Here is a 52892-nt window from a genome sequence, read left to right on the forward strand (position 1 = left end):
CGGGTTGTGAGACGGTTGTCTCATGGCGAAGGACGCGACCGCAGGTCACCTCATCGGCTATGCCCGAGTCTCGACAGGCGAACAAGAGGCGCAGCTGCAGATAGATGCCCTCAGCGCCGCTGGGTGCTCCCGGATCTTCGTCGACAAGGCGTCTGGCAAGAACGTAGAGCGCCCGGAACTCATGGCGGCCATGGACTACCTCCGAAGGGGGGACAGTCTCTGCGTGTGGAAGCTGGACCGCTTCGCGCGATCCCTGATCGACCTCGTGACGCTGGTGGATGGACTCAGTACGCGTGGCGTTGGCTTCAAGGTGCTCACTGGCGCCCTGGCCGACATCGACCCCGCCACGGCGGACGGCCGTCTCATGCTTCAGGTGGTTGGCGCCATGGCGGAGTTTGAACGATCCCTCATCAAGGAGAGGACGAAGGCCGGACTGAAAGCCGCCAAAGCTCAAGGTCGGACCGGCGGCCGTCCCTCTGTCATTACTGACGACAAGCTCACCGTGGCGAGGGCTCGAAAAGTCAAGGGGGAGAGCGTCAGCGCCATCGCCAAGGCGATTGGAGTGTCCAGGGCAACCCTCTACAGGCACCTTGAGGAACCCTAGGCGCGGGTGACTCGTGCGTGGTCGGTAGCCACCCGGCGGAACAGTGCATGGCCCGTCCGTCCGGAGTGTCGTAAGGCCCAGTCCTGGGCGGTCTCCTGTTCTTCCTGCGGGCCGGAGTCGGCTCCGCAGCCAACGGCGGTGCAGAAGACCTCCCAGGTAACGCCGCCCTCCGGAGCGTGGTGAATGGAGTGCTCGACGTATCGGAAGGTGGTGCGTGTCACCGGGCTGCCTGACCGTGGGGGTGCTGGCGGATCTCTACGTTGCAGTCCACCACTCCCGAGAAGTCCCGAAACCGGTAGTACTCCGTGCGCTGCTTGGCCAGAGCTGCGCACACGGCGCAGTTGGGAGCCGGTTTGGGGTCCGGCTTCGGGAAAGGGTCGCGTTGCGGAACCTGGCGCCACAGCCTCGTCGTCGTCCCGCCCATGCTGTACCCCATTCACGTCGACCAGTGGTACCCGCGATCGTCCCGCTGGTCAGGGGCGCCGGCCTAGTGTGATTCCTAGTGTGAAGTGGCGTCATACGTCGGTGATTTGGCTGTCCAGTGGCACCTGTAGTGGCAGGGTGGAGGTATGGACGTAGGGGAGCTGATCAGGGACCTGCGCAAGGCTCGCGGATGGAGCCAGGGGCGGCTGGCCTCTGAGATCAACAAGACGCACGGGGCGGCACTCTCGCGGGAGTACGTCAGCAACTGGGAACGCTCGAAGATCCGGCCCGGCGGCTTCTACCTCGCTGCACTGTCCGGCGTTCTGGACGTGCCTATAGCTGTCCTGGAAGGCGAAGTGGACCGACGTCAGTTCCTCACCGATGTCGCGGGAGCTTCCATAGCCCCTGTGGTTGCCTCGGATCTCCTGTCCAGGGGATTCACTGCCCGGCTGCAAGGTGGGCCGACAGCGGGCGCCTGGGAAGGCAAGCTGGCGACCTACGGCACCGAGTACATGTCCCTGGGAGCGGCTGACATCCAGCGCCGTGTGTCCGGCGAACTGGTCGTCGTTCAGCAGCAGCTGGAGAACCCTCGGCTGTGGTCTGTCGCATCTCGCCTCATGACTCTCTACGCCAAGACCTTTCCAGGGTCGGACGGATCGAAGGCAGTGCATTGGTACCGCATGGCCGCGAAGGCCGCTGACGAATCCGGCGACGACGAAGCGAGAGTGTGGGTCCGGGGAAGGGCGGCCATCGCTCTGGGCTATGAGGGGGCTTCCCTGGGCGTTGCCGATGTACTTGCCGATCAGGCTCTGGCCATAGGGGCACGCCCCTCCCTGGGGTTGCTCAACGCTGTGATGGGCAAGGCCCACGCCGCAGCACTTCGAGGTGACCGGGGCTCGGCTCTGAAGCTCGCCGACCATGGGCGGCGCATCTTCGACGGAGCGGGCTCGTACGAACAGACCTCGGACTATGCCGTTCCCTGGTGGCGGATGAACGTCTTCCTGTCGCTGCTGCTGGCCCGACTTGGTGACGAGAAGGGAGCTGTCAGCGCACAGGAGGAAGCCCTTCGAGAACTTCCCGAAACGCTTCCTCGCTTCCGTACGCACCTGGAGATGCACCGGGGTCTGATGCTGGCTCGATCCGGTGACCGGGCAGCTGGGGCAGCGCATGCACGGGCTGCCTTGGCTGCGCTGCCACCCGAGAAGCACTCCCTGACTCTGCGGATGCTCATGGACGAAGTGACCGCTCCCTGAGATCGCCGGGTGCCTACGGCCGCCACGAGACGCGGTGGTTGGACCAGAAGTCCCACGTGGTCATCATCGCCTCCCAGCCGTCGGGGAACTTCACCGTCACCCCCAGCTGGACCGGTTCCGTCGAGGGGTGTTCGTCCAGGAGGTCGGCCACGCCCGCGCGGCAGACCACCACACAGGCGTGACGGTGACGGGACGCCAGCACGCACAGGCGACCCGTCTCCAGATGGAAGGCCGTGGCGTCCGGGCGGCCCGACAGGGGGTGCAGGACGACCGTCACGTCGTACTCGCGGCCCTGCAGGCGGTTCGCCGTGTCCACGGTCACCCCCGCGACGCCGAGTTCCGCGAGCTGCGCCCGTACCGCCGCCGCCTGGTCGCGGTGGGCGGTGCCGACCGCGATCCGGTCGGGGGTGAGCGGCACGGGATCGGGGCCGCGTTCCGAGACCGAGGCGCCACCGCGGTCGAGCAGGCGGCGGACCACCAGGGCCACGGCACGGACGGCCTCGGGGTCCGTACGGGGCGTGTGCCGGGCCGGCAGTTCGAGCAGCCCCCAGCCTGACGCGGCCGCTTCGTCCAGGACCCGGTCCGGGCCCGAGCCGTCCGACGGCACCCCGAAGGACAGCCGACGGTCCCCGTGATCCGTGCCGCTGCGGAACGGCGTGTACGGGTAGAACGCGTCGGACACCAGCGGCGCCGCCGACGCCGGCAGCCGCCACGAGACGGGCAGCCGGTGCTGGGGCAGCTCCGGGTTGTGCGCGAGCAGCGTCGAGACCGCGCTCGCCGACGGATCGTACGAGAGCCCCGCCCACTGGTCGGCCCCGACCACCGAGAACGGATCCAGCTGCCCCGGGTCGCCCACGAACAGCGCCCGCTCGAACAACCCCGCCACGGCGAGCAGCGCGTCCGACCGCATCTGGTACGCCTCGTCCACGATCGCGTGCGGCCACGGTTCGACGTTCTTCACGTGCGCCCACTTCGCCGCCGTCGAGACGACCACGTCCAGCCCGGCGAGATCGGCCGCCCTGGCCGAGGTGCGGACGTTCTCCAGGTCGTCGAGCGCCGGGTCGTAGGCGGCGCTGTCATTGGAGTGGAGCCGCCCCAGCGGCAGGTCCGGTTCCTTCTCGGCCAGTCGCAGCACCAGATCGTCCACCTGCGCGTTCGTCTGCGCGACGACCATCAGCGAGCGTCCCGCCGAGGCCAGTTCCAGGGCGGCGCGCACCACGAGCGTCGACTTCCCGGCACCGGGAGGCGAGTCCACGACGACACCGCGCGCGTCCCCGTGCAGGGTGTCGGCCAGGATGTCCGCGGTCGCCCGGCCCGCCGCTGCCGACGGGTCGAAGGGGGCGGGGCTCACAGCAGGTCCTCCGGGGTCGGGGCGTCGGGCGGCTCGGCGGCGTCGGAGCGCGGCGGCCCGCCGTGCGTCCAGGGCGTCTCCTCCGGGTCCGGCAGTTGCGCGCCGGCCCGCTGGTCGTGATCGAACAGGGTCCAGGTGATCCGCTCGCCCTTCTCCGGCACCGAACCCTCCGCGGGCTCCTTGGCACGCCCCATCCGGTCGGTGACCCGCAGGACCAGCGAGCCGTCCGTCTCCCGCCGCACGAACTCCGCGGTCTGCGGTCTGCCCTCCAGCGAGCGGTACACCTTCACCCGCTCGCCCAGGTGTGGCCGGTCGTCCGTGCGGACCGTCAGCAGCGGACGCGGCGAGGGCCGCTTCGACTCCGACCAGGCCATCGTCACCTCCACCACCTCGGCGACGAACGCCTCCCCGGAGAGTCGCCGTCCGGCCAGGACCAGCGGATCGTCGAGCGCCTCCTGCGCCTCCAGCCGGCCCTGGGCCTGCTCGCGCCCCGCCAGCTTCCGTGCCGCGGTCACCGCGTCGTCCCGGCGCGGCTGCGGTGGCTCGCCCGCCGCCACCCGGTCGCGGTGCCCGGTGTGGGACCACCGGTCGCGGGTCCAGCGGTCCGCCACCCGCGCACCCTCCGGCAGTTCTCGCAGGAGTGCGAGGGAACGCCACACCGCGTGCCAGGTCGGCCGCAGCTGTGTGTCGACCAGCCGGCGGATCTCCCGCTCCGCGCCGTGCAGTTCGGCGAGGCGTTCGTCCGCGGTCTCGCCGTCCTCGGCCGCGGCCAGCGCCTGCCGGGCCCGGTCGAACCGCTCGATCGCGGGCGCCAGCAGCCGGTTGTCGAAGGCCGGGTCGGTCGCCGGGCCCGCCGGCGGGCACAGCGGCATTCCGTCGTCGTCGCGGCCGAGTTCGGCCCGCAGAGCCGCCTCCGCGCCGGACCGAGTCCCGCCCGGGGGGTCGATCCAGGCGAGCAGGGCGCCCAGGTGCTGGTCCTCCAGGGAGGACTGGCCGGTCGCCCAGTGCCGGTTCAGCAGGTCCGTCGCCGACAGCAGCAGCGCGGAACCCGGCACCCGGGCCCGCTCGCCGAAATGGGTCAGCCAGCGGCCGAGCAGCGGCACCCGGGGCGGCGCGGGAAACGGCGCCGCGGGGTCCTCCTCCGCCGTGCGCCGGAACCGCATGGACCGCCCGAGCAGTCGCACGTACTCGATTCCGGCACGGCTGGGCACGATCAACTGGGGTGCGTCCGAGCAGAGTTCGACCTCGACCCGGCTCTTTCCGCCGGTTTTGTCACTGGTCTTCGCGTCGGCGTCCGCCGTCGTGTCCGGCCGGGCGGGGGCGGCGCGTTCCACCACCTCCACGTCCTCGGCGAACGCGTCGATGTAGGGCAGGACCTCCTCGGCCAGGTCGGCGAGGAAGGCGAACCGCAGGTCGCGGTCGCGCGGCTGGGGCACGACGAGGAGCCGGGGCTCCTCGGGGTCGGTGCCGACGAGTGCCCCGAGCGGGGCTCCCGCCTCGCCCGCCGTGGTCAGCGGGACGAGGACCAGGGGCCGCCGCGAGAGATGCCGGTGCCGGACGGTGGCCAGCGGCTGGGCCCGTCCCGACTCGACGGCCTCCAGCCGGGCGAGGGTCGAGATCAGCGACATGACCGCCTCCTCGGCGTGGCGCGCCGGTCCGGACCGGACGTCCGGCGCGGCACGCCGACGGCGTCCACGCGCCGCGGCTCCGCGCCTGGACCGTGCGTGCGGGGCCTCACCATTCGAGGGCCTCCTGCCCGGGGACGCGGGTGTCGCGGCCCGCGTCGGCCGCCGCCAGTGCCTCACCGCGCAGGGCCCGCGCGCGACGCAGGGCCTCGACCGTGGGATCGTCCGCGTCGCCCGCCTCGCCGCGGGCCGCCGCCAGGACCGCGCCGACCGTGGTCAGCGTGCCCAGTTCACCGCGCAGCGGCCGGCCGAGCGACTCCACCGCGCCGGCGTGCCGGGACCGCTCCCGGCAGTGGAAGGCCAGTTCGCAGGCGGACAGGCACTCCGGCGCGTAGGCGGGCGGGACGGACTCCACCGCCGACGTCAGCTGCTCGGCCGAAGAGCTCTCCAGGTCGAAGGTGACACCGTCCGGCAGCGTCGCCGCGATGTCCTCGACACGGGTGAGCCGGGCCAGCTGACGCCGGGTGACGGCCACCTGCTTGCGTACGTCCACGGCCGCCGCGGTGGGCAGGTTCGAGAAGTCCTTGGGACAGACGAGCAGCATCGTGTGCGCCACCTCGGCGTCCCGGGTCAGCGCGGCGACCCGTTCGAGGGCCAGCACGTACACCGCCGCCTGCCGGGCCGCCGCCCCCACCTTCGCCGGGTCCGCCGCGCCGTCGATCATCGGGAAGGACTTGATCTCGACGACCGTCCAGCGCCCGTCGGGGTGCACCACGACCGCGTCCGGCTCCAGGTAGGCGGGAGAACCCGCCACCTCCAGGGCCAGCATCGGGTGGTCGAGCAAGGTCCAGCCGCCGGCCGCGGTCGCCTCGCGCAGGGCCAGCGCCGTACGGGCCGTCCGGCCCTCGGGCCCGGCCGCCGCCAGGTCGGGCAGCGCGACCGCGTCCGGTTCCCCGATGCCCAGCAGCCGGAGCAGTTCCCGGCCGCCGTCGGCCTTCGTCTTCGCCTCGAAGGCGTTGCCCCGCATGAAGGCGAACTGCGACTGCCCGAACGCCGCCGGTGAGCCGAGCTTCGACGCGAGAGCCGCCTTGTCGATCCCGGCGCCGTCGAGCAGGGCGCGCCGCCGGCAGCCGGGGTTGGCCGCCAGTGCCGCCAGGGCGCGCGCGTCCAGGGGATGCGGCTCCACTCCGGGCCCGCGCAGTTCAGCGAGCCTGGCCCGCGCTCTCGGCTTCGCCGGGGCGGGAGGGACTCCGTCCGGTCGTGTCGTCTGCGGAGGCGGGGGAGCTCCGCTGCCCAGGGATGCGCTCACCCGCGGAAGTCTCGCATCCGCCACCGACAACCGGCGACGCCACGGGCGCCTCCGTACCCGGGAGAGTGGACCGGACCCGGTCCGCGAGACGCAGCGCGGGCGCTGTGAGCAGCAGCCCGAGCCCCATCACGGCCGCGCCCGCGACGGCGTCGAGGAAGTAGTGGTTCGCCGTGCCCATGACGACGATCAGGGTGAGCAGCGGGTAGGCGGCGCCGAGCGCCCTGACCGTCGGCGTCCGCGCGTGCCGCCAGAGCATCACCCCGCACCACAGAGCCCAGCCGACGTGCAGGCTCGGCATCGCCGCGTACTGGTTCGTCATCCCGCCCAACCCGCGCGGGGCGCTGGCCTCGGCGCCCCACCAGCCGTAGGCGCTGAACCGCGCCATCGTGTCGACGAAGCCGTGACCCGGGTCGAGCAGCCGGGGCGGGCAGGTGGGCAGCAGGGTGAAGCCCACGAGGCCGAGGAGGGTGGACACCATCAGCCAGGTGCGGGCGGCCCGGTAGCGGCGGGGGCGGCGGCGGAAGAGCCAGACCAGGATGGCCGGAGTGACGAGGTAGTGCAGTGAGGCGTACGCGAAGTCGGCGGATATCCCGAGGGCCGGGACGTCCGTGAAGAGGCGGTTGAGGGCGTGCTCGGCGTCGAGAAGGAGGGCCTGTTCCAGCCGGAGGATCGCCAGGCCGTGCCCGACCGCGTCGTCCACGTCGCCGCGGGCGAGCAGCCGCCCGCCCGAGTACGCCGCGTAGACCACGGCGATCAGCAGCAGCTCGGGCCACCAGCGCGGACGGCCCGCGGCGCGCGCGGCTCGGTCGGTCATGCGTGTTCCCCCTCGGTCCCGGCCCTGGTCGTGCCCGACGACGGGCACCGGCGCGCGCGGGCCGGTGACCGGGCGGCCGGGGCGTGCCCCGCCCCGCGTCCCCTTCCAGGACGGGCGCCGCGCGCGCCACACGTCCTGGAAGGGGACGCGGGGACACGGGCGGGGGTTGCCCGGACGTCGCCGCGCGTTCACGTGCGGGATGATGGGAGGGCACCCGCTACGTGATCTCAGGAGAGCCTCCATGGCACCGCGCATCCTGCTCGCCCGGCACGGCCAGACCGCTTGGTCCCTGTCCGGCCGCCACACCGGCAGGACCGACATCCCGCTGCTCGACGAGGGCCGACGCGGCGCGAAGCTGCTCGGGGAGCGCCTGCACCGCGCGCCGTGGAACGGCCTGCCCGACGTGGAGATCCGCACCAGTCCGCTGGTCCGCGCACGTGAGACCTGCGAACTGGCGGGCTTCGGGGAGCGGGCCCGGGAGTGGGACGCGCTGATGGAGTGGGACTACGGGGCGTACGAGGGCCTCACCCCGGACCGGATCCAGGAGGTACGGCCGGGCTGGCTGCTGTGGCGTGACGGTGTACCGGAGGGCGAGAGTCTGGAGCAGGTCTCGGCACGGGCGGACGAGGTCGTGGAGTGGGCGCGGTCCGAGGACCGCGACGTCCTGGTCTTCGCCCACGGCCACATCCTGCGTTCCCTCGGGGCGCGTTGGCTGGGCGAGCACATCTCCTTCGGCTCCCGGATACGGCTCGACCCGACGAGCCTCTCGGTCCTGGGGTGGGCCTACGGGGCACCGGCCGTCGAGCGCTGGAACGACACCGGCCACATGGAGTAGGCCGGGCGGCGCAAGCCGGGACGGGGCGAGCCGCGCCGCCGCCCGGGCGCGGGGGGCCGGGACAGCGCGAACGGCACGGCGCCGCGCTCCGTCGCCCAGCCGACCGGTCGGGCCCGCGAGCCCCGCACCGGACACCGCTCCCCGGCCCCGTGCGACGCGGTGTCAGCGTCCGGCCAGCACCCGGCGGGTCTCGGCGAGCATGGCGCGGATCCGAGAGGACCGCACGTCTCCCAGCGCGTCCACCACCAGCCCGGCCTCCGCCGCCGCCTCGTCGTGGCGGCCCGCGTGGGCCAGGTCGCCCGCGAGCTGGGCTCGGTAGAGGGCGAGATTACGGGCGAAGTGGGGGTTCTGCAGGACGGTCGCCCGACGGGCGTGGCGGGCCGCGCGGCCCCAGTCGCCGAGCGCCGACCAGCACTGGGCCTCCAGAACCTCCAGTTCGGGTTCGCCGAAGAAGGACATCCACTCCGGGTCGCCGTCGGAGTTGCCCTTCGCGAAGTGGGCGTGCGCCCGGCCCAGCGCCTGTTCGCAGGCGGTCCGGTCGCCGAGCCCGGCCCAGGCGCCCGCCTCCCGCAAGGAGAGCAGCGCGAGCAGTCGTGCCGAGGAGAACGGGCGCGCCGCCCGCAGACCGGCCTGCGCCGCCCGGACCGCCTCCCGGTACCGTCCGGCGTCCCGGGCGAGGAAGGACGTGTTGCAGAAGGCGTGCGCCTCCAGGGCCGGATCGCCGGAGACCCGCGCGGTGGCCAGGGCCTCGGCGTAGTGCGAGCGCGCGTCGTCGAAGCGGCCCGAGTCGTGGGCCAGCCAGCCGACGGAGAGGGCGAGCTCGCCGGCGCCCGCGTGCAACCGGTCCTCTGTCGAGCGGTGCGCCATGACACCCGCGTCGAGCAGGGCGTACGCGGACCGCAGCGGCTGGGCCGCCGCCTCGTAGAGTCCGTCCGCGCCGTGCCGGTCGTCGAGCAGCCGGATCCGGCGCACGGCGTCCTCGACGGCCTTCACCTCGGCGTCGCCGACGTGGTGCGTACCGCGGGGGGCGGGGATCGCGACGGTCGGCCCGCCGAGCCCGAGCGAGGCGACCGCCACGGTGGCGGTGCCGCTCGTCATGAATGCGCGACGCAGCACGTCGCTCTCCTCATCGTTCCGGGTCGTGATGACGGACGGTGGCGGTGGCCCGGCGGTGCCCGCCGGGCGTCGTCCGCGTACCGCCTCCCGTGCCGAGAAGCCGAGGTCCGCCAGGCCGAGCCCGGGGAACATGTGCAGGAAGACCCGCTCGTACGCGTAGTTCGGGCAGCGGATCTCGCCCGCCTCCACGCGGCCGATGTAGCGGGCGTCGCAGGCCACCTGCTCGCCGATCTCCCGCGCGGCCCGGCGGACCGCGGCGGCGAACTCCCCCGGCGAGCGCTGCCCGCGGAGCCGGCGGAAGGCGAGATTCGGAACTGCCCGTGACATCGCCATGGCCCGAGCCCTCTCCTGTGCTGCCGGTCTTCCGGCGGGGCAAGAACGTACCCGCTGTGACCGGGTGCACACGCCGAGTTTGGCTATAAATCGGATATCTCGCCCGTGATCTGCCATGAACTGCCATTCTTTGCGGCGGCGCGCCGCCGTAGCCGTCGACGTCCGCGGGCGTTGAACCATGCGGAGAGACGAAACGTGTCTCCTCAGGAGCGAGGAGGGGTCCCCATGAGGGAGATCGGACCGCAGTCGACCGCGTGCCACGCGCCCACCCCGGACGCGAGTGCCTCGCACGGCGCGCCCTGTGACCTGGTGACCGTGCCGGTACGGCAGGGCCTGGAAGCCGTCGACATCCTGCGTCGCGGTGGTGCCCCGGCGGTCGGCCCCGTCCTGCACGACGGAACCCGCGACACCCTCGGCTTCGTGGTGCCGCCCGGCACGGCCGAGGGCTGGGACATGCCGGGCAGCGCCTGCACACGGACCTCCGGACGCGGACTGCGTCTCCCCGAACTGCCGGGCGGGCCGGACCGGGAGGCGGACGGCGCCCCGCGCCCCGCCGGCTGGCTCCTGCCGCCCGGTGACACCGGCCAGGTCACCGACCCGGTGGTGCTGCGGGAGGCGCTGGGCCAGGCCGCGCGCCTGATCGAGGCGGCCGACGGCTGCCGGTAGGCGCCGTCCTCGCCCTCGCCGGGCGGAGCACCGGCGCGGGTGCCGATAATGGAACGCGTGGCCAGGAACAAGCAGCGTGAACGGGCGGCAGCCGCCGTCGCCGTCGTCGAGACCGTCGACGGCGGGCTCGCGGAACTCATACCCGACCGGGAACGCCCCCGAGGCTGGACGCTGCTGATCGACGGCGCCCCCCAGTCCCACGTGGACCTCGACGACCCGGCGCATCTCTCCTTCGAGTACCAGCGGCGCCTGGGACACATCGCCGACCTCGCCGCCCCGCCCCACCGGCCGGTCCAGGCCGTGCACCTCGGCGGGGGAGCCTTCACCCTCGCCCGTTACATCGCGGCCACCCGGCCCCGCTCCACCCAGCAGATCGTGGAGCTCGACGGGCCGCTGGTCCAGCTCGTCCGCAGGGAACTGCCCCTCGCGACGGGCGCCCGCATCCGGGTCCGTTCCACCGACGCGCGCGCCGGGCTCGCCAAGGCGCAGGACGGCTGGGCGGACCTGATCATCGCCGACGTGTTCAGCGGTGCCCGCACGCCCGCGCACCTGACCAGCGCGGAGTACCTCGGCGAGGTCCGCCGGGTGCTCAGGCCCGGCGGCCTCTACGCGGCGAACCTGGCCGACGGCCCTCCGCTGGCGCATCTGCGCGGCCAGGTCGCCACCGCCGCCTCCGTCTTCCCGGAACTGGCGCTGATCGCCGACCCGGCCGTGCTGCGGGGCCGCCGTTTCGGCAACGCCGTCCTGCTCGCCTCCGACGGGGTGCTGCCGGTCGCGGAGCTGACCCGCCGAGTGGCGACCGACCCGCACGCCGGGCGGGTCGAACACGGCCGGACGCTCGCCGACTTCACCGGGGGAGCGACGCCCGTCACCGACGCCGGCGCCAAGCCCTCACCGCTGCCGCCCGCCTCCGTCTTCCGCTGAGAGGCCCCGGTCGCGCCGAGAGGGCCCGGTCGCGGGCCCACGGGGACGTGGCGCGCGGCGGCGATCAGCGTTCGTCGATCTCCACACGCGGCGCGGTGTCGTGCCAGACACAGAACACCGACAGCTCGCGACCGTTCCGGGTGAACGTCACCCGGATCCACGTCGGCTGCTTCCACACCTGCATCTGCCAGCCGGAGGCCGGGGTCGCCGACACGAGCTCCGCCGACGTCGTGCCGAGGTCGAACACCACCCGGCCGCCGTCGACGGCGTAGCTCTTCACCCGGCCGCCGCTCCCCCCGTCGCCGTCCGGGTTCGGGCCGTTCCCGGCCGCCGGGGAGCCCGGCCGGTACGCGGAGGCCGACGCGGGAGTGGAGGCCGCGGGGGAGGCCGTGGGCCCGGCGCTCCCGCCGGACGTGGCCGTCGGCGCGGCGGAGGAGGGCTTCGGCCGGCCGGTGGAGGAGGCCGTCTCCCCGCCGCCGCCGTCCGGGGCCTGGGAAGCCCCGGCCGGGATGGGCAGCGCGAGCGGCGGGTCGTAGACCGTCCCGGCCAGCACCGTGTGCACACCCCACCACGAGAGTGTGACCGCCGCGCCGGTGGCGAGCGACCACGCCACGGCGTGAACGAGTCCTCTTCGCATCCGGGCCATGGTGCACCACCGCGCGCGCCGGCGTCCCGTTGGGTGGACCTTCACCCGTCCCGGAGGGCACACCGTCCCACTTCCCCCGGATGGCGTACGGTGCGGCCCATGGCAAGTGTGCTCGTGGTCGAGGACGACCAGTTCGTGCGCTCCGCCCTCATCCGGCATCTGACCGAGGCATCCCACACCGTACGGAGCGTCGGCACGGCCCTGGAGGCGTTGCGCGAGGTCGCCCATTTCCGTTTCGACGTGGTCATCCTCGACCTCGGACTCCCCGATCTGGACGGGTCCGAGGCGCTCAAGATGCTCCGTGGCATCACCGACGTCCCCGTGATCATCGCGACCGCGCGGGACGACGAGGCGGAGATCGTCCGGCTCCTCAACGACGGGGCCGACGACTACCTCACCAAGCCCTTCTCCGTGGAACACCTCTCGGCCCGGATGTCCGCCGTGCTCCGCCGCGCGCGGGCGTTCGCGGGCGAGGCGCCGCCTTCGCGGGTGATCCGGGTCGGCGGACTGTCGATCGATCCGCTGCGGCGCCAGGCGGAACTCGACGGGACCGCGCTGGACCTGACCCGCCGCGAGTTCGACCTGCTGGCCTTCCTCGCCGGCCGGCCCGGGGTGGTCGTACCGCGCAAGGAACTGCTCTCCGAGGTGTGGCAGCAGTCCTACGGGGACGACCAGACCATCGACGTGCATCTGTCGTGGCTCCGGCGGAAACTGGGCGAGACGGCGGCCCGCCCGCGCTATCTGCACACCCTGCGCGGGGTGGGTGTGAAACTGGAGCCGCCCCGGGAGACCACACCGTGAGATGGGCCCTCGTCAAGGTGTCGCTCGCCGTCACCGCCATGGTCGTCGTCGCCTTCGCCGTCCCCCTCGGACTCGTCGTCAAGGAGATGGCCCGCGACCGGGCCTTCTCCAACGCCGAGCGGCGCGCCGCCGGGCTCGCGCCCGTTCTCGCCATCACCACCGACCGCGGGGAACTGGACCGCGCCGTCGCCACCACCGAGGACGGCGCCGCGGGGCGGATGGCCGTCCACGTCCCCGCCGCCGACGAACCGGGCGCCAAGCCCCTGGAGATCGGCACCCGCCGGGCCACCGTGGAGGACCTGCGCACGACCCGCGAGCTGGGACGCGCCACCATCCTCGAGGTGCCGGGCGGCTCCGTGCTGCTCCAGCCCACCGCGATCGGCTCGGGCCAGGTCGCGATCGTCGAACTCTTCGTCCCCGAAGGCGAGGTCAGCAACGGGGTGGCCACCGCCTGGCTGGTCCTGGCCGGGGTCGGCACCTGCCTGATCTTCGGCTCCGTCGCGGTCGCCGACCGGCTGGGCGTCCGGATGGTCCGGCCCGCGCAGCGACTCGCGCGGGCCGCCCACGACCTGGGGGAGGGGCGGCTCGGCGCGCGGGTACCCGAGGAGGGGCCGCCCGAGCTCAAGTCCGCGGCGGTCGCCTTCAACTCCATGGCCGACCAGGTCGTCCGGCTCCTCGCCAACGAGCGTGAACTGGCCGCCGACCTGTCCCACCGGCTGCGGACCCCGCTCACGGTGCTCCGGCTCAACGCCGCCTCGCTCGGTTCCGGGCCGGCCGCCGAGCAGACCCGGGCCGCCGTCGAACAGCTGGAGTGCGAGGTCGACACCATCATCCGTACGGCGCGGGAGGCCAAGCCGCAGACCCAGGCCACCGGTCCGGGCGCCGGCTGCGACGCCTCCGACGTCGTACGGGAACGGATGGACTTCTGGTCGGCGCTCGCCGAGGACGAGGGCCGCAAGGTGCGGGTCGCCGGGGTCGACCGTCCCGTCCGCATCCCCGTGGCCCGTCCGGAACTGGTCGCGGCGCTGGACGCGCTGCTCGGCAACGTCTTCCGGCACACCCCCGAGGGCACCGCCTTCTCCGTCGACGTCCACAACGGCGACGACGCCGTCATCGTCCTGGTCTCCGACGCCGGGCCGGGGATCGCCGACCCGGCCGCCGCCCTGACCCGCGGCAACAGCGGGCGGCGCGACGGGTCCACCGGCCTCGGGCTGGACATCGTGCGTCAGATGGCCGAGGCCACCGGTGGCGACGTCCGCATCGGCCACTCCGTGCTCGGCGGTACCGAGGTCCGGATCTGGATCGGGCTCGACGGCCGCGGCACCGCCGAGGCCACAGGCCGGACCGGGCACCGGGTGGGGCGCCGCAAGCGCGGCGGCGGAGGCAGCCGACGGGCCGTCGACGCCTGAGAGCCTCTCGGGTGGCCTTCGATCGACAGGCGGACGCGGTTTGGTGTGTGCGATCCCAAGGCGCCGGGATGCCACGGTAGCGGAGCTCGGAGCTACCGGGGCATGTCGGCAACGCCGGCAGCGCGCGTGCCAGGGCGTGACCGCCCGGCCAGAGGCCACCCGACAGGCTCCGAGAGGCTCTGAACCGCGACCTGCCCGGGGTCCCGAACCTTTGCTCGTCCCGATGGCTCCCTTAAGCGGAGCCTAAGAATCCCGAACCTTGGTCCTCACGTACGGATTTGTCCGTTCGCCGCTCGCTAGCGTGCTGCCGCACCCCACCCCCGGCACACAGAGGCAGGCACGCGATGGGCACCAGCTCGCACCGGCGCAGGGCTACCGGCAGGACCAAGGCCATCGGCGCGGTCGTCGCCGCCGCGGTGATCGGCGGCGCGGTCCTCGCGCTGACCGGCACCGCCCAGGCCGCGTCCGTCGGTGCCGCCTACACCAGGACCAGCTCCTGGGCGGGCGGCTACACCGGCCAGTACGTCGTCACCAACGACACCTCCACGGCGCAGAAGGACTGGACCCTGGAGTTCGACCTGCCGGCCGGGACGCGGATCGGCTCGCTGTGGAACGGCGACCACACCGTCTCCGGGCAGCACGTCACGGTCCGGCCCGCGAGCTGGAACAAGGAACTCGCCCCCGGCCAGTCCGTCACCGTCGGGTTCGTCACCTCGGCCACCGGAGAAGCCGGCGACCCCGCCGACTGCCTGATCAACAAGGCGACCTGCTCCGTGGGCGGTGCCACGCCGACGCCGAGCGGCCGTCCCACCGACCAGCCCACCGCGACCGTCGCGCCGACCGCCACCGCGACCCCCACTCCGACCCGGACCGCCACCGCGAGCCCGACCGCCACCCCCACCCCGACGGCGACCGCCACCGGCACCCCCGGCACCCCCGCGAAGTACGCGCCGTACGTCGACACCTCGCTCTACCCGGCGTACGACCTGCTGGACACCGCCGACGCCACCGGCGTGAAGGAGTTCAACCTGGCCTTCATCACCTCCGGCGGCGCCTGCGCCCCGCTGTGGGGCGGCGTCACCGACCTGGCGAGCGACCGGGTCGCCTCCCAGATCGGCGCCCTGCGCGCCAAGGGCGGCGACGTCCGGGTCTCCTTCGGTGGCGCGGCCGGCCACGAACTGGCACTGAACTGCTCCTCCGCCGCGGACCTCGCCGCCGCCTACGGCAAGGTCATCGACCAGTACAAGCTCACCAAGGTCGACTTCGACATCGAGGGTGCGGCCCTGCCCGACACCGCCGCGAACACCCGCCGCTCCCAGGCGATCGCCCGGCTCCAGAAGTCCCACCCGGGCCTGAGCGTCTCCTTCACCCTGCCGGTCATGCCCGAGGGACTGACCCAGCCGGGCGTGGACCTGCTCGCCGACGCCAAGAAGAACGGGGTCCGCACCGACGCCGTCAACATCATGGCGATGGACTACGGACCGGCCTACAGCGGTGACATGGGCCAGTACGCGATCCAGGCGGCGACCGCCACCCAGGCCCAGATCAAGGGTGTCCTCGGCCTCTCCGACGCCGCGGCGTGGAAGGCCGTCGCCGTCACGCCCATGATCGGCGTCAACGACGTCAGCACCGAGGTCTTCAAGGTCGAAGACGCCGCCCAGCTGGTCGACTTCGCCCGATCCAAGGGCATCGGCTGGCTGTCCATGTGGTCCTCGACCCGCGACAAGCAGTGCGCGGCCGGTGCGGTGAACCACGCGGACGCCACCTGCTCGTCGATCCTCCAGCAGCCGCTGGCCTTCACCAGGGCGTTCGCCGCCTACAAGTAGCCACCGCCTCCCCCACAGCGCGCGCTCCGGCCGGAGCCACCCCCCCACCCACTCCGGCCGGAGCGCGCACCTCTGCCCGAGAGGCGATCCTGCCCGACGGGCCCGGCGGTGGGGGTCTCGCCTGGTCCCTTCCGGAGCGGATCGCCGCGCTCCGCGACGCCGGCCGGTCCGACGAAGCACCGGTGAGCGGACGTCCTGGAGTGGCTGTCAGACCTCCTTCCGGGCGGTGCTGTTGACCTTCTTCGGAGCCGAAGACGATCGACCTTCCACACGCCACCCACGAGTTCGGGCCCGCCATCGACGACTTCCGCCAGGCCCTGAGCTACCTGGGCGAGGCCGACTGGCCCGAAGCGGCGGCGTCCGCCCCAGGACTCGTGTACACGAACAGCCCGCGCCCAGACTGAGGAACATCGGCCATTCCGTAACGTCCGGTGGCCTGGGTCACCGGTATCCCACCCGTCTTCGGGGGTGTGGCTGAGGCGGGCGGTGGTGAGGCCGACCACGGAGGCGGTGTCGGGGTGGATCCGCTCGTGGGTGGCGGGGCAGCGGTCCTCCGGGGGCGTCAGCCCGCAGTGGCCCCCGGCGGACCCTCGCGGGGTGAGCCGGGCGGGCTCGGCCTGCTCACCCCAGGGGCTCTCGAGGGGCACGACGAAGGGCTGACCTGTTCTCACAGGCCAGCCCTTGATCATTCAGGGTGAGTAACGGGACTCGAACCAGTTTTGTTACCCAGTTTTGACCTGCGGAGATGCCGAAAACCCGGACATAAGGGTGTTGTTCGATGACGCTCGATGTCGCTCGGAGGGGCCGAATGCCCGCCGCTGTTCCCGCGGGAACAGGCGCGGGAACGGATGGCCGTACGGCAGGCGAGGTGAGTAGCCAAGCTCCCGACCGCGACACCAAACACGACAGCGCCCCCGCGTCGGCGGGGGCGCTGCCTGACCGCTCTCGTTGCCTGGGGGGCAGGACGGGAGCGGCCGGTCTGGAACTCCGAATTCCGGAACGGGCCGGACTCTACCGGTGATGCGACCGTTTGGGTACTGACGCAAGATCGCCAGCCGCTCAGCGTTGACGAGTGCCAGCCCGACGAACCCCGCTCCCTGACGCTGTCCTGCGCCGTCGCACGGCCCTAGGTGCGCGCATCGTGGAGCTCCGCCGCACCGCCGGCCTCTCCCAGGACCAACTCGCCGACGCCATCGGCATGGAGCGCCGCAGCATCCAGCGGTACGAGGCAGGCACACGAGACCCGCGTTTCACCGACCTCGTCCAGATCGCCGATGCCCTAGGTGTACCTCTCGCTGACCTGGTCAGGTAGCCCCGATCGGGGGTAGCGGAACCTGTCCGTCCGTGCTCCGCCGTGAGCACGGACGGACAGGAGATCAGGATGCACGTCGTAGGTGACGGGTCAGTGGCGAGTCGCCCACCGGTGGCCGGGGCCGCCCGCACGCCTCTCGCTCCCGATGCCAGTACACCGACGGCGCCGCACCACTGTCCGACACCGGTGTGATCTCCAGCGCCTCCCCCTCGATGGGGAGGCTGCAGTAGTCGCACGTCTTCACCGGCCGGCCTCCGTCTTGTGGCACGAGCAGTCGCAGCGGTACACCAGGGCGATCTCGCCGTAGCTGGTCGTCACCGGACCCGGCTGGCAGTGGACGTGCCCGTACTCCAGGGTGCAGTACCCGGACACCCGCCTGTCTGTACGAGCCGCAGGCGGAGGGGTAGCGTGGCCCATGACGAGACCTCCCGAGGGTTCGTCCGCACCCCCGGACCGGTCGCACGGTCGCGGGGGTCTGTCGTACCCATCACAGTAGCCGGAGTGGGATGTGTGGACTAGCCGGTCAAGGTGGTCAAGGTCGTCCTTGCTCGTCTAGTGGTCCCAGTCCACCTAGCGTCGCGGCATGGATTGGCAGCCCAATATCCCCAGGTGGCGGCAGGTGTACGCGCTGATCGAAGAGCGGATCGACGACGGCGTGTACCCGCCGGGGACGCGCCTGCCTTCGGCGGTGGACTTGATCGAGGAGACGGGGATCAGTCTGCCGACGGCGAAGCGCGTCCTGAAGGAGCTGCGGGATGCGGGGCTGGCGTATATGGAGCCGGGCATCGGGACTTTCGTGGCCCGGCTGCCGGAGCCACCCGACTGACCCCGGACATGACGAAACCGCCCCCTGCCCGGCCCGAAGGCCAGACAGGGGGCAGTTTCACTTCACCAACACACCGAGCAGCCAGCCACCCACCGGCGCCGCAACCGCACCCACACCGATCGCCGTCCACGCCACCCGCTCCACAGCCGACAGCCGTGGCCCGTGCGTCGCAGCGACCTTGACGTCCGCCTCCAGGACATCGACCCGCTTCTCCAGGCCCCGCAACTCCGTACCCTGCTCGTCCAGCGCCCGATCCGTCTGATCCGACCGCTGCACCAGCAGAGCCAGCGCGCCATCCACCCGCGCGAAACCAGTCTCCAGCGTGCCCCGAAGCCGCTCCAGCTCCAGTGCGACCTGCCCCGACTCAGCCGGCGTCACGAGCCGCTGCCGTCTCCGTCGGTCCGCAGCCACCCCGGCAGCAACCGCTGCACCACCGGTATCGCCATCACCCGCGTCACCGCACCCGCCACGGCCAGCGCACCAGCCACCCACGGCAGCGACTGCGGCAGGCCCGCCGTGTCCACCAGCGCGGGCAGCACCGCAGCGATACCGATCGCGGTCTGGAAGATCGTGCGCAGCGTGCGCTTCGCAGCATCAGACATGGTCAGCTCCTTCAGTCGGTGGTGAGTCGGTCGCCGAGCTCGGCGAGCGCCGCGCGGGCCCCGGCCTCGGCGGCGGCCTGGATCTCGGATGCGTCGAGGCCGCCCGCCTGGGCGAGCGCGGTGACCGCCGCGGACAGGGCTCCGATCCGGGCGAGGATGTCGACGGTGTGCTGGTCGCCCCAGCGCAGGAACGCTGCCGCGGGACGGGGCGCGGAGTCGGGCGCGGCCGGGGAGACGAACCGCGCCCCCCACACAGCGTCGGCGACCTTTCGGATATCGGCATCGGACAGGGACACAGCAGCCTCCTCAGGGGCAGGTACGGGCGTGGTCTTGGTGGGGGCGGCGGCGAGCCGGGTACCGATCCGGTCACGCATGCCCGGCATGCCGAAGCCACGCGGGTCGCTCTTCCAGTCCGACCACTCCGAATGCCCGATGACCGACTTGGCGCCCCAGCCGTGCGCCCGGCAGATAGCGGCCGAGACACGCTCGATCGCGGCCATCTGTTCCGGGGGCCAGGGGTCCTTCCCGTCGCCGAGGTTGATGCACTCGAAGCCGTAGAAGTGGGCGTTGCCGTCGACAGCGCCCGCGCTGCCCTGATGCTGATGCGGGGTCGGCGGGCGGGTCCCGTACCGCTCGTCGACGACTGCGGCAAGGACGGACGGGTCGCCGCCGCCCGCGTGGTTGGCACGCCCGTTGCCGACGAGGTGCACGGTGCCGTCCTTGGCGATGACGCCGTGGCACAGCGGGCCGGGGAGCCCCGCGTAGCCGTCGTAGCAGAGCTCGACGGAGGACGCGGTGCCGCTGGAGACGGTGTGGTGGATCATCACGCCGTTGACCGGGCCCCAGCCGCCGACGTGGTTCCGGCTGTGGGTACGCCAGCCGTCGTGTTCGACGACGGTGACGCCCTCGGCGCGCAGCGCCGCCAGGAGCCGATCCGCAGAGAGAGGTGAGGCCATCAGCTGATCACTCCCTCGTCCAGCAGCCGCCCGACGACCGCGATCATCAGCGCCCGGTTCTGCTCCGGTACATCGCTCCATGGCTTGCGGGATGCCTCGCGCGTCTCGTAGCCGTGGCTGGGTGCCAGCTCCTCGTACGCCTCGTGAAAGCTCCGGGCGATCTCTTCTGCACTCCCCGCCATCACGCACGCTCCGGCCCAGTGCCAGGACCCGCCCTCGTGCGAGCCGTCGGGCTTGGGCTCGCCGTGGGTCACGCCACGGTTGAAAAACATGCCCTCGGGGTTGAGCACCGCGATGTCCACGAGGAACTGGCCGTGGACGGCTGTGATGATGGCGGCCCGGCACTGCGAGGTGTACTCGCCGCCAGGAGTGCCGTAGCTGACGTAGTGGACGATGCGGCCGACAGCCGGTGTGGGCTGGTGGGTCATGCGGTGCTCCAGACATGAGACAGCCCCGGACCGGAGCGGCACGGGGCGGACAGGCGAGGTGGGGGTTAGGCGGGGCCGGCGTAGGAGATGTCGATGTACGACCGGTAGCTGCCGGTCGCGAGGTTGAGGTTGCTGCCCGAGTTCTGTGCGGGGACGAGCTGGACGTAGTCGCCGGCGGTGAGGAGCTGAGACAGCGTCCTGGCCTCCACCGTCACCGGCACAGATGCCAGGGTGTTGCCGAAGGTGCGGGCGCGGCCTGCGCCGATCGCCGACCCGTTGACGTACCAGACGCACTCGCGGGTCGTGCCGCCCGTGCTGGCGTCGAAAGCCACAGCTCCGGCGAGGCGCCACCAGCCGGTCTGCGGCACGGTCCAGCGGGTCGGGGAGCCCGCCAGCCATCCGCCGAGGAGGTCGGACTGGACGTCGTCCCACGAAGTCGCGTTGGAGCCGGCGTCACCGCCGGTCGTGATTGCCTGCGACGCTGACCGGTAGGCGAGGAAAACCGTCGCACCGATCATGGACACGGCATTCAGACGGTCGGCGGTCAGTCTCTGGCCGGCCAGATACGGGGTGAACGGCATGGGATCTCCTCTACAGGGCGAGGTAGGTGGGGTCGGCGAGACGGACGTCCGTGCCCGCGTCGTGGCTCTTGACGATGCCGTTGACGGAGCGGGTGACGGTCGCGGTCTGTGTGGCGCCGGTGCCGGTGATCGCGGTCACCGTCATCCGCTCGCCGCCGGCCAGCACGTCGAAGGGGAAATCGGTCGGGTAGGTGGCGGAGTCGACCCAGTGCGGGCCCGTGAAAGTGGTGAAGTCGACGCTGGTGGTGGTGGCGTCGACGCTGGTGTCGATGACGCTGAACTCGGTGTCGAGGCGGGCGGTGTCGTCGAGGACGCCGATCGTCCACGGGCCAGCCGGGCTGCAGATGAGGTCGGCGTCCCAGGTGTACTGGCGGCGCTTCTCTGCCCAGCCCTGGACGTGCAGGTCGATCGGACCTGGGGGCAGCCAGGGCGGGGGGTTGATGATGCGGATACGGTCGCCGGGGCGGAGCTTGAGGAAGGCGGGGATGAGGTGGGGTGTGGCGTGGAGCTGGATCCGGACGGTGGGGTAGCGGGCCTCGTCCCAGGTACCCAGGTGCAGGAGCCAGCCGGCGATCGGTTCGGTCTGTTCGTCGGAGTGGAGGTTGAGGGTGACCTGCTCGTCGTAGATGCCGACACCGTATGGCGGGGCCAGCACGGACAGCGTGCCGTCCTCGTCGACGGCGTGCCCGTCGGACCCGTCGCGGCGGGAGACAGTGATGTCGTTGCGGGTGGCTTCGTCGTCTTCGACCGGCTCCAGCGGCACGCCGACCTCGGCGGCGGCGTAGTCGAGGGTGAGGCGTACGGGCTGGTTGTACAGGGTGTGGCGGTCGCGGTAGACGAGGCGGGCATCGGTCAGATCCTCGTGGAGGATTCCCCCGTCACAGTCCGCGGACTCCTGCAGCAGAGGCAGCAGCGCGTCGGGGCTCTGTGGGCCGAGGAGCTCGGCCGTGCTGGTGGGGTCGCCGTGGTAGGTCACGAGAGAGACGGTGGCAGCCTCCTCCACAGCCAGGCGCTCCATCCGTTCGGTGGCGCTCTCACCGTCGAATCCGGTGTCGGCGGAGTCGTAGGCGGGGCCGATCACGTCGGCTGACCAGACGGTGAGGTGGCCGATGCGAATGTTCGGCAGGCCGGAACCGAAGACCGTGTTGATACTGGTGATCTGGCCAAGGGTGCCGGCCACGGAGGAGGAATAGACCCCATTGGCCCCACCGACCTGGGTCCATGTGATTTTCCAGTCGATGTTCCCGCCGTTCTGTGTGGCGAGGAATTCAAGGCGCCACCAGCCCTCGAAAAGCTCGCTGCCGGTAGCAACGACCTCGTTGACGACGAGCGTGCCGATCGCGTCGTAGCCCAGGATGTGGCTGCTGGTCGCACCCATGGTGATGCGCCAGCGGCGGATCGTGCCGCTGGTCTGCCAGGACAGCATCTCCTGCTCGGAGCCGGGCGCGGTGCCGTCGACGCGGTAGGGCATGCACAGGGCCCACGTGGTGGAGGGGCTCGCGGGGCCGGGTACGGTCCCGAGCATGCTGCCGCCGGGGTCGACGATGGGCAGGGCGGACGACCCGCCAAGGGTGTCGTCCTGCGAGAAGTCAAAGCCTGCCACGCTGAGCGGAGCGACACCGCCGAGTGGGCTATAGGCGCGTGACGCACCCTCGGATTCCTCGCACGGCCAGTAGGCCAGCAAACTTGCCTGGGAGGGCAGACGGCGCCGCAGTGTGGATGGCAGCGCCTTCTTGCCCTGGGTGAGGCGGCGCAGGGCACCGGCTGCTTCGATGGGGACCCACACGTCGCTACCGGTGGCGTCCCAGCGGGCCGGCCAGGCTGCCACAGCCCCCTGGAAGCGGAATTCCTCATCGGAGACGGTGGCGCCGGCGGACAGGGTCCAGGTCCGGCCCGCGCCGTCCGTGAAGCTGGTGGTGCCGGGAGTTTGGGCGGTCAGGTCCGGGGTGGCGACCACGGTGCCGTCGATGCCGTCACGGACCTGCGCGGCGTAGATACGGCGTTCGTGGTTGGTGAAAACGAGGGCGGCCAGGTCGCCGAGCTCGACGGAGGCGGTCGAGCTGTAGATGCTGGTGGTGCCGCTGGTGGTGACGGTCTGCCCGATTTCGACCCACGGCCCGGCCAGGCTATCGGCGATGTAGTACGTAAGGGTGTAGCCACCGGACCCGTTGTCGACGTCGAGAGCCGCGCGGACTGCCATCCTCGGGCCGAGGGGCCGCAGTACCGGGGAGCGGTGCTCGATGATGCTCGCGCCGTCCGGGGACCAGGTCAGCAGCAGCTCGCCCTCGCCTGTGACGATGAGCCGCCAGGACCGCTGATTCCCGGACGCGACGTACTTGCCGATCAGCTCGTAGCCGATACCCACCCCCGTCCACTGCTGCGGCATGACCTCCACCCGGACGTCGATGTCGCCGGTGATGTCCAGCGAGGCGTGGTCGGGCGTGGTCGCCCGGCCCGCGACGTCCTCGGGGATGTACAGGTACGGCTGGCCCCCCGCGCTGATGCACCGGATCGGTGTGTTGCGGCCGATCCGCCCGTAGTACATCGGGTTACGCGAGCTGTACTTCCCGCTGCGGTTGTTCAGGGTGAGGCTGGCTTTGGACGGCTGGGTGCGGGAGGTGGCGCTGGAGCGGCCGTGCCGGATGACGATCGGGTCGCGGTCGTAGACGTCGGGGGTGATGTCGGTCCACTCCCCGCCGATCTGGAGCTCGACCCGGTCGGAGGGGAGTGCCACGGTGTCTCCTATCGTCGGGCGAGGGTGGTCACGTCGCCGTAGCCGTCGGTGCGGACCCAGTCCTGAATGACGCCGATGAGGGCGTCGGTGCCGCCGGTGACGTCGATGACGACGCGGGCGGTGGCGGGCTGTACCCGGGCGGTGGACGGCGCGCGGACACCCTGCCCCATGCTGATCATCTGCTCCAGGCGAGACAGCGGCAGCACCGCCTCCTGCTCCGGGCCCTCACCGATCATGGCGAGGGTGGGGCCGGTGGTGATGCCGCCGTCAGCAAGGTACGGAATGTAGGGAACGTGAGGGATGCTCACCCCGGGGACCCGGTTGGCGCCGGAGATCAGGGAGTTGATGCCGCCGATTGCGCCGTTGATGAGGCCGATCGCGCCGTTGAGGGCGGAGCGCAGGCCGTGGGTGATGCCGCCCCACATGCCGGAGAAGAAGGATCCAATGCGGCGGACGGCGTCGCGGACGGTGCGGGTGACGGTGTCCCACTGGGTGCGGACCCAGCCGGTGATCTGCCCCCAGTTTTTGATGATGATCCCGATCGGGTTGAAGTTCATGAACTTCGTCTTGATCGCTTCGATCGCTTCCCGGACGGTGCGGGTGATGTCGTCCCACAGGCCGGAGAAGTAGTCCGAGATTGCGTCCCACACCTGGTGGGCCTTCATACTGATCCAGTCCCACAGCATCCCGAGCTGCTGCTTCACCCAGTCCCATTTGGCAACCAGGATGACGACGATCGCGATCAGGGCGACGATCCCGAGGATGATCCACGCGATTGGGTTGGCGAGCATCGCCAAATTGACCAGCCAGATCACGGCGGCCATGATGCCCAGCGCGACCGCCAGGCCCAGGATGATCGGCGCCAGCGTCTTGACGATCTCCTTGTGTTCGGAGAAGAACTCCGATGCCTTCTTCACCAGCGGCAGGAGGGCCTCGCCCAGGGTCATCTGCAGCGTCCGCAGGGCGGCGTCCATCTGCTGCGCGGGGTCCTTCTCCATGGCGTCCGTCATCGCCTTGCTCGCGCCCGCAGTCTTATCCAGCCCGTTGGCCGCGGCGGCGCCGTCCGCGGACAGCTGCAGCAGGGTGTTGCCCATGTCCTCGCCGGGCCCGCCGAAAAGGGCGGCTTGCAGCATCGTCCGCTCGGTCTGGTCCGTGACGCCCTTCAGCGCGGTGATGATCTGGTCGAAAGCCTTGGTGCCCTGGCCCGTGTTGACGAGCTTCTGAATGTCTTTGACGTCGAGCTTCAGCGCCTTGAGAGGCTCTTTCACCGCGTCTGTGTCGGCCAGCCGCAGAGAGAGCTCCTTCAGCGCGTCGCCCACCTTGTCGATCTCGAAAAGCGGGTTTTTCGCGGCCTCGGCCAGCAGGCCCATCATGTCCGGCCCCGTGAACCCGAGCTGGTCGAAAAACTCTCCGTACTCCTTCGTCAGGACTGGGAGTTCCTCGCGGAATGCCTTGGGGAGCTTCTGCGCGGTCGCGGTGAGGAGGTCGAGGGCCTCCACGCCGTCCTTGGCCAGGCCGGTCTTAATGAGGGTGCCGACACCCTGCATGCTCTCGGTGACGTCGAACTCGAAGCGCTTGGCAAGCGCCTCGGCGCCCTTGGCCATCTGCTGAAGCTCGGCGTCCGTGGCCTTGCCCAGGCCGCCGATGCTCGAGACGACCGCGTCGACCGTGTCGGCGATGCCGTCCAGCGACTCGCCGAACCCGGCGGAGTAGACGGCGCCCGCGATGCCGCCGGCGCGCTCGGCCTCGGCCTGGGTCAGCCCGAGGGAATCCTTCAGCTTGCTCTGCGCGGCGTCGATGTCCATCGCGGCGCTGATGCCGACCGCGAAAACCGCGCCCGCGGCGAGACCGGCGGCGGCAGCCGGAGCGGCCAAGCCGTCGAGCTTCCCGGCAACTGCGTCGGTGCCTTCGTCCACGGCCGAGGAGTCGACCCCGATGCGAACAAGGAGCTCATCCAGGATGGTCACGTGGGTCTCCGTCCTCGCCGCCCGGGGTGCTCGGGCGCGTCGTATCGGTCCTGGATCCCGCGGACCGCGGCCAGCAGCTCATGCCCGGTCCGGCGCGGCCTGGCGGCCTGGCTCCACCGGATCAAGTGGTCCTTGAGCTTGGGTCGCTGGCCCTTCTTCATGTGCGGGGCGGCCACGTCCATCCCCAGGCGCGCGGCCACCACGTCCAGCCGCTGCGGGCCGATGGGCCCGTACAGGTTCTGGTAGGCGATCAGGTGGATGAGCTCCTCCTCGGTGAACCTGGCCATCACCTCGCCCGGGGGGATGCGGTAGGCGGCGGACAGGTCGTAGAGGAGTTTCAGCTCTGGTCGCCGTCGGAGTTTCCCTCCGCGTCCCGCACCTTCTGGGTGAAGTCCTTGTCGTCGTCGGACAGGTGCCGCACCAGCTCGAACAGGCCGTTGACGATGCCGGCGGACCGGCCGCTGAGGATCGAGATGCCCTCGCGGAGGTCAGGGAAGACGAGCTCGTCGGTGTCCTGGTCCCGCAGAGACTTGGCGACGATCTCCGCCTTCCGGGAGCGGATCGTCATCTCCACGCCCGTGGCCGAGTCGCGGCGGGTCATCTTCGTCAGGCTGTTCTGGTACGCCTCCCAGTCCCCCGAGGGCAGGCCGCACACCCGGAAGCGGGCGCCGGGCGCCCACTCGGGGATCTCCACGTCGTCCTGGACCCGGATGTCCTGGGCCTGGCGGATGAGGTCCTTCAGCGATGCCATGGGTCAGCCTCCTCAGCCAGTCGCGGTCAGCGTCGGCTTGCCGCTGATCTTGAAGGTGGCGGTGCGTTCCATCTTGTCTTCGATGGGGTAGGCGTCGCCGAGGTCGGTGATCAGGGCGGAGAACCCCCAGGTGTGCTCGTCGTCGTCGCCCGGCAGGATGATGACCTGGTAGGCGCGCAGGTCGTCTTCCTCGAAGTCGGCGTCGAGCGCGGCATGCGTGGAGTTGCCCGGGTCGTAGTTCAAGGTGATCTCCACCTCGCCGCCGTCCTTCAGGCCCTTGATGAACTCGCGGTATTTGTCCGGCGAGTCGTGGGCCGTGACCTCGATGGCCTCCCGCGAGCGGGACGGGCCGGAGATGTCGCTGACGTTGGCGATCACGCCGAAAGCTCCGCTGCCGGTGGTGTCGCGCAGGAACTGCGTACCGAAGGCATCCTGACCTGCCATGTCAGACTCCCAGCTTGATGACGAGGACGGTCACGGAGGTGACGGCGTCGTAGGTGATGGCCGCGAGGCCGGTGGCGCCACGGAAGAGGTTGGTGAGGGGGATGAGCCCGAACTCGCCAGCGGCGACCACGAGGGTGGCGTCGGCGACGGCGTGCCCGTCCTTGGTGCCCGGAGTGACGATCGTCGCCGTGTGCGGGGAGGCGTCCCCGTTGAACATGACGAGGGCGTAGCCGACGCCGACGGGGGCGGTGTCACCGCCGGCACCGGCCGCGGTCGCGGCGCCTTCGAGATCGGCCAGGCCACCGACCGTGGTCACGGTCGTCGCTGTGAGCGCTGCCATCGCAGGCTCCTTTCAGTCAGGGTGTTTGCTCGGTGACAATGCGGTAGCGCAGCACGACGTGCCGGATGTCTCCCGGCGGCTCAGGGTCGGTGAGCGTCTGGCTGAACTCGTACCGGGTAACGATGTGGTCCAGCCCCGTGATCGTCAGGGGCTGATGGTCCAGCAGCGCGGTGACGGCCGCTGCGATGGACAGGCCCTGACTGTGACCGCGGTGCTGCGACCACACGTGCAACGTGATGACGGTCTCCCGGCCGAACCGGCCGTGCGCGTTGTCAGGGGTCTCGATCGCCTCACCGATCACGACGAACGGGTAGTCGGCCGATTCGGGGACGTAGTCGTACACGCCGCTGATGAGGGCCATCAGCGGCGCGTTGCCGGTGAGTGTGCTGTAGACGGCCTGCTGCACGGGAAGCATCGGGGCCGGGGCGGTCACCGCAGTTCCCGCCGAACCTCAGTACGAACGCGCCGAGGCAGCTCGTTACGCTCGCGCTCCAGCGCAGGTCCGAGCACCGGGTTCGCCGGCATACGACGGGTGCCGTGTTCCTGCACGGCGGCGTACCAGTCGGAGCGGTCACTCCATCCGACCTCAGCCGACAAGCCCTCGTCCTTGTAGGTGATGTCAACCTTGTCGCGCAGGTTGCCGGTATCGACGCGCACACCCCGACGAGTCTCATCACGCACCGCCTCAGCGGATTCCTTCACAGCCCGCTTGACCGCAGCCTCAATCTGCGGCGCGAGTTCCTCCAGCTGCTCGCGCAACCGGCCCAAACCCTCGATCTCCACGCTCATCCTGGTGCGCCCGGCCATGGTCACGCTCCTTCGGACTGAATCAGTTCGACGAGGGCCTTGGAGTACACCGGCCGCGACGGCTGAACCACCGACAGCACCCGAAACGCCTGTGCCTGCCCGAGCCCGTCAGTGCCGCGCAGCTCATCGCCACGCTTCACATTCGCCGCCGGCCGCAGGTACACGTCGTGGGAGTGACGTGACCCCGTCTGCGCGGCCACCAGACGCTCGCTCGCAGACGGCTGGTCGACCTTCGCCCGCACGCTGTCCTGCTGCACCAGCAACGTCGTCTGCCCGCCGGCACCGTCGGGAGTGGTGGTGTGCCGCCACACTTCCAGGACCCGGTTGAGGTGGCGGCCCGGCCCGCTCACCGCGACCTCAGCAGCTGCGTACCGCCCCCAAAGCGGGCCTCGAGCCGCTCGCGCCAGTGCTGCGGCAGCTCCATCTCGGTGACGCGCCCGTCGTTGGCGTAGGTGACCGCGTAGTCACCGATGCGCTCGGAGGTGATGGGCTTGTCAGCGGCCAGGCCGCTGCCGTCCTCCTCGGCCCGCTGCGCCTTCAGCGCTCCCGCAGCCATCCGGGACACGAGGTCCACGAGGTCCGCAGGAACCGTCTCCAGCCCATGGGTCTGGGTGACGTCGAACAGCGACAAACCGCACCCGCTTGCCCACCCGGCAGTCCGCCACAGCCTGCCGCCGACCAGTCGCCAGTCAGTGACCGCCTCGCCGTCCAGCAGGACGGTGGAGACGGCCGTCACGGGCTGCCCGGGCAGCGTCAGCCACTGCCCAGGCTCCCCTTCCACGGTGACCGTGGACGTCGTCTGCGTGATGGGCGATGCTGCCGCCTCACGCACCGCTGCCGAAGCAACAGCGAGGAAGGTGCCGACGATGGTCTCCTCGGAGGCATCGACGTACAGGCCGCGGGCCTCCAGGTCGGCCACCGTCGCCAGAGGGTCGAGTGCCACGGTGACCTCCTTGTCAGCCGGCCATGTCGATCAGGTCGGCCTTGGTGTAGTTCGCCGCGTCCTCGGCGGACAGCAGCCCGCGTCTGACGACGTGGGTGATCCAGTCGGCCTTCGGCGCTGCCAGGGCCGGACGGTCGGCTGCCGGAGCAGCAGCCTGCTGCTCGTCGGCACGGTCGGACGGTTCCTCCGCCGAAACAGAAGCGGGGACGCCGAGGGAGGTCCCGTCGGCGTCGACGCGCTGGATCAGTCCGCGGTCCAGGCGCTGCTGAATGGCCTCCGGGAGGGGCAGGTCCATCGCGATGACGGCCCCGCCCTCCCCGCGCACGTGGATCGTGTCGGCCATATCAGGTGTTCCTCGGGACCTTGAACGCGGTGATGGTGGCGTTGACGGTCTCGGCCTCGATCAGCATGCTGCCGTCGGCCTGGACGAACCGGCCCGACTCGAACGGGCCGATCCACTGCACGCCGGTCGTTGCGGCCACGGTGACGACGAGGTCGCCCTGTCCGGCCGCGAGCGCCGGCGGGTGGGCGCCCGCCTTGATGGTGATGTCCTGCTCGATGCCGGTGTTGACCACCCGCAGCACGGTCAGCTCCGGGAACGCGTCGCTGATCTGCATGTTGTTCGTCGGAGCCACCACCGTGGTGGTGCCCGCCGGGTCGGTCAGGCTGGAGTTCGGCACGAGGGCCGAGTACGGGATCTGTGTGGTTGCCATGGGTCAGGCTCCTCAGGCGGGGTTGATGAACGCGGCGGCCAGGTGGTCGGGGCGCAGCACCTTCGCCCCGTACAGGGCCAGGCCCTTGACGGCGTCCTCGAAGGAGTTCTCGGGGCGGTATGCCTCGGTCTTGTTGATCTGCTCGGCAAACGTCACCGCGGACTTCACACCGGCCTGGATGACCGTGGTGTCGCCGGTCGGTACGGGGCAGTTGTTCGACTCGTAGATGTCGAAGCCGGCCGCGCGGCCGACGAACCCGTTGCGCAGGCCGGTGTCCGTGGCCGCCTTGTCCGCGGAGATGAACCGGTCGTCGAGGAGCAGCGAGGCGTAAAACTCGGGCGGGACGATCACGTACCGGCCCATCTTCGGAACGTTCGCCTTGGTCAGCTTCGTGCGCAGCGGCACAAGGACCTCGTCGTAGGCGTCGGTCGCGGTGGTGTAGGTGTCGATCGGGGAGCCGACCACGTTCAGGAAGTTCCCGGACGCGATCTGCGTGTACAGGCCCGCCACGTACTGGTCCATGGTGTCCGCGAGCGCGTAGGCCGCCTCGGACATGGCCTGCGGGATCAGGTTCGACTTGGCCTGCCGCTTGTCGACGTCGTCGATGGAGAACGCCCAGTACTTCGACTGGTCCACCACCAGGGTGCGCTGCCCGGTGGTCAGCGACTCCGGCGTGATGACGGTCGAGCCCGGGGTGTAGGTGCCGATCGCCGGCCGGGACACCGAGGTGATGCGGACGGTGTCGCCCGCCTCGCCGATCTCGCCCTCGTAGTCGCGGTTGACCACCGTCGGCGAGGCGTAGATCAATTCTTTGCGGGCCGCGACCATCAGTCGCGAGCTCCAGATCTCGGGAACGAAATTCCTGACGGACATGCTTCCTCCTGGCTACTTGCCGCCCATGAGGTCGTCGAGACGCCCGTCGATGCGGGCCTTCTCGATCGCCTCCGGGCTCATGGACTTGAGGTCTGCTCGGGTGAGCTGCTTCGGCCGGGACGCCTTGCGCGCCGCTCCGCCGTCGCCGGTGCCCTGGAACCTCTTCACCGTTGCGGCTGCCAGGTAGGGCTTGGCCTTGAGGAGATCCTCGATCGCATCCTCGATCTCCTCGGGGTCGATCTCGCCGTCTTCGCCGACCTCGAACTGATCGAGGTCGAGGAAGGTCAGCGCGTCCTTGGGGTCGTTCAGACGGCCCTTGGCCGCCGCCCGGATCTCCGCCTTAAGGATCCGAGTGTTGGCCTTCGACAGGGCGTCGGCCTCGGCCTGTCGGCGCGTGTTCTCTGCCTCGTCGGCGCCGTCCTTGGCCGCGAGCTGCTCCTCCAGGGCCTTGCGCTTCTCGCGCTCGCTGTGCCACTTGCCCTTCATCGACGCAAGCGCCCGCTTGCCCCGGTCGCCGAGCGCCTCGGCGCCGTCCGGGTCCGGCTCGCCGCCCTCGAGGTCGTCCTCGCCGTCGTCGGCGGGAACCTCCTCCCCCTCCTCGTCGCCGGCGGGGTCCGGCTCGCCGCCCTCGGGGTCGTCCTCGCCGCCGTCGGCGTACAAGACCGGTGACCACGGGCCGGACGCGTAGGGGTGGGCCCAGCCGGGCGCGTGCGCGCGGGCATGGCGGGGCAGGGTCGATCGCTGCATGGATGCTCCCGTTGCGGGGTGAGAGCCCGCGCTTTGCGCGCGGGCAGGGGTCAGACGATGTAGCTGTGGGTGCGCAGCAGCCTGATGGCGTGCTCGCGGTCGTCGGCGAGCCGGAAGATCTCCTCCGGCATCAACCGGGGCGTCTGGCTGACGCGGTAGCGCTGACCGGGCACCTTCTCCAGGTTCTTCAGCCGCTTGCCCGCCAGGCCGCGGCTGGTTACGCCCTCCGAGGTGACCAACAGCTTCTTCCCGAACACGCTGGCGCTGGACATGCCACGGCGGGCGTTGACGACCTGCGCAATGTCGGCGCCAGCGTCGATGGCCTTCATCCCGGCCTCACCGAACGTCTTCCTCCGCTGGGCCGGCGACATCTCGTCGTACAGGTCCTTCGCGTCGAACGGCTCCGGCCGCGACGACGAGGTGACCGGCTCCATACCGCAGTGGCAGTTCGGGTGCCGCTGAAACGCCGTCGACACCCCGCCCACCCGAATCCCCGCGAGTACCAGACACCGCGAGCACGCACCCGCGTTCGGCACCCGCACGTAGGTGGTGACGTCCCGGCGAGCGACCATGCCCACTTGGTCCGCAGCCCGGCCCGTGTCCGCCACGGCCGTGCGCACGATGACGTCCAGCAGCGCCTGACCGTGTGCCATGGACTGCGCCACCGGCCGGCCTTGGGCAACCAGCCGAAGCGCTGACCACATCGGGGCCATCAGCACCGCAGCCAGCGGTCTGCCCGCACCGTCCACGCCGACAAGCGAGGACGGCACCAGGCGTTCCTCTGGATACTCGGGCGGCGGCAGACCGAGCAACTGCCGCAACCACAGGTTCGTCGACGAAGCCGCGGCCAGCTGCCCGCCGGACACGATCGCCAGCAGCCGGCCCAGGAGCAGCAGCCAGGAGCTGTAGATGTTGTCCCGATCAATGTCCCGCCACACCGCGTGTGTCGCCCGCACCGTCGCCTCAGCGAGCCTCTTCCGCGCTTCGACATGGTCCTGTGCATCGGGTGACGGGCTCATGCCGCTGGATCCTGCCCGCCCTCAGGCTCCGGCGCGGTCGGCAGGTTGGGGGCGGCCGAGCTGCCGTCCATGAGCTGGCGGGTGATCTCGGCTGTCGGATCCATCTCCAGCTCAGCCTCCTTCATCGCCAGCATGTCGGAGACCTCGGTGGGCGTGAGCCCGTACTTGAGGGCCAGCCACTGGAACGGGAACCCCAACTGCTTCAGCTTCAGCAACGCGTCGGCCATCTGCGCATGGCTGCGGGACTCGGAGTCCGCCCACAGCACGCGGCCCGAGCGCAGCGCGCGGGCCTTGGCCTCCTGCCCCTTCGCGAGGGCGATCAGGCGGGCGACCTCGCGCAGGCCCTGGCCGAACCACAGCTTCTTCTCGTCGACCCGCTGGACGAGCCCGGTCTCCGCGGCGAGCAGCGAGTCGGCCGACAGGTTGGCCATCTTCCCGATGAGGTAGTGCTGCGGGGTGCGGGTCTGGGCGGCGAGGTGGCCGACGGCGACCTCGATGATCCCGGTGTACATGGCGAGGTTCGCGGCCTGCCACTCGGCGATCTTGGTGTCCTTGCCGGAGAACATCATCACGCGGTCCACGGCGAACTTGGTGATGTCGACCAGCTGCTTGCCGACGATCTCGCCCGCGCTGTTCAGCTTCGGGATCGTGGGCGGCTCGGCGCCGAGGATGACGCGCTGCGGGAACGACGCGTAGTCCGAGGCGGTGAAGAGCTGCGCCCACAGCAGGTTGATGGCGTCCTGCATGGCAATGACGCCTTGCACGTCGGACATGGGCTCGTCCACCAGCATCGGCTTGTTCGGCAGCTCCACCATCGGCACGAGGCCCATCGGGTTGGGCTGCGGATTCGGCTCGTCGCCCATGTCCCGCGGCTGCCAACCCTTGATCTCCTCATCGACGTCAGCCATCTGCGGCGACTTGTCCTGACGCGCGAGCGGCCGGCAGAACTTCCACACCCCATCGGGCAGGTAGAGAGTGGCGTAGTCCTCGCTGCCGTCCTGCCAGCGCTTGAGTGCGGCACGACGGCGGGTACGGGAGCCGGGCTCGTAGGCCACGATGGACTGCGAGGCATCCTCGAACGTGACGACCGGCATGTCCGGGTCGTTGGGGTCACCCCACACCAGGACGAAGCAGCGCGCGCCGGTCACCGCGCCAAGGAACCCAAGCTGCGAGTCGGAGTCCAGGCCGTTGACCTGCCACACCTCCCACAGGTCCTTGTCCGCTTCCATCTCGCCCGAGGCGAGGAACCCCGTCACGGTCAGCCGCTCCACGGGGGAGTCCGCAACCACCTGGGTCCAGTTGTCGGAGAAGTCCCGGTAGCGCTCGCCGTGGAACTTTGCAAACTCCTCGCTCGCGAATTTGAGCCGGTGCTTGCCGCGGTAGTAGTCGGTGTGGACGTCGATGCTGCCTCGCCGCCGGATCAGCTCGCTCTCCAGCAGCGCGACCAGCTGGAGAGCCTGCGCCTCCGTAGCCATAGGCCCTCCTCATCCGCCGTAGTAGTAGGACTCGACGCGCTCAGCCAGACCGGCGGCGATGACGTCGCCGAGGGCCTCGTGCGCGAGGATGCTCGACACCGTGGCGTCGATCTTCTGCGTGGGTGACGCCTTGCGGAGCACGTAGCGGTCCATGGGCCGGGCAGCCGCGCGCGTGTTGGCGATGTGCGCCTCGGTGATCGGGCACCCGTCGTGCGTGAAGCTCGATCCGTCACTGTTCCGTTTGACGACGTCGGTCTTCAGCCGCTCGGCAGCCGAGTGCATCTGGATGATGCGTCGCGTGTGCCAGCGGATGACGCGCTCCTCGCCGTACTTGTCCACCCACTCGTCGACCTCGGTCTCCCAGTACGGCGGATCCGCGTACAGCCGCACCACGTCGTACCGGTGCATCAGCTGATCCATCGCGGCCCGGACTTCCGCCCTGGGCACCTGCCCGTCGTAGTCCTCCGGGTTCCAGATCGTCGGCTCGTCGTTCGGCCCGTACACGGGCGTGAACTGGTAGCCGTCCATGGTCTCGGCGCGGATCGCAGTCCAGTCGTCCACGTCCGAGCCGTCGAACCCGAGCACAACCCGAGTCATTGGCCTCACGCGCCGAGGCTTGGCTTTCGCCGCCCACTTCGCCACGTCCAGCCAGGACGCGGAGCCGGCCACGCACCGGTTGCCGAAGAACCGTTCGGCCTGCGCCGGGTCCTTCTCCATGATCTCGGCCGCCTCAGCCTCAATGGCGTCGAGGTCCACATGGGCCGACCCGGCGTAGACGATGCTGTGGATCTTCCGGCGCTGCCGCTTGTCCCCGTAGGACAGCGACTTGGGCGCCTGCGGGTGATACCGGAAGATGTCGCGCGCCTTCGCCTCACTGGTGGTCTGCGCCACCGACTGCTCGGAGGGATCCCACCCGTTCGTCGTCTCCATCGACCGGCCACCCATACCTGCCGTACCGCGCCGCTGGGTCTCGGCGACACGGCGCAGTTTGTTTGCCGCGTTGTATAGGCCGGTCTCGTCCTGGAGGGCGAAGATGATCGGGTTACCGAGGCGGGACAGAGCTGAGGACGTGACGACGTCGATGCGCCCGTCGTCGCCGACTCGAGTGAACTCCTCGCCCGCGGTCATCATCTCGGTGAGCGGACCGCGCTTCACCATCGAGCGGAGCGGCCGGTAGACGTTGGCGACCTGGTCCTCGGATGTCGCCGTGAGCTGGATCAGCGGCGTCGGCCACGGCGTGCCCATCGGCTCGCCAGGCTCGTAGTCGTACCACCAGCCGCAGCCGCAGCCGTGCTCCGAGCACCGGTAGCGTTCGCCGCCCTTGGCCCACCCGTCGAACACCACGGGGCCAGCGGCCTCGGCAAGCACGATGGTGGCGGACCACGGACCCTTCCCGGTCTTCTGCGGTGCGACGACCTGCGAGCGCCGGTAGTGGAACGCGGGCGCGAGCTGGCCGACCCTGGCGTCCGGGCGCACGCGGTAGTGGTTGACGGTGCACCACAGCTGCCACGGGTACAGCTCCATGCGCTCACCGGCGCGGAAGCCGTCCGGCACCGGACAGTGCTCCTCGATCCAGTCCGGAGCGATCCATAGCGTGGGGAAATCAACGACGAACTCGGCGCCCGCCTCAGCCACCTTCGCCACTGGACACGACCTTCAGCCGGTCCCGGGCCGACGCGCGGCGGACCGGCTCGACGTTGACGGCCGAGCCGACAGGCTCGGCCCCCTCGATAGCCGGGGCGATCTTCCAACGGTTGCGGTTCATGCCCGCCACGCTCAGCCCGAGACTGTCGAGGTAGCCGCGCACCATCTTCTTCACGTCGACCCTGGCGTCCGGGCGCTCCGCCTCGGCCAGCGTCCGGACGAACAGCGCGACCTCCAGCTCCTGGCCCATGTCCTCCCAGGCAACAGCCTGAGGCTTGGCCCACAGCTCGCCCCACAGGTCCAGCTCGCGGTCAGCCGGCGTGGTCAGCGGCCACTCAGGCGCCGGGCCCGGCCGGCCTTCAGCGGGCAGCGTCCGCCACCCACCCTTGTCGGTGGCCTTCGTGCTGCGAAGCGACCTCGGGTCCGGCGGCGGCCCGGAGACCGCGCGCGCTCCTCCACGGGGCATAGTCGATCACTCCTCGTCGCTGCGTTGCGCAGCCTTGAGAGCCGTCACCTTGCGTGACGGCGGGGGACCCTCTGAACCCTCCGCACCCCCTCGCGCCCTCCCCCGCGCCTGACCGCCCCCTGCCGGTTGGGGTCATCCCCCTGGGGGTGGTGGCGGAGAGTGATGGCTACTGGCCCCAGGTCTCGCGGGCGGTCTTGCGTGCGTGGTGGCGTTTGCTCATGGCTTGCCAGTTGGTGGGGTCGAAGCCTCGTGGTCCGAGTGGTCCGAGGCCGTCGATGTGGTCGACCTCTGTTGCGAGGTCGCGTTGGAGGGGAGGCAGGGGGGTGCACTTGTCGCATTCGCAGTACGGGTGGTCTTGGAGGTAGCGGGGGCTGGCGTTGCGCCAGGTTCTACCTCGTCCTGCGTTGCGGTGTTGGGGGCGGGCTGCCTGGGCTTGGGTCTGGCATCCGGGGCATCTGCCTTGGGGGGTGAGGTTCGGGCAGCCTGGCGTAGGGCAGACCTGCAATGCCTTACGCGCGGGCATGTCCGGGCCTGTACGTCTGGGGGAAGCGTGCGTACATGTACGCGGCACGTGTGCGGTGGAGATGCCGTAGGGCGCGCTCGCGGTTCGGGTAGGCGCTGGGCATGCGCTCCTCCTGTGCGTGCGTGAGCCCGACCTGCGTGGTGCGGGCCGGGCTCGGGGTGGGTGGGTCAGAAGGTGGGGCAGAGGTTCTTGTGCACCGCGTCGAGGATCTGGCCGCCGGTCTTGGGAGTAGCGATCTCGGGGAAGCGGGTGTCGACGGTGAAGCGGCCCAGCGCGGACTGGATGAGTTTGTCTCTGTCGTCCGGTGACGCCTTGATGGAGCTGCACTGGTTCAGGCCGCGGCTGACGGCTTGATCTTCCTTGCCCGGCTTGATGATGCGCGGGTCGATGGCGTTGAGCGCGTCGAGGTACGCCTGCCGGTGTTGGGCGTCGGGCTCGGGCGGGAGGCCGGCTGCGGCTCGGGCGCTCGCCCGTGCTTCGGGGCTGAGCGTGGTGGGTGCTGCGGGCTCGTCCTTGCTGCCGCACGCGGTGAGAGCCAGCGCGAGGGTGATGGCGGTTGCTGCCAGGGTGGTGACGGGGCGTCTGCGCATTGCGTCAGGGTGGCGGATGCGCGGCTGCCGCGTGACTGTTGTGGCTGTCCTGTGACTTACGCGGGTTCGGGGCCGATGTTTTCCAGGCGGAGGCGCCAGGGGTAGAGGGTGTGGGCGTAGACGGTGCCTGCGCTGGTGCCGGAGTGGGCGAGGGCGATGGTGGTGTTCCCGGAGCCGTCGATGTGCCCGGCGCCGACGGTGAACATCTCGCCGCTGGTCGCCTTCGAGAACGCGGTGCTCGGGTACATGGCGGGGTTGCCCTCGGCGAGGGGGCTGGACGTCTCCGAGGCCGCGTACTCCGCGATGGAGCCGGCGCTGTCCAGGAGCACCCAGTCGAGGAAGTGGGCGCCGGCGTACATGAATCGGCCGTACACCTTGATGCGATCCCCGGCCGCCGCGGCGATGGAGGCTTTCAGCTGGGTTCCGGCGGAGGTCTGCACGATGGCCCAGGGGGTGGTGGAGGGCAGGCCGGACAGATTGTCGTCGGTGATGCGGACGCTGGCGGTGGTGATGCTGCTGCCTCCGCCGATGTCATCGAACCGGCTGTCGTCGCCTGCTGCGACGGTGCCGGCGGTGGTGCCGACCGGTAGGAGGGCGGCGTCGCCGAGGCCGAGGGCGGTGCGCGCGGCGGATGCGTCGGTGAGGTCGGTCAGGTTGTTGCTCTGTGCGAGGAACGCGTTATCGGCGTATGCCCGGTCGCCGTGTGGGTCGGTCGCCTCCGTGTGCGTCGTGACGGCGCCCGACTGTTCGGCGCCCACGTCGGCGTAGGTGAGGACGACGACGCCAGCCTGCCCGTTGACAGAGGACACGGCGCCGCTTCCAGCGTCTCCGCCGTCGGGGGCGGGAACGGGGATGAGGGTGGAGATGTCGACGGTGCCGGTGCCGGTGATGTAGGCCCAGAATCGCTGTACGGGGGCGCCGAGGGGCTCGATGCTGATGCGCCAGCGCCACCCGGCGGGGCCGATGCCGGCAGCGTCGTTGGGGAGGATGGTGGCGGTGAAGGTGCCGTCGGTGATGTCGACGGTGCCGCCGCCTGGGTAGATCGCGGAGCGGCTGGTGTCGACGAGGTAGGTGGAGGGTGTGAGGACGACGCGGCCGTTGTAGCCGGTGCCTGCGAGGGCGGAGGGGAGGGTGCCGGTGAGGGTGATGGTGGGGGTGCCTGTGGGGAAGGTCATGGGGTGGCACCTCCGGGCATGACGGAGGCCCCGCCACTGGTGTGGTCGGGGCCTGGGGTGTGGGTTTCCGGGCATGCCGGAGACGCCCCCATGATGGGGCACGGTCGGGGGGGTTTGCAACTAGGTGCAGAAACGCGAGGGCCCCGCCGGGCGCTGTTCCGGCGGGGCTTCGGGTTGAGCAGCAGCGTCGCATGGACGTGTCCACGGTACGGCGTGGGGCTGACAGCTACGGCTTCTTCGGGGGCGGTGGGGGAGGTGTCTGCTGGCGGTTGGCGGCGGCCTGCTGCTGGCTGGCCTGGTTCCGTTCGCGGAGTTCCTGGATGGACATGGTGGTCTTGAAGTCGCCCATCAGGTGCTCCTCGCGGGGGTCTTGGTGTGGCGGCGTTGGGTTTCGGTGGGGTCGGTGACGACGAGCCCGGCGTGGCCGATGGTGGCTACACGCAACCCCTTCTCGGGTCCCTCTTCCGGGCTGTTGTTGGTGTTGGTGTTGGTGTCTGACCTGCACAAACAACCGGGCTCGTGGTCGGTCGAGAGTGGGGGGATGTCGTCGTGGTGGACGCCGGGCCCGTTCTTCCCGCCCGCGCGGACGCCACTGCGGATGGGGATGCCGGCCTCGTCGAGCAGGCGGCGGACGGCCTTCGTGTCGGGTAGCCCGGCATGGTTCTTGAGGTCGGTGAGCAGGACGTGCTGGCCGCCCTTGCTGAGGGCGTGGAGGGCGTCGACGACTTCGATGTGGTCCTCGGCCTCTGGCTCGTCTGTGGTGTGGCTGCGGCGTCTGGTGGCCCAGGTGCGGGCCCGGCGGATGCCGGCGGTGGTGAGCAGCCCGGCGGCGTAGTACGCGGTCTCCGGGACGGTGACGGCGATCGTCCCGGCAGCCGCGACGCCGATCACGAGTAGACATCCCTTGGCGGCGCGCTCGCTGCGCTGCTCCTCGGCGTCCGGCTGCTCCTCCCCCGTGTCGGGGGTCGTGGTGTCGTCCATCAGAAGTGCGTCGTGATCGGGGAGCCGAGGGCGTTCACCGCGGAGGCGAGGGGCACGGCGGCGATGCCTGCGATGGTGCCGGCCCGGAGAGGGCTCCGGCAATGATCTTCCAGGCGGGGATTTTCTTGCGGGCCCACAGCAGCAGGGCGACCATCACGACGGTGAGCAGGAAGAGGACAACGTAGCCGCCGGAGTCGAGGACGAGGGGGGTGGCGCGGGTGATGTCGCGGTCCTGTCCGTCGACTCCCCAGACGAGGCCGATGTGGCCGGCGAAATTGCCTGCCCAGATGCCGAGCCAGGTGATGGCGCCGAGTGCGGAGACGGAGTTGTAGGCGGAGAGGGCGGCGAGCATGCCGTAGATGAGAGCGAAAACGAAGGGGATGAGGGCGGTCCAGCGGCCTGCTTCCTTGAACCACCAGCGGATGGCGAAGGCGACGATGATGGCGAGTCCGCAGGAAACCCCGCCGAGGCTGATCACGGTGTACTGCATCAGGTGTTCCTCCGGGCTTCGCGCAGGTATCGCTTGGCGGTGGCGGGGCTGACGGACAGGGCTTCCTCGACCTGGGCGGCGGTGAGCCCGGGGTCCTGAGCCAGGAGCTCAGCGACCTTCCCGATGGCCTCGACGCGCTGAGCCGACTGGGCGGAGGTGTGGGCGGAGAACCCGAACGTGGCGGGCTGCTGGGCCGGGGGCTCAGCGGTGTTGACCAGGGACGATGCCACGCCGGTTGTGGGGCTGAGCGTGGGGGGCTCGGTCGTGTGAGCCAGGGGCTCAGCCGGGAGCTCATCGGGCTCAGCGGGGCTGAGCGCGAGGGGGGTGCTCACGGTGAGCTCGGCGCGCAGCTCGATGCGGTCGCGGATCATCTGCGCGTGGGCGCGGTCGCGGGCGCCTGTGATCCGGGCCTGCTGCTGGATCCGCTCGATGACCGCGTCGGCCTGCTGCTGGTCGATGCTCCGCTGAGCCTGGTTGAGCCGGGCCTGGTACTGGCCGTCGCGGATGACGTCGTTGATGGCGTCCTCCTGCTCTGGGGTGAGCGCGGACGGGTCACGGAGGACGATGAGGGCGATGCTGCCGACCGTCTTGCCGACGAGGACGACGAACGGGCCCGCGATGGCCTGGGCGACGGACTGCTTGTCGATGCCGTGGAGGACGAGGAGGAAGCCGACGCCGACGGCGATGATCCATCCGGCGGCGATGGCGATGCGGCCACCGCGGCGCTGGTGCTCGGCCCACATGACAGTGATCCAGCCGATGTCGCCGGCGATGGCGACGGAGAGGCCGAAGGGGCCGGAGTTCATGAGGTCGGTGATGGCGTAGGCGGACCAGAGGAGGGAGAGGCCGGCGAGGGTGTAGGCGCCGTACAGGATGGGTGGCACCTTGGGGAGGCGGGGCATCAGGCAACGGCTCCTTCGGCGATGAGGCGGAGCCTGGCGGCGTACTCGGCGCGGGTGTCCTTGGGGCGGATCGGTGGGAGAGCCGCGACGAGGGCGTGTTCGGCGGTCTCGGCGGCTTCGGTGGGGCCGTGGGCGTGCTCGGCGACGATGAGGGCTTGGGCGAGGGCGAGGGGTTCGCTCATGGCGTGGTTGGCGCGGCGTGCGACGAGACGGTCGGCGAGTGCGGTGAGGAGGGTGTGGACGTTGGGGGGTTGGTCGATACGCTGCATGGGCCTGCTCCAGGTGATGTCTGGGGTGGACACGCCCCCGGCCGGGCTTCCAGACACCGGCCGGGGGCGCTTTGTTGGTGCCGGTTCGAGAGTAGCTACTTCCTTGTTTTAAAACAAGGAAGTTGAGAGGATGGGGGCATGCCCAACTCCCCTGAGGGAGACGACGTGCAGGCGAGAGGAGGCCCGGACATGGTGACGTTCCCGGAGATCCCGGATCGGCTGGAGCAGGCGCAACTGAAGCGGTTGACCGTCCAGCGCGTCCGGCAGCTTGCCGAGACGGATCCGGACTGGCCGATCCCGCTGGACCAGGCGCCGAAGGTCGGCCGGATGCGGCTCTTCGACTGGCACGTCCTGGAGCCGTACTTCCGCAACCGGAAGTCGCGGCAGGGGCAGCGAACGGACCGCCCAAGAGCAAGGGAGACCCCTGGTGACGCGAGTAGCCCAGACGCAGCAGGCAGCTAAGTCAGACCGCCCGGCTGCTGTCTACCGCTACTGGTCCGACAGCGGCGAGCTGTTGTACGTCGGCTCCGCCTACGATCCGAGCGAGCGGGCGAAGACCCACAAGAGCAAGGAGTGGTGGGCGTCCGTTGCTCGTCGAACGGACGAGTGGCACGACAACCGGCAGGCGGCCTATGCGGCGGAGACGGAGGCGATCGCCGCCGAGAGCCCTGCCGCGAACAAGATCAGCGGTCCGGGAACTGTCGCGCTCCCGGCGCCTAAGGTGCGTTCTCAGGTGCGCCTCATCAGTCCCGATGAGGCCGAGGAGATCTTCGCGCAGCTGGAAGGCGAGCGACCAGAGGTCCGATTCAGGGCCTGCACCTTCCTGATGGAGTGTCTGGACTACACCGCCCAGGTCGTCCGACGGCAGACCGTGCGGGATCTGCGGGCGCGGGGTATGGCGTACCGGCAGATCGCGAAGGAGCTAGGCATCAGCTTCGGTCGGGTGCGGCAGATCCTCGCGGAGGAAGTGCCCCCGCCGGCCGCCGAGTAGCCGCGCCCGCGCGAGGCCCCCGTCCGGTTTCGGGCGGGGGCTTTGGCGTGTCTGGGGTCAGGCGGCGACGACACCTTTCTCGGTCCACCAGGCGCCGCAGTGTCGGCAGCGGGCGGTGGGGGTGTCGCCGGCGCCTCCGGTGATGATGATGCGGCCGCCGCAGGGGCAGGCGTGCTGGGGGGAGAGTTCGCGGGTGTCGGTGGCGAGGTCGAGGGCTTGCTCGACGCGGCGGAGGGCTTCGGTGGCGACGCGGCTGAGGTGGCGCTTCTGGGGCTCCGACAGGGCGCGTCCGGGCCAGAACACGCCGTCGGCCCTCGCGGACAGCCAGAGGGCGGTCTCGGCGGCGCCGCGGGGCCTGCCGGTGTACTGCCAGCGGTGCAGGTGGGACGTCTTCACGCTGTACTGGTTGGTGGCGGCGATCTGGGTGGCGGTCTCGTGGAGGGCGGCTTCGACGGTGCGCATGGTGTCCATGATCCGCAGGTTGACCGGGACGGGCCGGTTGCCGAGCTGGTCGGGGGAGCGCTCCAGGGCGCGGAGGCCGGCGGTCTCGGTGCGGTCGTGGTGGTCGAGGGCGTTGAGGTAGGTGCGGAGGCTGGCCGGGGGCCAGGTGGTGGTGGTGGGTGTGCCGAGGGCGGTCTGGAGGTCGGGCCAGAGGCGGGCGATGCGGCGCAGCTGGGTGGCGGTGTCGGTGGTGGTCACGGTGGGCTCCCTTGATACAGAGGGCGGTACAGTGATTCCACCTGGGGGCGCGCCCGGTCCGGGAAGACATGTGGGCGCGCCCCTTCGCGCTGTGCGGGGTCAGGTGTTGTCGGCGTCGTGGCAGACACAGTCGCAGGTGATGAGGTAGATCGATTCGCCGTTGTCGGTTGCGTACTGGTTGGGGTAGTCGCAGCACGGGCCAGGGGTGAAGACGGTCAGGTCGCTCACGGCTGGGGCTCCTGGGGGTCGAGGGCGGCGAGGATCCGCTCGCACTGGTCGCGTCGGAACTGGTGGGAGTGTCGGCTTTCTAGGGTGGCCGTGCACTCGGCGCGGACGCGTTCGATAGCGGCCTCGGCCTTCTCGGCGCGGGCGTGGAGCTGGTCGAGTGCGTTCGAGGTGATGGTGTCGGCGGTGTGCCGCGCGGCGGGCTGGGTGGGCTGCGCCTCGGGGTTGTAGAGCGTCTCCCGGACGCACGGCGTGAGTGCGCACTGGCAGTCGGCGCAGGGCCAGCAGAAAGGCTGCTGGCTGTAGTTGTGGTAGGTGACGTTGGGGCTGCCGCACACGCAACACTGCTCGGCGGGCTGGGTCACGACGGTTCCTCTCCGAGGATGGCGCGGGCGACCGCGAGGGCGTGCTGAGCGTCCTCGGGGAGCGAACCGGCCTCGTACAGGTCGATGCTGGTCCAGGACTCCAGCCACTTGGCGAGGGCCGTGCCGACGCCGGGGTGCATGGCGGCGATGTAGTCGGCTGTCGTCGGCGGGTGGCTGGGGTCGGTCGTGGTACTGGCCACGACGTAGGGCACACCGATGTTGGAGATGGTCTGGGGATAGGGGCGCTGCTCCCGATTCACGACGTACCAGGGGCCACGGCAGTCGTCGAGGTCGGTGACGAGCTGGCGGAGCTTCTGGGCTGCTGCGCGGAGGGTGTCGGCGGGGCTGGGCTGGGTCATCGGGCGTCTCCCACTCCGCGTGTGGCGACCGCGCGCTTCACGGCGTTGACGTGCTCGTCCAGGCGCGCGGTGACGCCGGCGACGGCTCCGGTGAGCTGGGCCAGGGTGGACGTGATGCGCAGGGCGTCGGGCTGTTCCAGCAGCTCGGTGGCTGCCTCCGGGTGGAGGCAGTCGAGGCGGGCGCAGGTGACGTAGCCGCCTTCGCCGAGGAAGAGACTGGTCTTGCCGCAGGCGGGACAGCGGCCTTGGACGGTGGCGCCGAAGTGGCTGGGCTGGGTCACAGGTACTTCCCTTCGGGATGGATGTCGGTCACGGGCGGGTCGTCGGGGGTGCTGGTGTCGGCGGCGTTGTTGAGGATCGCGGCCCGGTACTCGGTGATCAGGTGGTGGCGGACCTGTGCGTGCCGGACGCCTCGGGTGAGTTCGGCGTACAGGTTGTCGTAGGCGCGCTGCTCGGTCTCGTCGGTGTCGGGCTGGGTGGCGGGCTGCCGCCCGACAGCGGGGGTGGCGCGCGGGCTGCTCGCTCCCTGCTGGGGGAAGCAGACGCTGTACCCGCCGGGAACGTGGACCCAGATCGAGTACCAGTTGCTGTGCTCCTGGATGAGCGGGTGGCCCCGGTCCTCGATCTCCAGGCCGCAGTGCGCGCACCGGGTCTCCTTGTAGGGTCCGGCGAGGTCTTGGCGGAGCACGTTGGCGCGCTCTCGGTCGAGCTCTAGCCAGTACGGCTCCCGGCCGGGCCCGGACATGCAGACGATCAGCGTCCCGTCGTCGCTGTGGAGGACGTCGTTCAGGCCCCAGCGGAGCGGGGTCGGGTCGTCGGCGGGGGCCACCTTGCAGCAGCGGCAGTTGGGCGGGCAGGGGCACTCGCCCGCGTAGCTCGCGGGGTGGCAGACGGCGGCCGGCGGTTCGGTGGTCTGGCGGGCAGCGGGGGTGGCGAAGGCGCGGCAGCCGCACCGGTTCTCTCCTGCTCTGACCTGGCAGCGCTTGCCGGGCGTGTGCCAGGAGAAGGTGTGGGTGCAGGACGCGCAGGGTGTGGAGAGCGGCACGGCGTACTGGTCGCGGAGGTCGGCGGTCTGGTCGGTCATGGTCCTGCTCCTGGTGGTCTCGTAGGCTGGGTGGCGGGCCCCCGCGCGCTTCGATCGCGCGGGGGCTGCTGCGTGGTCAGGCGGCATCGGTGAAGCAGCCGCAGCCGCCTTCGTCGAACAGGTCAAGCTGGCCGCGCTGCTCGATCCGTTCACGCAGCGCGGCCAGCGTGAGCGGCTTCGTCGTGCCACCGGTGCGGTCGCGGAGGAACGACACGTCCTTGTCGAGCAGCGTCCGCATCCGGGCCTCAGCGGCCTCCGCCCGGGCGTATCGGTCCGGAAAGACCTCCAGGAGCCGCGCCCACTGCGCCTGGCCGCCCTTTACGCAGGCGCCCCCGCAGTTGTTGTGGGCGAAGCCGAGCCGGTAGAGGCGGGGCACAGGCAGGCCGGCTGCGCGGGCCTCGGCGAGCAGCTGCTGCTTGTGGCGGATCGGGGGGCGGGTGAGCGGGGCGTCGACGGTCCAGGGCGCCCAGCCACGGACGATGCCGGGCAGGCGCTCCTCCTCGGTCCAGTCGATGCCGACGTACAGCGTCGTCTGCGAGGGGTCGGTGTTGTCGGTCAGCCAGTCCCTGCACGGTCCCTGCTTGAGGAGGTGGCTGCACTGGGCGAGGCGTGTGTTGCCGAGCCAGCGCTTGTCCTCGAAGACCTGCCAGGGGTCACGACCGTCGGCGACTCGGGTGATCGGGACGCCGAGCTGTTCGCTGGCCGCGCTGTTGAAGGCGTAGAGGTCTTCGTCCTCGATGAGGGTGTCGGCGAACAGCAGGGTGACGCTGGCCGTGCCGCGTTCGGCGATGACGTGGCGTGCGGTGGCCCAGGAGGTGATGCCCCCGGACCACATGACTACGTGCTTCATGGGGTGGTGCTCCTGTCGTGTGTGGTGGTGGACCCGGAGGTCAGGCGGCGGGTCGGGTGCAGGTGTCGTGGCGGTGGCAGCGGCACTCGCCGCAGGCGGCGCACATCTCGTCGTGCTCGGTGTCGCAGATGCCGCAGCCGCCGAGGAGGCTGGTTTCCAGGTCGTGGGCGGCGAGCATGCGGTCGACGTTGTGGCGGGCGGCCGTGCGGGCGTTGTGGGCGAGGGCGTAGCCGATCGCGTCGCCGATGGTCGGGTGGTACTCGGGCATGTGGGTGTCCTTCAGGCGGCGGGGGTGATGGCGAGTTGGGTGATGAGCTGTTCGCCGAGGAAGCGGGTGTAGGCGGGCGGGATGGCCTCGGTCAGCTCCTCGTGGACGTTGGTCCAGTCGATGCCGAGGGCGGTCTGCATTTCGGCGACTGAGCCCTTGCCGCCGCCCTTGCCGTAGGCGGCGATGTAGGGGCCGTTGTGGTAGGTGCCGTGGCGCCATCCGCGGACCCGGCCGCGGTGCTTGGTGTGGGGCGGGGCCATGGGGGTCCAGCCGTGGACCTCGAACTTGCGGTGGCGGAGGATCGGGAGGCCGAACTGGGTGCCGCAGAGGACGATGTCGGGTCGGGCGGCGGTGGTCTCGATGATCCAGGGCCGGCCGGTCGCGAGCATCGTTTCGCGGCCTTGGGCGTACAGGTCGGCGTAGGTGTCGCGGAGGTGGGCGTTGGTGCCCTTGGTGATGGCGGCGTCGTGCTGGCAGGGCCAGGAGGCGTGGATGGCGTCGTACTCGTGGCCGTGGTCGGCGATGTACTGGAAGGCGTTGGCCTGGATGAATGTGAAGGGGTAGTTGGGGCGGGGCTGGATGTCGATGCCGGTGACGTCGAATCCGGCGTGGTGGTAGCCCATGCTGGCGCCGCCGGCGCAGCAGCAGGCGTCGAGGAGGCGGGGGCGGGTGTCGGGCATGTGGGTGTCCTTCAGGCGGCGGGGGTGTCGTGTTCGAGGCAGGTGGTGTATCCGCGGTCGAGTCGGTAGCCGTGGAGTGGGGTGTCGCAGACGGTGCAGCAGGGGGCGGGCTGTTCCACCTGTCCCCTCCCTAGAGGAGGGGGGAGGGGACAGGTTGGATCTACGGCCTGTCCCGTACTGTCCCCGTCCTGTCCGGGACAGGTTTGGCCTGGGGTTTTGCCTGTCCCTGTCCCCGGGATGGGGTCAGGTGTGGTCGGCAGGGCCGGGGACAGGTTCGGGGACAGGTGTTCCGTCCCGTTCTGTCCGGTCTTGTGTTTCCGAATGCGGGCGACTTCGGCGAGGAGTTCGGTGCGGGCCTGGATTCCGATGCGGATGCACTCGGAGCGGAGTCGGTCGCGGCCGTAGTGGGCGGGCACGCCGGCCTGATCAAGCTGCTGGGCGATGTAGCCGGCGGTGCCGGGCAGGGGGCCGTTCTGGGTGAGGTCGAGGGACTCCAGGACAACGGAAGTGACCGGCCGGCCGTCGGGTTTCTGTTCGCCGTCGAGGGTGACGACCTTGAGGCCGAACTGGAGGTCGTCGCCTTCCTCGTCGTCCTTCTGCTTGCCAACTTTGAAGGTGACGATGATGTTGGAGGCGTTGTCGCCCTTCTTCGACACGTGGAACTCGGACTGGAGCGCACCCTTGGCGGCCGAGGCGCCGCGGCCGTGCTCACCGATGTGCCCGGTGTGGTGGATGACGAGGACACATGCCTCGGTGGCGCGGCGGAGGTCGTCGAGGCGCTCCACGACGATGCCCAGCTCCGTGTTGGAGTTCTCCTCGACGCCGACGGACACGCGGGCCTGGGTGTCGATGATGATGAGCGCGGGCTGGAGGCGCCGCATGGCCTCGATGAACGTGTCCCACTCGGGGCCGCGGGTTTGCACGGGGCGCGGCATGAACAGAACGTGGTCCATCTTCACGCCGTTGTGCTTCTCCCAGGCCCGGACGCGCTTGCGGATGCCGCGGGCGCCTTCGGCGACGAGGTAGACGACGGTGCCCTGCCGAACATGGTGGCCGTGCCAGGGCTTGCCGGTGCCGACATGGGCGGCGATGTCGATGACGACGAAGGACTTCATATGCCCGGAGGGGCCGATGATCCGGGCCAGGGAGTCGAGGTGGAGGAGGTCGCCGACGAGTGGCTCCAGGACGGGCATGTTGTCGAGGCTGGAGGCGTCGAGGAGTTCGGCTAGAAGCGCGTCGGCGGGGTCGCCGGAGCGGCCGGCGGCGCGTTCCTTCTGCCGCTGGAGGTAGTCGTCGATGAAGGTGACGGAGACGCCGGGCTCGGCGCCTTCGGCGGTGGCGGCCTGGACGATGCGGCGGCCGAGGTCAGCCTCGGTACGTAGGTCAGATGCGGCGCGGACTTTGCTGGCCCAGTGGTCGGCGTCGCCGCCTCCGACGTAGTCGGCAAGGATGGTCAGGTAGGGCAGACCGCCGGCGCGGCGGAGTTCCTTGGTGCGGTCGAGCTCGGCGGCGACCGAGGTGTAGAGGGTGGCTGCGCCGCGGTCGACGAGGGCGCAGATAGTGTTCCAGATCAGCTCGTGGGCGGGCTTGCTGAAGTCGGCGCCGCGGATGAGGCCGCGCATGATGTGGACGGTGCGGGCGTCGTTCATGGCGGTGCCGAGGACGAACCGCTCGGAGTCGAGCAGGTTGAGGTCGTCATGGTCCGCCTGGTGCGGGAAGGGGCGGACGTTCTCCACGGGCTCTCCTAGAACAGGGTGGTCGGCTCGGCGGGCGGGCAGCGGTGTTCGGTGACGTGCGCGTGTGGGCAGTCGGGTGGGTGCCAGCGTTGGAGCCAGCGGAGTTCGGGCCCGTTGCGGGTCTGGCGGAGGCACCAGATGAGCCGGTTGGGCTCCCAAAGGGCTGCCTGCTGCTCGGCCGTGAGGGGCGTCAGGTCGGCGGTCACCTTCAGTGCGGCGCGTTGGCCGACCCATTGGGTGACGGTGGGGGCCGCGCACGACGGGCACCGGGTGGTGGCGGGGCCCGTCGTGCGGCGGCCGGCCATCAGGCTGCGTCGATCTCGTCGAGGGTTCCGGCGTCGATGTGGATGGGGTGGCTCATGCTGCTTCTCCTTGCTGGTGGTGGGTCTGCTGGTGGGTGGCTCGGATGGTGGCGACGAACGCCTTGACGGCGGTTTCGCCGACGACGGGGCCGTCGGTGGTGCCGCAGGTGAGGCACTCGTACTTCGCTCGCGGGGGTCGGGCCCAGTCGCCGTTGCGGCGGGGCTGGCCGCAGTCGATGTACAGGGCGCCGGTGACGATCTGCGGGCCTGTCATGCGGCCTGCTGGTGGTCTCGCTGCCAGCGGGTGAGGTTGTCGCCCAGGTGCTCGGCGGCCACGCAGTACGGTTGGCCGCAGAACGCCTTGACGTGGCCCTCGGGCCGGCGCCTGTGCTTGAGCTCGAACGCGATCTGGGCGGGCGTGTAGCAGCGGCCCGCGACGGACACGGACGTCACGGCCCGCGTCCACCAGACGTGGCCGTCGTCGCCCTGGATGGTGCGCCGAAGGTAGGTGTCGACGAGCGGGTCCCGGGTGTCGCGGGTCCACGCGGCCTGGACGAACTTGGTGATCTGCTCGCCGGTGAGGTCGCCCTTGCGTGCGATGGTGAGGCGCTGGCCCTCAGTGAGCCCTCCGTAGATGCCGTCGGAAATGCGTTCCCGGATGGCCCACTGGGCGCAGGTGAGGGCGACGGGGCACTCGCGGCAGAACGCCTTGGCGTCGTCGGCCTGGTCGAGGTAGGGGCCGGTGGTGCCCTTCGGGAACCACCACTCAGGGTCGGTGCCGGGGCGCTGGCAGTCGGCCTGAGTGCGCCAGTCCGGTGTGTTGTCGGTGCTGATGCCGCGGGTGTCGCTCACCGGTTCACCCCCATGTCCGGCCAGCGCACTCCGCCGAGCGCGGCGCGGTACCCGTCCGGGACGGAGACGAGGGCCTGGCCGAGCCAGTCGAGGCCCATGGCGCGCAGGATCAGTGCGTCGGCCTCGTCGTCGGTCGGGAGGATCGCGCCGTACCGCTGCTGCGCGGCGTCCAGGACGGCGGTTTTGCGGGCGTTGCCGCGGCCGGTGGCGTACTTGGCGCGGGAAGTGGGCGGGATGACGGCGACGGGCATCTCGCGGCCGATGAAGGACGACACGATGCGCCACCACAGCCCGGCCCGGTCCCAGGTGGAGCCGCCGGGCTGCTGGTAGGAGACGGGGCCCTCGACGCAGACGAGGTCGACGGTGCCGACTTCTTCGAGGACGCGGCCGGTGATGTACTTCAGGCGGGTGTCTCGTTCGGCGAGGGAGTCGGCGCGGCGGCCAGCGGTGGGGACGCGGGTGGTGCCGCCGATGGTGGCGATGCCGGTGCCGGTGAGGCTGATGTCGAGGCCGGCGACGCGGTGGAGGCGGGTGGTGCCCGCGGCCGGGAGGGGAGTCGTCATCCCGGGCGCGGGGGTCTCGGTGAGTGTCACAGTGCGGCCTCGGCGTTCTCGCGGGCCTGGCGGGCCATCTCCTCGTTGGACGCCTGCACGTCGCACAGCTGCTGCTCCAGGGAGGTGTACGCGGCCTTGAGGCGGGCGTGCTCGGCCGTGGTGACGGTGGTGGTGCTCGGGCGGGCCGCGCGGTCGCGGAGCTTCTCGATCTCCTCGGCGTAGCTGGCGCACAGGCTGCGGGACGCCGTGAGGCTGGTGCGGGCCGTGTCGCGCTGCTCCAAGGCCAGCTCGTAGCGAGCCTGGAGCGCGAGGTAGGTACGGCGGCGGACAGGCATGTCAGGCTCCGATCTGGCGGGGGATGAGGGGCCACTCGGGCGCGCAGTACGCGGTGGGGTCGGTCTTGCGGAGGTGGGCCTGGAGGCTGGTGGCCTGCTCGGCGGCCCAACCGACTTGGGCGGTGTGCAGCTCGGCGAGTTGGAGCGTCGCGATGGCCGGGTGGGTGTTGCCGATTCGCCAGGCGACGCGGCAGGCGGCGAGCGCGTCCGCGGACGAGGTGTGCGCCGCGCCGAGTTCGACCTGGTAGTGCTCGCACAGGGCCGTCAGGGTGCGGAGGCCCTTGCGGTAGCGGTCGACGTGCTTGTCGAGGACGAGAGGGTCGATGACCGGCCCGGCCAGGAGCGGAGGCAATCCGTGGCGGGCGGCCTCGCGGTCCAACAGGGTCAGGTCGTAGCGGGCGTTCATCGCCACAATCGGGATGCCGGCCGCGATGATCTGCCCGAGGGCGGCGAGGATGTCGGCGACGACCTCCGGGGCGGGCTTGCCCTCGGCGCGGGCCTTTTCGGTGGTGATGCCGTGGACCTGCGCGGCGCCTTCGGGGATGTCGATGTTGGGGTCGGCGAGCCAGTCCGCAGCTGCGACGGGTTGGCCGCCGCCGACCTGGACGACGGTGGCGGTGACGATGCGGTCGGTCTCGACGTCGGTGCCGGTGGTCTCCAGGTCGAAGCCGCACAGGCGGCCGGTGTGCCAGCTCATCGTCGGGCCCCCGCTCCAGGCGCCGTGACGGCGGGCCACTCGGCCGGGGCGTCGTCCTCGACGACCTCGGCCTCGTAGGCGCCGTCCTCGTCCGGGCCGGCCTCCGCCGCCCACGAGCCCTCGCCCGCAGCGTCGGTGACCTCCTCAACGTCCTTCCGGGCAGCGATGGCCATGAGGTCCTTGGACAGCTGGTCCTCGCCCTTCGCATGGACGTGCCCGGCGGCGGCGGCCTGCCGCCACACGTCGCGGACGTCGTCCGAGGACAGCGCGCCCTCAGCAAGCGCCAGATAGTTCGGCCGCGGAGCCTCGATCGCAGCCACAGCTCGGGCCCCGGCCGGATCCAGCGCAGCCGCGGCCGACAACGGGCCGGCCAGCGCCTGCCGCGGGGTCACCCCGCGTAGCTCGACCACGACGACCGGGAATTTTTTCGTCTCGCCGTTGCGGACCGCCTGGCGGGGCTCGATCCGCAGGTTCACCGGGACGAAGCCCTGCCCGTTCGTTCCGGCGAGGACCATGTCGACCATGCCGCCCCACTCCGACGCGGCGTAGAACGAGTGGGTCTCGGCCCGCCACATGCCCATGCCGGTCAGGTCCGGGAGCATCACGCTCAGGCGAGAGGTGGCGGAGCAGACGCGGCCCTTGGGCTGGGTGTGCCAGTCGTCGCCGAACTGGCGGGCGCACAGGCACGGCTGCCGGGTCAGGAGTTCGGTCTGGCCGTCGCACCGGCGCTGGCAGCCGCCCTTGGACCACATCTCGTTGTACTGGTTGAGCGGGTCGCCGGGCGTGATCAGGGCCTCGATGGAGGCGGCCTTGGTGATGACCCTCCACTGCTCGATGGTGGAGTTCAGCGGCTTCCACGACTCCGGGGTACCGCCCCACAGCTCGGCGGCGGTGCGGACATGGTCCTCGGAGTGGGAGGTGATGACCCAGGTGGCGGAGCGGACGGGCCGGTTGCCCTGGGTGTAGCCGGTGCGGAGCCGGCCGTGCTCGGCGGCGCGGCGCTGGGTGTTGAGGAGGCGGGAGCCCATGTCAGGCCGCCTTTCCGGTGCTGGGCGCGTCCGGCGGGGCTGTGAGCGCGGGGTACGAGGAGGGCGCGGCGTGCAGCCAGCGGGTGCCTTCGAGGAGGCCGCGGAAAGCGCGATGCGCGGACCGGTCGGCCGGCATCGGCACCAGGGCGTGCGAGCGGGCGCGGAGGTTCAGGACGCCGGTCCGCTCGATGCGCGGCATCGGGGCGTCGGTGTCGTCGGGGAGGAGAACGGTCTCGCAGTAGCGGAGCGCGGCGAGCTGCAGCGTGTTCTCCGGGTAGACGCTCTTGGCGGAACGGGTCGCGGAGGACTTGTAGTCGATGAGCCACAGCTCCAGGCGCCCGCCGGGACCGGTCGGCAGCCAGATCAGCAGATCGGCGGTGCCGGCGTAGCCAAGGCGCCGGTGCAGGCAGGTGATCTCGGTGGCCTCGATGTGCTTGTTGAGGTCGACGCCCCAGGAGGCGAGCCACCGCTTCAGCTGGTGCAGGTACGGGGCGACTTCGGGGTCGTCTGCGACGGGGGCGCCGAGGACGTGGGCTTCGGCTGCGGCGTGGACGCGGTCGCCGAGGTTGGCGGCGCGGTCCTTGGCGTCGCGGTGGACGGCCTTGATGTCGCGGGTGAGTGCGGGGCGCTCGTCGTCGATGCGGGTCTGGACGTCGTAGAGGTTGTCCAGGACGTGCTCGACGGTCAGCTTGACGGCCCACGGGATGAGGGCCTTCTTGGCGACGGCGGTGTCGAGGACGTTGGTGACGGACACGAGGTCGGGGCCGCCGGCGGGGTCGCTGTAGTAGCGGCCCCGCTCGGTGTCCCGCGCGTGGCGGGGCTGGGTCACAGTGCTCTCCCGATGGCGATGAGGATGATGGCGATCAGCGCCCAGAGGGCGGCGGAGGCGATCAGGCCGTAGAGGCAACCGCGGGCGGGTCCGGGACTCATCGGGTGCCTCCACGGAGCTGCTGCGCGGAGCCGACCGCCATGTCGTAGAGCGCCCGAATCCCCAGCGCGAGGTTCATCGCGTCCTCGTCTCTCTCCTTGCTGACGAGAGCGTCGAAGAGGGCGTAGGCGGTCTGGTGCTGCCCGTTCAGCACCGCGGTGCTGAACTGGGCGGCGAACCGCCAGCCCGGCGGCATGGCGCTGGTGTCAGTCGGCACGCCGTGGTGGATGGGGACGAAACCGAAAGTGCCGCGATGGCCGGGGTTCTGTCGGTCGGCGTTGAGGGCGATCATGCTGGCGAGGGCCGCGCACATGGACACGGTCTTGACGGGCCCGCCGAGGATGAAAGGTTCGAGGAGCTTCAGGCCGGTCTCGCGGTTGCCGGTCATGCCGTGCGCGATGGCCGCCATGATCGTGTCCGCCGGGTCCTTGCACGGAGTGGTGGGG

The 52892-nt window shown here is 70.8% G+C and carries 69 protein-coding genes (1 of these 69 cut by a window edge); 12 read left to right on the forward strand and 57 right to left on the reverse strand.

Translation table 11 applies throughout. The features are described 5' to 3' along the window. The first annotated feature begins 22 nt into the window (after nucleotides 1-22). Nucleotides 23-604: a recombinase family protein gene (locus OG393_RS20795; RefSeq protein ID WP_327376169.1), complete on the forward strand. Its 582-nt coding sequence runs from the start codon at nucleotides 23-25 to the stop codon at nucleotides 602-604. On the opposite strand, the gene OG393_RS35515 is transcribed toward OG393_RS20795, so the two are convergent. Then, complete coding sequence (locus OG393_RS35515; protein WP_442817339.1) at nucleotides 601-1044, reverse strand: DUF7848 domain-containing protein; 444 nt, start codon at nucleotides 1042-1044, stop codon at nucleotides 601-603. The two genes, OG393_RS20795 and OG393_RS35515, sit on opposite strands and share 4 nt — an antisense overlap. Before the next feature lie 129 nt (nucleotides 1045-1173). On the opposite strand from OG393_RS35515, the gene OG393_RS20800 reads away from it, so the two are divergent. Further along, a complete protein-coding gene (locus OG393_RS20800; protein ID WP_327376170.1) occupies nucleotides 1174-2280 on the forward strand; it encodes a helix-turn-helix domain-containing protein in 1107 nt (368 codons plus the stop codon). Nucleotides 2281-2293: 13 nt separating this feature from the next. Here OG393_RS20800 and OG393_RS20805 read toward each other — a convergent pair whose 3' ends face one another. From OG393_RS20805 to OG393_RS20820, 4 genes are all read right to left on the reverse strand, one after another. Then, nucleotides 2294-3631: an AAA domain-containing protein gene (locus OG393_RS20805; RefSeq protein WP_327376171.1), complete on the reverse strand. Its 1338-nt coding sequence runs from the start codon at nucleotides 3629-3631 to the stop codon at nucleotides 2294-2296. Beyond that, nucleotides 3628-5259, reverse strand: a complete 1632-nt coding sequence (locus OG393_RS20810; RefSeq protein WP_327376172.1) for a hypothetical protein — start codon at nucleotides 5257-5259, stop codon at nucleotides 3628-3630. Before OG393_RS20810 ends, OG393_RS20805 begins: the two co-directional genes overlap by 4 nt. 106 nt (nucleotides 5260-5365) lie before the next feature. Further along, entirely contained in the window at nucleotides 5366-6565 is a 1200-nt protein-coding gene (locus tag OG393_RS20815) for a hypothetical protein (RefSeq protein WP_327376173.1), read from the reverse strand. Then, complete coding sequence (locus OG393_RS20820; RefSeq protein ID WP_327376174.1) at nucleotides 6459-7379, reverse strand: phosphatase PAP2 family protein; 921 nt, start codon at nucleotides 7377-7379, stop codon at nucleotides 6459-6461. Before OG393_RS20820 ends, OG393_RS20815 begins: the two co-directional genes overlap by 107 nt. Nucleotides 7380-7620: 241 nt before the next feature. Here OG393_RS20820 and OG393_RS20825 point away from each other — a divergent pair, with 241 nt between their 5' ends. Then, nucleotides 7621-8214, forward strand: coding sequence for a histidine phosphatase family protein (locus tag OG393_RS20825; RefSeq protein WP_327376175.1), 594 nt, complete (start codon nucleotides 7621-7623; stop codon nucleotides 8212-8214). A 162-nt stretch (nucleotides 8215-8376) separates the two neighbouring features. Here OG393_RS20825 and OG393_RS20830 read toward each other — a convergent pair whose 3' ends face one another. Next, nucleotides 8377-9663: a tetratricopeptide repeat protein gene (locus OG393_RS20830; RefSeq protein ID WP_327376176.1), complete on the reverse strand. Its 1287-nt coding sequence runs from the start codon at nucleotides 9661-9663 to the stop codon at nucleotides 8377-8379. 225 nt (nucleotides 9664-9888) lie between these two features. Here OG393_RS20830 and OG393_RS20835 point away from each other — a divergent pair, with 225 nt between their 5' ends. Both OG393_RS20835 and OG393_RS20840 read left to right on the forward strand, forming a co-directional pair. Then, nucleotides 9889-10329: a hypothetical protein gene (locus tag OG393_RS20835; RefSeq protein ID WP_327376178.1), complete on the forward strand. Its 441-nt coding sequence runs from the start codon at nucleotides 9889-9891 to the stop codon at nucleotides 10327-10329. 48 nt (nucleotides 10330-10377) lie between these two features. Continuing rightward, entirely contained in the window at nucleotides 10378-11253 is an 876-nt protein-coding gene (locus OG393_RS20840) for a spermidine synthase (RefSeq protein ID WP_327376179.1), read from the forward strand. A 64-nt stretch (nucleotides 11254-11317) separates the two neighbouring features. Here the strand turns inward: OG393_RS20840 and OG393_RS20845 are convergent, their stop codons facing one another. Then, nucleotides 11318-11899 (reverse strand): hypothetical protein, encoded by a 582-nt coding sequence (locus OG393_RS20845; RefSeq protein WP_327376180.1) that lies wholly within the window; start codon nucleotides 11897-11899, stop codon nucleotides 11318-11320. Nucleotides 11900-11998: 99 nt separating this feature from the next. On the opposite strand from OG393_RS20845, the gene OG393_RS20850 reads away from it, so the two are divergent. From OG393_RS20850 to OG393_RS20865, 4 genes are all read left to right on the forward strand, one after another. After that, nucleotides 11999-12700, forward strand: a complete 702-nt coding sequence (locus OG393_RS20850) for a response regulator transcription factor (RefSeq protein ID WP_327376181.1) — start codon at nucleotides 11999-12001, stop codon at nucleotides 12698-12700. Further along, nucleotides 12697-14109 carry a sensor histidine kinase gene (locus OG393_RS20855; RefSeq protein WP_327376182.1) on the forward strand — a complete coding sequence of 471 codons (1413 nt, stop codon included), beginning with the start codon at nucleotides 12697-12699 and terminating at the stop codon, nucleotides 14107-14109. Before OG393_RS20850 ends, OG393_RS20855 begins: the two co-directional genes overlap by 4 nt. A gap of 344 nt (nucleotides 14110-14453) precedes the next feature. Then, a complete protein-coding gene (locus OG393_RS20860) occupies nucleotides 14454-15935 on the forward strand; it encodes a glycoside hydrolase family 18 protein (RefSeq protein WP_327376183.1) in 1482 nt (493 codons plus the stop codon). A gap of 1072 nt (nucleotides 15936-17007) precedes the next feature. After that, a complete protein-coding gene (locus OG393_RS20865) occupies nucleotides 17008-17247 on the forward strand; it encodes a helix-turn-helix domain-containing protein (protein WP_327376184.1) in 240 nt (79 codons plus the stop codon). 240 nt (nucleotides 17248-17487) lie between these two features. On the opposite strand, the gene OG393_RS20870 is transcribed toward OG393_RS20865, so the two are convergent. Further along, entirely contained in the window at nucleotides 17488-17619 is a 132-nt protein-coding gene (locus tag OG393_RS20870) for a hypothetical protein (protein ID WP_327376185.1), read from the reverse strand. Between the two features lie 211 nt (nucleotides 17620-17830). Between OG393_RS20870 and OG393_RS20875 the strand changes: the two genes are divergently transcribed. Next, a complete protein-coding gene (locus OG393_RS20875) occupies nucleotides 17831-18073 on the forward strand; it encodes a winged helix-turn-helix domain-containing protein (RefSeq protein WP_327376186.1) in 243 nt (80 codons plus the stop codon). 57 nt (nucleotides 18074-18130) lie between these two features. On the opposite strand, the gene OG393_RS20880 is transcribed toward OG393_RS20875, so the two are convergent. The 30 genes from OG393_RS20880 to OG393_RS21025 form a co-directional block, all read right to left on the reverse strand. Next, the gene (locus OG393_RS20880; RefSeq protein ID WP_327376188.1) at nucleotides 18131-18451 is read right to left on the reverse strand and encodes a hypothetical protein; all 321 of its coding nucleotides are present in this window, start codon (nucleotides 18449-18451) and stop codon (nucleotides 18131-18133) included. After that, the gene (locus OG393_RS20885; protein ID WP_327376189.1) at nucleotides 18448-18675 is read right to left on the reverse strand and encodes a hypothetical protein; all 228 of its coding nucleotides are present in this window, start codon (nucleotides 18673-18675) and stop codon (nucleotides 18448-18450) included. Before OG393_RS20885 ends, OG393_RS20880 begins: the two co-directional genes overlap by 4 nt. An 11-nt stretch (nucleotides 18676-18686) precedes the next feature. After that, entirely contained in the window at nucleotides 18687-19631 is a 945-nt protein-coding gene (locus tag OG393_RS20890) for an N-acetylmuramoyl-L-alanine amidase (protein ID WP_327376190.1), read from the reverse strand. After that, a complete protein-coding gene (locus tag OG393_RS20895; protein ID WP_327376191.1) occupies nucleotides 19631-20059 on the reverse strand; it encodes a hypothetical protein in 429 nt (142 codons plus the stop codon). The genes OG393_RS20890 and OG393_RS20895 overlap by 1 nt, the downstream gene beginning before the upstream one ends. Before the next feature lie 65 nt (nucleotides 20060-20124). Beyond that, nucleotides 20125-20640 (reverse strand): hypothetical protein, encoded by a 516-nt coding sequence (locus OG393_RS20900; protein ID WP_327376192.1) that lies wholly within the window; start codon nucleotides 20638-20640, stop codon nucleotides 20125-20127. Nucleotides 20641-20650: 10 nt separating this feature from the next. After that, a complete protein-coding gene (locus tag OG393_RS20905; protein WP_327376193.1) occupies nucleotides 20651-23374 on the reverse strand; it encodes a hypothetical protein in 2724 nt (907 codons plus the stop codon). Between the two features lie 8 nt (nucleotides 23375-23382). After that, complete coding sequence (locus OG393_RS20910) at nucleotides 23383-25341, reverse strand: hypothetical protein (protein ID WP_327376194.1); 1959 nt, start codon at nucleotides 25339-25341, stop codon at nucleotides 23383-23385. Continuing rightward, nucleotides 25338-25628 (reverse strand): phage tail assembly protein T, encoded by a 291-nt coding sequence (locus OG393_RS20915; protein WP_327376195.1) that lies wholly within the window; start codon nucleotides 25626-25628, stop codon nucleotides 25338-25340. The genes OG393_RS20910 and OG393_RS20915 overlap by 4 nt, the downstream gene beginning before the upstream one ends. Before the next feature lie 50 nt (nucleotides 25629-25678). After that, complete coding sequence (locus OG393_RS20920; protein ID WP_327376196.1) at nucleotides 25679-26092, reverse strand: hypothetical protein; 414 nt, start codon at nucleotides 26090-26092, stop codon at nucleotides 25679-25681. Between the two features lie 12 nt (nucleotides 26093-26104). Then, on the reverse strand, nucleotides 26105-26536 hold the full coding sequence (locus OG393_RS20925; RefSeq protein ID WP_327376197.1) for a phage tail tube protein: 432 nt from the start codon (nucleotides 26534-26536) through the stop codon (nucleotides 26105-26107). 1 nt (nucleotide 26537) lies between these two features. Continuing rightward, nucleotides 26538-26876, reverse strand: a complete 339-nt coding sequence (locus OG393_RS20930; protein ID WP_327376198.1) for a hypothetical protein — start codon at nucleotides 26874-26876, stop codon at nucleotides 26538-26540. A gap of 16 nt (nucleotides 26877-26892) precedes the next feature. Further along, nucleotides 26893-27309 (reverse strand): DUF3168 domain-containing protein, encoded by a 417-nt coding sequence (locus OG393_RS20935; RefSeq protein ID WP_327376199.1) that lies wholly within the window; start codon nucleotides 27307-27309, stop codon nucleotides 26893-26895. Then, on the reverse strand, nucleotides 27306-27683 hold the full coding sequence (locus tag OG393_RS20940; RefSeq protein WP_327376200.1) for an HK97-gp10 family putative phage morphogenesis protein: 378 nt from the start codon (nucleotides 27681-27683) through the stop codon (nucleotides 27306-27308). The genes OG393_RS20935 and OG393_RS20940 overlap by 4 nt, the downstream gene beginning before the upstream one ends. Nucleotides 27684-27685: 2 nt before the next feature. Further along, on the reverse strand, nucleotides 27686-28033 hold the full coding sequence (locus OG393_RS20945) for a head-tail adaptor protein (protein WP_327376201.1): 348 nt from the start codon (nucleotides 28031-28033) through the stop codon (nucleotides 27686-27688). After that, entirely contained in the window at nucleotides 28030-28626 is a 597-nt protein-coding gene (locus OG393_RS20950) for a hypothetical protein (protein WP_327376202.1), read from the reverse strand. The genes OG393_RS20945 and OG393_RS20950 overlap by 4 nt, the downstream gene beginning before the upstream one ends. A gap of 13 nt (nucleotides 28627-28639) precedes the next feature. Next, a complete protein-coding gene (locus OG393_RS20955; RefSeq protein WP_327376203.1) occupies nucleotides 28640-28969 on the reverse strand; it encodes a hypothetical protein in 330 nt (109 codons plus the stop codon). Nucleotide 28970: 1 nt separating this feature from the next. Further along, nucleotides 28971-29339 (reverse strand): hypothetical protein, encoded by a 369-nt coding sequence (locus tag OG393_RS20960; protein ID WP_327376204.1) that lies wholly within the window; start codon nucleotides 29337-29339, stop codon nucleotides 28971-28973. 12 nt (nucleotides 29340-29351) lie between these two features. Beyond that, nucleotides 29352-30212, reverse strand: coding sequence for a phage major capsid protein (locus OG393_RS20965; RefSeq protein WP_327376205.1), 861 nt, complete (start codon nucleotides 30210-30212; stop codon nucleotides 29352-29354). A 12-nt stretch (nucleotides 30213-30224) separates the two neighbouring features. Then, complete coding sequence (locus tag OG393_RS20970) at nucleotides 30225-30959, reverse strand: hypothetical protein (protein WP_327376206.1); 735 nt, start codon at nucleotides 30957-30959, stop codon at nucleotides 30225-30227. Nucleotides 30960-31009: 50 nt separating this feature from the next. Continuing rightward, nucleotides 31010-31978, reverse strand: a complete 969-nt coding sequence (locus OG393_RS20975) for a VG15 protein (RefSeq protein ID WP_327376207.1) — start codon at nucleotides 31976-31978, stop codon at nucleotides 31010-31012. Next, the gene (locus OG393_RS20980; RefSeq protein ID WP_327376208.1) at nucleotides 31975-33453 is read right to left on the reverse strand and encodes a phage portal protein; all 1479 of its coding nucleotides are present in this window, start codon (nucleotides 33451-33453) and stop codon (nucleotides 31975-31977) included. The genes OG393_RS20975 and OG393_RS20980 overlap by 4 nt, the downstream gene beginning before the upstream one ends. A gap of 9 nt (nucleotides 33454-33462) precedes the next feature. Further along, on the reverse strand, nucleotides 33463-35097 hold the full coding sequence (locus tag OG393_RS20985; protein WP_327376209.1) for a hypothetical protein: 1635 nt from the start codon (nucleotides 35095-35097) through the stop codon (nucleotides 33463-33465). Further along, the gene (locus tag OG393_RS20990) at nucleotides 35081-35563 is read right to left on the reverse strand and encodes a hypothetical protein (RefSeq protein ID WP_327376210.1); all 483 of its coding nucleotides are present in this window, start codon (nucleotides 35561-35563) and stop codon (nucleotides 35081-35083) included. The genes OG393_RS20985 and OG393_RS20990 overlap by 17 nt, the downstream gene beginning before the upstream one ends. 690 nt (nucleotides 35564-36253) lie before the next feature. Next, nucleotides 36254-36676, reverse strand: a complete 423-nt coding sequence (locus OG393_RS20995) for a hypothetical protein (protein ID WP_327376211.1) — start codon at nucleotides 36674-36676, stop codon at nucleotides 36254-36256. Between the two features lie 56 nt (nucleotides 36677-36732). Next, nucleotides 36733-37851, reverse strand: a complete 1119-nt coding sequence (locus OG393_RS21000) for a hypothetical protein (RefSeq protein WP_327376212.1) — start codon at nucleotides 37849-37851, stop codon at nucleotides 36733-36735. Between the two features lie 226 nt (nucleotides 37852-38077). Continuing rightward, nucleotides 38078-38200 (reverse strand): hypothetical protein, encoded by a 123-nt coding sequence (locus OG393_RS21005; RefSeq protein ID WP_327376213.1) that lies wholly within the window; start codon nucleotides 38198-38200, stop codon nucleotides 38078-38080. Then, nucleotides 38200-38832 (reverse strand): hypothetical protein, encoded by a 633-nt coding sequence (locus OG393_RS21010; protein ID WP_327376214.1) that lies wholly within the window; start codon nucleotides 38830-38832, stop codon nucleotides 38200-38202. Before OG393_RS21010 ends, OG393_RS21005 begins: the two co-directional genes overlap by 1 nt. A 34-nt stretch (nucleotides 38833-38866) precedes the next feature. Further along, entirely contained in the window at nucleotides 38867-39322 is a 456-nt protein-coding gene (locus OG393_RS21015) for a hypothetical protein (protein ID WP_327376215.1), read from the reverse strand. Beyond that, nucleotides 39322-40224 (reverse strand): hypothetical protein, encoded by a 903-nt coding sequence (locus tag OG393_RS21020; protein ID WP_327376216.1) that lies wholly within the window; start codon nucleotides 40222-40224, stop codon nucleotides 39322-39324. The genes OG393_RS21015 and OG393_RS21020 overlap by 1 nt, the downstream gene beginning before the upstream one ends. Further along, entirely contained in the window at nucleotides 40224-40493 is a 270-nt protein-coding gene (locus OG393_RS21025) for a hypothetical protein (protein WP_327376217.1), read from the reverse strand. The genes OG393_RS21020 and OG393_RS21025 overlap by 1 nt, the downstream gene beginning before the upstream one ends. A gap of 138 nt (nucleotides 40494-40631) precedes the next feature. Here OG393_RS21025 and OG393_RS21030 point away from each other — a divergent pair, with 138 nt between their 5' ends. Together OG393_RS21030 and OG393_RS21035 are read left to right on the forward strand one after the other, a co-directional pair. Further along, a complete protein-coding gene (locus OG393_RS21030) occupies nucleotides 40632-40955 on the forward strand; it encodes a hypothetical protein (protein ID WP_327376218.1) in 324 nt (107 codons plus the stop codon). Then, on the forward strand, nucleotides 40921-41484 hold the full coding sequence (locus OG393_RS21035) for a hypothetical protein (protein ID WP_327376219.1): 564 nt from the start codon (nucleotides 40921-40923) through the stop codon (nucleotides 41482-41484). The genes OG393_RS21030 and OG393_RS21035 overlap by 35 nt, the downstream gene beginning before the upstream one ends. A gap of 57 nt (nucleotides 41485-41541) precedes the next feature. On the opposite strand, the gene OG393_RS21040 is transcribed toward OG393_RS21035, so the two are convergent. From OG393_RS21040 to OG393_RS21130, 19 genes are all read right to left on the reverse strand, one after another. Continuing rightward, complete coding sequence (locus tag OG393_RS21040) at nucleotides 41542-42183, reverse strand: hypothetical protein (protein ID WP_327376220.1); 642 nt, start codon at nucleotides 42181-42183, stop codon at nucleotides 41542-41544. Nucleotides 42184-42282: 99 nt separating this feature from the next. Next, nucleotides 42283-42411: a hypothetical protein gene (locus OG393_RS21045; RefSeq protein ID WP_327376221.1), complete on the reverse strand. Its 129-nt coding sequence runs from the start codon at nucleotides 42409-42411 to the stop codon at nucleotides 42283-42285. Then, entirely contained in the window at nucleotides 42408-42773 is a 366-nt protein-coding gene (locus OG393_RS21050) for a hypothetical protein (protein WP_327376222.1), read from the reverse strand. Before OG393_RS21050 ends, OG393_RS21045 begins: the two co-directional genes overlap by 4 nt. Continuing rightward, nucleotides 42770-43132 carry a hypothetical protein gene (locus tag OG393_RS21055; RefSeq protein ID WP_327376223.1) on the reverse strand — a complete coding sequence of 121 codons (363 nt, stop codon included), beginning with the start codon at nucleotides 43130-43132 and terminating at the stop codon, nucleotides 42770-42772. Before OG393_RS21055 ends, OG393_RS21050 begins: the two co-directional genes overlap by 4 nt. Further along, nucleotides 43129-43413 carry a DUF6085 family protein gene (locus tag OG393_RS21060; protein ID WP_327376224.1) on the reverse strand — a complete coding sequence of 95 codons (285 nt, stop codon included), beginning with the start codon at nucleotides 43411-43413 and terminating at the stop codon, nucleotides 43129-43131. Before OG393_RS21060 ends, OG393_RS21055 begins: the two co-directional genes overlap by 4 nt. Next, nucleotides 43410-44216 carry a hypothetical protein gene (locus OG393_RS21065; RefSeq protein WP_327376225.1) on the reverse strand — a complete coding sequence of 269 codons (807 nt, stop codon included), beginning with the start codon at nucleotides 44214-44216 and terminating at the stop codon, nucleotides 43410-43412. The genes OG393_RS21060 and OG393_RS21065 overlap by 4 nt, the downstream gene beginning before the upstream one ends. Before the next feature lie 76 nt (nucleotides 44217-44292). Next, entirely contained in the window at nucleotides 44293-45066 is a 774-nt protein-coding gene (locus OG393_RS21070; protein WP_327376226.1) for a hypothetical protein, read from the reverse strand. Between the two features lie 40 nt (nucleotides 45067-45106). Further along, nucleotides 45107-45334 (reverse strand): hypothetical protein, encoded by a 228-nt coding sequence (locus OG393_RS21075; RefSeq protein ID WP_327376227.1) that lies wholly within the window; start codon nucleotides 45332-45334, stop codon nucleotides 45107-45109. An 11-nt stretch (nucleotides 45335-45345) separates the two neighbouring features. Then, complete coding sequence (locus OG393_RS21080; RefSeq protein WP_327376228.1) at nucleotides 45346-46014, reverse strand: DNA methylase; 669 nt, start codon at nucleotides 46012-46014, stop codon at nucleotides 45346-45348. Nucleotides 46015-46025: 11 nt separating this feature from the next. Then, nucleotides 46026-47750, reverse strand: a complete 1725-nt coding sequence (locus OG393_RS21085) for an AAA family ATPase (protein ID WP_327376229.1) — start codon at nucleotides 47748-47750, stop codon at nucleotides 46026-46028. 8 nt (nucleotides 47751-47758) lie between these two features. Next, nucleotides 47759-48055 carry a hypothetical protein gene (locus OG393_RS21090; RefSeq protein WP_327376230.1) on the reverse strand — a complete coding sequence of 99 codons (297 nt, stop codon included), beginning with the start codon at nucleotides 48053-48055 and terminating at the stop codon, nucleotides 47759-47761. A 52-nt stretch (nucleotides 48056-48107) separates the two neighbouring features. Continuing rightward, complete coding sequence (locus tag OG393_RS21095; protein WP_327376231.1) at nucleotides 48108-48326, reverse strand: hypothetical protein; 219 nt, start codon at nucleotides 48324-48326, stop codon at nucleotides 48108-48110. Beyond that, nucleotides 48323-48904, reverse strand: a complete 582-nt coding sequence (locus OG393_RS21100) for a WhiB family transcriptional regulator (protein WP_327376232.1) — start codon at nucleotides 48902-48904, stop codon at nucleotides 48323-48325. Before OG393_RS21100 ends, OG393_RS21095 begins: the two co-directional genes overlap by 4 nt. Further along, nucleotides 48901-49497 carry a hypothetical protein gene (locus OG393_RS21105; RefSeq protein WP_327376233.1) on the reverse strand — a complete coding sequence of 199 codons (597 nt, stop codon included), beginning with the start codon at nucleotides 49495-49497 and terminating at the stop codon, nucleotides 48901-48903. The genes OG393_RS21100 and OG393_RS21105 overlap by 4 nt, the downstream gene beginning before the upstream one ends. Further along, nucleotides 49494-49793 (reverse strand): hypothetical protein, encoded by a 300-nt coding sequence (locus OG393_RS21110; protein ID WP_327376234.1) that lies wholly within the window; start codon nucleotides 49791-49793, stop codon nucleotides 49494-49496. The genes OG393_RS21105 and OG393_RS21110 overlap by 4 nt, the downstream gene beginning before the upstream one ends. 1 nt (nucleotide 49794) lies before the next feature. After that, complete coding sequence (locus OG393_RS21115) at nucleotides 49795-50490, reverse strand: 3'-5' exonuclease (RefSeq protein WP_327376235.1); 696 nt, start codon at nucleotides 50488-50490, stop codon at nucleotides 49795-49797. Further along, a complete protein-coding gene (locus OG393_RS21120) occupies nucleotides 50487-51518 on the reverse strand; it encodes a recombination directionality factor (protein ID WP_327376236.1) in 1032 nt (343 codons plus the stop codon). Before OG393_RS21120 ends, OG393_RS21115 begins: the two co-directional genes overlap by 4 nt. 1 nt (nucleotide 51519) lies before the next feature. Beyond that, a complete protein-coding gene (locus OG393_RS21125; RefSeq protein ID WP_327376237.1) occupies nucleotides 51520-52347 on the reverse strand; it encodes a hypothetical protein in 828 nt (275 codons plus the stop codon). 97 nt (nucleotides 52348-52444) lie between these two features. After that, nucleotides 52445-52892 carry the 3' portion of a hypothetical protein gene (locus OG393_RS21130; protein ID WP_327376238.1) on the reverse strand. The gene runs 11 nt beyond the window's last position, so the window shows 448 of its 459 coding nt (coding positions 12-459); the start codon falls outside the window, past its right edge; it ends in the stop codon at nucleotides 52445-52447.

The sequence above is a fragment of the Streptomyces sp. NBC_01216 genome (assembly GCF_035994945.1).
Classification (GTDB): domain Bacteria; phylum Actinomycetota; class Actinomycetes; order Streptomycetales; family Streptomycetaceae; genus Streptomyces.

Bases quoted from the DNA above. Each gene is read 5' to 3' on its own strand.
- OG393_RS21070 (WP_327376226.1), bottom strand. From the start codon at position 45,066: ATGAAGCACGTAGTCATGTGGTCCGGGGGCATCACCTCCTGGGCCACC.
- OG393_RS20820 (WP_327376174.1), bottom strand. From the start codon at position 7,379: ATGACCGACCGAGCCGCGCGCGCCGCGGGCCGTCCGCGCTGGTGGCCC.
- OG393_RS20915 (WP_327376195.1), bottom strand. From the start codon at position 25,628: ATGGCCAGGTTCACCGAGGAGGAGCTCATCCACCTGATCGCCTACCAG.
- OG393_RS21080 (WP_327376228.1), bottom strand. From the start codon at position 46,014: ATGCCCGACACCCGCCCCCGCCTCCTCGACGCCTGCTGCTGCGCCGGC.
- OG393_RS21030 (WP_327376218.1), top strand. From the start codon at position 40,632: ATGCCCAACTCCCCTGAGGGAGACGACGTGCAGGCGAGAGGAGGCCCG.
- OG393_RS20955 (WP_327376203.1), bottom strand. From the start codon at position 28,969: ATGGCCGACACGATCCACGTGCGCGGGGAGGGCGGGGCCGTCATCGCG.
- OG393_RS20895 (WP_327376191.1), bottom strand. From the start codon at position 20,059: ATGACCCACCAGCCCACACCGGCTGTCGGCCGCATCGTCCACTACGTC.
- OG393_RS20795 (WP_327376169.1), top strand. From the start codon at position 23: ATGGCGAAGGACGCGACCGCAGGTCACCTCATCGGCTATGCCCGAGTC.
- OG393_RS20990 (WP_327376210.1), bottom strand. From the start codon at position 35,563: ATGCCCCGTGGAGGAGCGCGCGCGGTCTCCGGGCCGCCGCCGGACCCG.
- OG393_RS20980 (WP_327376208.1), bottom strand. From the start codon at position 33,453: ATGGCTACGGAGGCGCAGGCTCTCCAGCTGGTCGCGCTGCTGGAGAGC.
- OG393_RS20800 (WP_327376170.1), top strand. From the start codon at position 1,174: ATGGACGTAGGGGAGCTGATCAGGGACCTGCGCAAGGCTCGCGGATGG.
- OG393_RS20830 (WP_327376176.1), bottom strand. From the start codon at position 9,663: ATGGCGATGTCACGGGCAGTTCCGAATCTCGCCTTCCGCCGGCTCCGC.
- OG393_RS21110 (WP_327376234.1), bottom strand. From the start codon at position 49,793: ATGCCTGTCCGCCGCCGTACCTACCTCGCGCTCCAGGCTCGCTACGAG.
- OG393_RS20885 (WP_327376189.1), bottom strand. From the start codon at position 18,675: ATGTCTGATGCTGCGAAGCGCACGCTGCGCACGATCTTCCAGACCGCG.
- OG393_RS20810 (WP_327376172.1), bottom strand. From the start codon at position 5,259: ATGTCGCTGATCTCGACCCTCGCCCGGCTGGAGGCCGTCGAGTCGGGA.
- OG393_RS20995 (WP_327376211.1), bottom strand. From the start codon at position 36,676: ATGCGCAGACGCCCCGTCACCACCCTGGCAGCAACCGCCATCACCCTC.
- OG393_RS21020 (WP_327376216.1), bottom strand. From the start codon at position 40,224: ATGCCCCGCCTCCCCAAGGTGCCACCCATCCTGTACGGCGCCTACACC.
- OG393_RS21075 (WP_327376227.1), bottom strand. From the start codon at position 45,334: ATGCCCGAGTACCACCCGACCATCGGCGACGCGATCGGCTACGCCCTC.
- OG393_RS20900 (WP_327376192.1), bottom strand. From the start codon at position 20,640: ATGCCGTTCACCCCGTATCTGGCCGGCCAGAGACTGACCGCCGACCGT.
- OG393_RS21095 (WP_327376231.1), bottom strand. From the start codon at position 48,326: ATGACAGGCCCGCAGATCGTCACCGGCGCCCTGTACATCGACTGCGGC.
- OG393_RS20835 (WP_327376178.1), top strand. From the start codon at position 9,889: ATGAGGGAGATCGGACCGCAGTCGACCGCGTGCCACGCGCCCACCCCG.
- OG393_RS21015 (WP_327376215.1), bottom strand. From the start codon at position 39,322: ATGCAGTACACCGTGATCAGCCTCGGCGGGGTTTCCTGCGGACTCGCC.
- OG393_RS21120 (WP_327376236.1), bottom strand. From the start codon at position 51,518: ATGGGCTCCCGCCTCCTCAACACCCAGCGCCGCGCCGCCGAGCACGGC.
- OG393_RS20970 (WP_327376206.1), bottom strand. From the start codon at position 30,959: ATGCAGCGATCGACCCTGCCCCGCCATGCCCGCGCGCACGCGCCCGGC.
- OG393_RS20845 (WP_327376180.1), bottom strand. From the start codon at position 11,899: ATGGCCCGGATGCGAAGAGGACTCGTTCACGCCGTGGCGTGGTCGCTC.
- OG393_RS21090 (WP_327376230.1), bottom strand. From the start codon at position 48,055: ATGGCCGGCCGCCGCACGACGGGCCCCGCCACCACCCGGTGCCCGTCG.
- OG393_RS21025 (WP_327376217.1), bottom strand. From the start codon at position 40,493: ATGCAGCGTATCGACCAACCCCCCAACGTCCACACCCTCCTCACCGCA.
- OG393_RS20940 (WP_327376200.1), bottom strand. From the start codon at position 27,683: ATGGCCGGGCGCACCAGGATGAGCGTGGAGATCGAGGGTTTGGGCCGG.
- OG393_RS21005 (WP_327376213.1), bottom strand. From the start codon at position 38,200: ATGGGCGACTTCAAGACCACCATGTCCATCCAGGAACTCCGCGAACGG.
- OG393_RS20960 (WP_327376204.1), bottom strand. From the start codon at position 29,339: ATGGCAACCACACAGATCCCGTACTCGGCCCTCGTGCCGAACTCCAGC.
- OG393_RS20890 (WP_327376190.1), bottom strand. From the start codon at position 19,631: ATGGCCTCACCTCTCTCTGCGGATCGGCTCCTGGCGGCGCTGCGCGCC.
- OG393_RS20920 (WP_327376196.1), bottom strand. From the start codon at position 26,092: ATGGCATCGCTGAAGGACCTCATCCGCCAGGCCCAGGACATCCGGGTC.
- OG393_RS20840 (WP_327376179.1), top strand. From the start codon at position 10,378: ATGGAACGCGTGGCCAGGAACAAGCAGCGTGAACGGGCGGCAGCCGCC.
- OG393_RS21115 (WP_327376235.1), bottom strand. From the start codon at position 50,490: ATGAGCTGGCACACCGGCCGCCTGTGCGGCTTCGACCTGGAGACCACC.
- OG393_RS20875 (WP_327376186.1), top strand. From the start codon at position 17,831: ATGGATTGGCAGCCCAATATCCCCAGGTGGCGGCAGGTGTACGCGCTG.
- OG393_RS20925 (WP_327376197.1), bottom strand. From the start codon at position 26,536: ATGGCAGGTCAGGATGCCTTCGGTACGCAGTTCCTGCGCGACACCACC.
- OG393_RS20930 (WP_327376198.1), bottom strand. From the start codon at position 26,876: ATGGCAGCGCTCACAGCGACGACCGTGACCACGGTCGGTGGCCTGGCC.
- OG393_RS20860 (WP_327376183.1), top strand. From the start codon at position 14,454: ATGGGCACCAGCTCGCACCGGCGCAGGGCTACCGGCAGGACCAAGGCC.
- OG393_RS21010 (WP_327376214.1), bottom strand. From the start codon at position 38,832: ATGGACGACACCACGACCCCCGACACGGGGGAGGAGCAGCCGGACGCC.
- OG393_RS21065 (WP_327376225.1), bottom strand. From the start codon at position 44,216: ATGACCGACCAGACCGCCGACCTCCGCGACCAGTACGCCGTGCCGCTC.
- OG393_RS20975 (WP_327376207.1), bottom strand. From the start codon at position 31,978: ATGAGCCCGTCACCCGATGCACAGGACCATGTCGAAGCGCGGAAGAGG.
- OG393_RS20825 (WP_327376175.1), top strand. From the start codon at position 7,621: ATGGCACCGCGCATCCTGCTCGCCCGGCACGGCCAGACCGCTTGGTCC.
- OG393_RS21000 (WP_327376212.1), bottom strand. From the start codon at position 37,851: ATGACCTTCCCCACAGGCACCCCCACCATCACCCTCACCGGCACCCTC.
- OG393_RS21055 (WP_327376223.1), bottom strand. From the start codon at position 43,132: ATGACCCAGCCCAGCCCCGCCGACACCCTCCGCGCAGCAGCCCAGAAG.
- OG393_RS20965 (WP_327376205.1), bottom strand. From the start codon at position 30,212: ATGTCCGTCAGGAATTTCGTTCCCGAGATCTGGAGCTCGCGACTGATG.
- OG393_RS20850 (WP_327376181.1), top strand. From the start codon at position 11,999: ATGGCAAGTGTGCTCGTGGTCGAGGACGACCAGTTCGTGCGCTCCGCC.